This window comes from Paenibacillus paludis, assembly GCF_042610515.1.
GTDB lineage: Bacteria > Bacillota > Bacilli > Paenibacillales > Paenibacillaceae > Paenibacillus_AQ.
Genome location: NZ_JBGJZP010000031.1, coordinates 1 through 57,671, shown reverse-complemented (window position 1 = coordinate 57,671; position 57,671 = coordinate 1). Strand labels below are relative to the sequence as shown.

Genomic DNA, 57,671 nt, shown 5'->3' with positions numbered 1-57,671 from the left:
AATATCCAGGCTTGAATTCATAGAAATATCGCGGTATTGGCCGGCTTGGGCTTGTAGAACAAGTTCATCATCACCAACAGCCGGCAAAATGTCGGCAACTACTTCTACATTTTTGCCTTGTGCCGTCAACTCTTCATTCAAGGCTTTAAAAGCAGCTGCATAGTTTGACATCCGGGCACCGTAATCGTCCTCACCTACACTGATTTTAATAATTTCTTTCGTCTTGGCATCCTTCGGTGCATTAGATTTATTCTGAACATCTGCCGCAGAAGCTGCTTCTTTCCCCGTATTATTCTTCGCACTACATGCTCCCAATACGACGGTCAATCCTAGCAATACTACAAATAGCATGGATAATTTGGTCCGCATCTCCATTTCCCCTCATCCCATTTTTTATAATCTAGTACAATATTAGTATAAGATTAGAGTGTAATAAGAGGATTAATTCCAAGTTAAATATATGTTTTCATGTTGTTTTATTATGCTTTCATGTTGTTTACCGTGGAAACACTTGCGAGATCGCCGTTTCAATACACTGGAGGGCATGCTGCAGCTGCTCTTGAGTTGTAATTAAGGGCGGTACCAAGGTTAACACGTTGCCATTAGAAACCTTAAAGCTCAGTCCCATCTCCATACAGCGGTACATGACCTTTTCTGCCCCTTCTACCGCCTCTTTCTTCGTTTGGCGATCGGTAACCAGCTCAATCGCAGCGAGCATTCCAATCACCCGGACATCCCCAATGACTTCATGTCTATTCATCATGGCCATCAGCTCCCGCTCCAGATAAACTCCCATTCGCTCCGCATGTTCGAGCAATCCATGCTGTTCAATATATTCGATTGTCGCCAAAGCAGCGGCACAACCTACTGAGCTCTTCTCATGGGTATAATGCCCGAGGGATATATCATGAGCCACATCCAAGCCTTCACGTGCAATGATGCCCGCCATTGGAAATAATCCGCCCCCAAGCCCTTTGCCAATAACCACAATATCCGGAACAATATCGTAATGCTCATGAACGAACATTTTGCCGGTTCTCCCGAGGGCTGTTGGAATTTCATCCAGCACAAGCAGAACACCGGATTGATCGCATATTTGACGTAATCTTTGGAAATACGCTTTCGGCGGAATCTGCACATCTGTGCTGCGTACCGGCTCCATAATGACTGCCCCGACATCTGCCTCCCGCTTCAACATGTATTCCAGATAATCAAGGGTTTTCGAGCCGTCAGGATCGGAATTCCCATAGAAGCTGCGATAGGAATTATAAGGCATCATATGCTCTGTTCCCGGCAGCAAGGGTCCCATATGGTTTCGGAATACACCTTCTCCTCCTACAGAAATCGCATCTAGGCTTGCCCCGTGGAAAGAGTCCCAAGTAGAAATTGTCTTGAAGTTTCCCGTCGCTTTACGAACAAGCTTCATCGCGATTCCAATGGCACTTGTACCCCCAGGTGTGAATAACACCTTATTCAGATCACCAGGGGCCAGCTCCACGAGCTTGCATGCTAATTGAACTGCAACCGGACTCGTATAACGCCGCGGCAGAAAAGGCAGCTCGTCCAATTGCTTCTTGACCGCATCAATAACATAACTGTTCTTATGCCCAACCTGATGCACGCTGTTACCGTGAAAATCCATATATTTGCGGCCATCCAGATCTTCTAAATAGATGCCTTCGGCATTTGTAATTACGTTCAAACAAGGCGTCGACATCGATTGATGCAGAAAGTAGCGGCTGTCTTCTTCTAGAACTTCTCTAGTGTGGCGGCTTAAATTCGTTTCTTGCCATTGCTCGCGTTCTGCCGATAGATTAATGTCTCCTTCACTTCTCTGATAAGGCTTAATATCCATGCGGGCTGTCCCCTCCCAGCAAACGGCTGTTAATCGTTTCAATGAGACCAGGCAGCTGAGACATATCCTCAATAACATCATGCGCTCCATACTCGATAAACTGCTGCTTAGCCGCTTCAACTAGAAGCTTCAAAGCAGCCGGCTCCATCTCATTCACTTCCTCCTGCGTCAAACCTAATATGGAGCTGCCTTTAACGATGCCAACCGCCCATACTCCGGCATTTCTTGCCTCTTGCATGTCCGACTTCGTATCCCCTACTTTTACGATTTGAGAAGGCATACCCATATCCAGATGAATCATATTCGCGTAGATCATATAAGGATACGGGCGCCCTCTGCCATGGACAGAATCAGGAGTCAGCCAATAATCTGGTGCGTAACCGTTCATCTCTGCCCTGCTTGCGACAATTTGCATCATGGTGTCGTTATATCCTGTCGTCCCGCCAATTCGTAACCCTGACTTTCTGAGCTGCTGCACGGTATCGACAACATACTCAATAGGTTCAGCAAATCGATGTAAGATTTCAAGAAGCTTCGGTTCAAAAGCATCATGCAGCTGATCCACATCGCTGTCGGTGAATGGACGCCCCATCTTTTCTTCAAATTGACTGCGTATCCGCGGCATTTCCAGCATCATCTTGATATGATCCCATTTTAGGCACCCCATTGGAGCTCTGACTTCTTCCATCGTCGGTTCGATCCCAATCATCCGGAAGATATCGAAGAACACATGCACGGGAGCCATACACCCATAATCGACCGTCGTTCCGGCCCAGTCCAATATTAATCCTTGTATTTTCATAAACGAATCGCTCTCCATTCATTCCCCATTGTTTGTCGCATAGGCCAATATTGCCGCACACAAACCCACCATATCTTCTAGATGCACATCGCCAATTGAACCGATCCGGAATACTTGTACGTCGCTTAATTTACCTGGATAGATTACATACCCTCGCTCTTTCAGAAAGAGATACATAGACTCAAAGCTGTAATGCTCAAAGTCCGGATACCTGAACGTGGTGATAATCGGCGACTGCAGCGCTTCGGGAAGGTATGCTTTAAATCCCGCACTTTCCATTAAATGAACTAATATTTGTTGATTCTCAAGATATCTGACATAACGCCGCTCGACTCCGCCTTCTGCCTCTAATTCAAGCAAGGCCTGAGAGAAGGCCCGTACCACATGCGTCGGAGAGGTGAACCGCCACTTCCCCTCCTCCTGCTCCATCACTTGCCATTGATCATACAGATCTAATGATAATGACCTTGCATTATGCTTACACTTTGCCAATTCATCCTTGTTACAGAGAACAAAGCTGAAGCCAGGTACGCCTTGAATACATTTATTTGAGCTGCTGACTAAGTAATCAATGCCCCACTTCTCAACTTCTACCGGTATCCCTCCAAAGCTGCTCATGGCATCGACAATAGCTATTTTCCCGTGTCTCTTAATCGCCTGTACCAGCTGTTCGAGCGGATTAAGAATACCTGTCGTTGTCTCACAATGTACGAACGCAACATGGGTTATCGCTGGATCTTGCTTCATCAAGGTATCCAATTGCTCTACATCAATAATTTGGCTCGGGGCGAATTCTAAAGTTCGGTAACCAATTCCGAGTATCCCTGCAATTTGTTCAATCCGTTTGCCATACGCTCCATTAGCCAGAATAAGGAGTTTGCCATCCTGGGGGATAACCGTTCCAATCGTTGCTTCGATTCCGAAGGTTCCACTTCCTTGCATTAACACTGACGTATAACGGGCTTCCGATGCTCTGCCTATATGAAGCAGCTTGCTCCGAATCAACTGAACGATATGTTTATAACTGTCATCCCAGGTACACCAATCCTTCAGCATCACTGCTTTGACGGAAGGTGTTGTGGATAACGGTCCCGGTGTTAATAATAAATAGTGGTCTCCCATCGTAGTACCTCCTACATATTTCGAACAAGATTTCTTGCCCATTTATTTGATCTGTATCTGAAATAGCCAAAACCTGCCTTCGCAACTTCCTCGAATACGAACAGCATATACACGATCTCGACAGGCAGGTAAAAGACATACACCCCAACAAACACTAACGGAAGAGCAATAAGCCAGGTCGTGACTAAAACTAGCTTCATTGTGTACAGATTATCGCCGCCCGCTCTGAACATGCCGACAATCCACAGGTTATTTAAGAAGAACATGATCATCACTACAGCTTGAATAACCATCACATGCCGGAAGGAGGTTCGCACCTCAATGCTAATGTTGGGGAATAGATGTACAATGTACGGATTAAGCAGCAGTATAAGAGCTCCAACGACTATACCCGAATAGAGGGCAATCCGCGTGAATTTACGGGCATAAATAAGGTATTCACCCGATTCGACTTGACTTAACTTCTCGCCAATCATGACTCTGGCTGCGTACGCAAACCCGAAAATTCCCATCATGAAATATCGGTTAAACGTGAGCGCTAATTGGTAAGTTGCTAGAGCAGCCACTCCTAAATGACCAAAGGCTACCGCATATAACATATTGCCAACCGACCACATCCCTTCATGGAACAAGAGCGGCAGTGTGGTTATGTATATTTTTCGGGCAAAATCCCAGCGCAGAGAAAGAATTTCTTTCAGCGTGACATTGAAATAATATTTGTTCCAATAGACATAACCTAGTAGAATAACCGCGCTGAGCATAGAGGATACTAAGGTTGACCAGGCCGCTCCAACAATACCGTACACAGGAAAACCAAGCTTCCCGTAAATAAGCGCATAGTCCAGTAAAATATTGACGAACATAGCCATAACCCCAACAATCAGAGTCAGCTTCACCTTACCTATCGAACCCAATGCGTTGCTAAAAACATCTTTGATAGAATTAATTAAGAAAACGAATACGATCACAGATAAATATTGAACGCCATATGCGATTGCTGATTCATCCTGGATAAAAAGTGAGATTAACGGCGCTTTAAACATAGAAACTAGAATAAATACAACTAATGAAAGGAGGATGCTTGAGATCAGCATAAGAGCAAATGCTTTTTTAACATTTACAAAGTCTTTTACTCCATAAAATTGTGTAATGTAAGCTGAAATACCATAAATCGCTGCAAGAAGCATTCCAAGAATAAAGCTGATTTGACCCACAGCAGCCGTTATGGCAATCGCCGTATCCCCTAATCCTCCGACCATTAATGTATTGATCAAAGAAAATGAATTCCCGAGTAGCATTTGAAGTACGGAAGGGATGACTAACCTCTTCATGTCTTTACGAAATTGCATATCAGAACCGTTCATCTCTGCCCCTATTGCAGTTCATCCGGAAAAATTGGATTTGACCATGCAATATTCCCTTCGAAATCAATGCATTCCACGCGAATATACTGCTCTGTACCCTCTACCTTGAACTCGCCGCTGGTAATGGGAGAAGCATCTTTGTTATATAACGCACGCCCATTACTGGGATGTGTAATAAACTTAATAAATTTTACCGGTGAGCATTTGATTTGCAAGAAGCCATTCTCTACCCGCAGATCCAAAATTTCCGGCCCCTGTGAAGAGTAGAACTGTCCGCTCTTTAGCGCCGTGATCAACGTTTGCTGCTCCAGCTTGTCCGCATCGACCGAAATCCATCCACCGAAAAATTCCGAGATTACCTCATCTATACGCCCACCATGAGCATCATCGGCAGCCACGCCGAACACTTTACGCCCGTTCTTCAGTAAATAATCCCAATGGCGAACGCCGTACCCGACAGCTTCGTCGATTTCGGACTGGTGATTATAAATTTCTACCGCAAAATAGTTCTCTAGCTTCAGCAAATCCTCAGCGCGGTTTCTGGACCATTCCGGATGATTCATAATAATTAAATTCCCTTTATGCCTCATCTCTTCTATCAGGGCCTGGATCGTATCCAAGCTTTTATATTCCGGCTTCGCATGTTCTTCGTCGTGCTGGAATCCATATTCTGAGCCTAGCGATTTATCGAAAAGCCCGTGTATATGGTATTGCTGGCCCGTTTCTTTCCTGCTCATTTCACATGCCATTTCATAACCATCCAGCATGATAAATTTGTCGTCGTCATAGCTATCGGATTTGAAATAAATTTCATGATCGCTTAAACACATGAAGTCATAATCCTTATTCTTATAAGCTTCGATTACAACCTCAGGAGCATATTGCCCATCGCTGCGAGTTGAATGGGTATGGAGATTCCCTTTGAATTTGCGCTTACTCTCGTCTAAATAGATTTTTGACTTCATAGCTATTCTCCTCCCTGCAGCAAATCGGATACAAATACAGGGTTGGACCATGCCACCTTCCCTGTGAAGTCAATACATTCCACGCGAATATATTGCATATCCTTATCGACCTCCATGGACGCTTGAGTCAATGGCTCACCGCTCTCAAAATCCCCTATAAAAGCTCCTCTTTGGGGAAATGATTTAAACATAATAAATTTACAGGGAGAGCACTCGATCGTGAGTTTGCCGTCCACCACCCGCAGATCGTAAATTTCCGGACCGCTGCTGGAATAAAATTCACCTTGCTTCAAGCTTTTCACAAGATCCACTGGGTTCAGCGCTGTCGATTGCACCTGTACCCAGCCTCCTCCGTATTCAGGAAATCTCCAATTTGGATCATGTTCGTGAGAATCATCCGCAGCAATACCGAATACTCGTTTGCCATTCTGCAGCGCATGATCCCAATAAGCTGCGCCATAAGAGCTTGTGGTCGACCACTCCGTAGCATGGTTGTAAATCTCTATCGCGAAAAATCCATCATATTTAACCATGTCTTCAAATCGGGTCAAGTGCCATTCCGGATGGTTGAAGATGACCAAATTCCCGTGCGCCCGCATTTCGTCAATGAGCAGTTGGGGCGAGTGGTCCCCTACCCATGGAATCGGCACCGGGAACTGCTCTAAATGTTCGAATCTTTCCAGCTCTGAATCTGCGGTAGGATCATTTAACACACCGAAATGGTAGCCTGGATTTTTATCTGCAACCTGGTTTAATCCCCCTCGTTCCATCCCTGGGAGAGTGACGAAATCAACCGTATTGAATTCTTCCGTTCTGGCATAAATATCGTGGTCGGTAATCGAAATGAAATGATAGCCCTTGGTTTTAAAAGCTTCTACTACTTGTACTGCAGGTAAACTGCCATCCGACCAAGTGGTATGAAGATGCAGGTTGCCTTTATATTTAGTCTTTTCCCGGTCTAAATAAACTCTATTAATCATAACTTGCCCTCCTAATAATTTACGTTGTTTTCATGTGTTTTCATTTTGTTTTCTGTTGTTATTTTGATCATACAACCTGGAGTAAGAGCCTTTCAAGCCATTCGCTTATAATTAACAGTGGGCTAACAAAATTCATCATCCGTTAATAAAATTGCAGCTTACGGACATCAAAAACGGACATAAAAATAGAAACGGAAGAGTTCTTTTATAGACGTCTCCCGTTTCTCAGAGCAATAAATATTATATTTTCAATCATACTCTGCTTTTGTTAGTCCAATATTATGCGTAATCATAAATACAGCAAGCAGCCATACCTTTGTACAAACTAAAGAAACCTAAAAGGTTGCTAGACCTTTAAGGTTTCCATGTTATTCTTTATTAGCAACAGGAATCTGGATTCAGCTTCTTAAACACCTCAAAGCTCCGGGCCGCACATTCAGAAATCGGGATGGGGTGGAACCCATTGATTTCTGCATACAGGATATCATTTAATGGTGCAGTCCATGAGCTAGGAATTGCCTCTGCTCCTAACATAGCGCCCATAATAGAGCCGACTGTGGCCCCGTTGCAATCTGTATCCCAGCCACCCAGAACCGCTGTGGTAATGGCTTTTTCGAAGTCCCCTTGACCGAAGATCAGTGAAGCCGCCACCAAAGCCGCATTGTTGTTGGTATGAACCGGATTATAGTGCTTGAAGGCTTCCCATATCCGGTTAACCAACTCCACTTGATCCTTCGTGCTACGTGCAATCGCAACAGCTTCCCTAACATCCTTCGCCAATCTGCTGGCAGCAGGAATCTCGCTTAAGCCGATTTCGACGATCCGCTCAGGATCGTGTTCCGAGAATGCAGCAGCAATCATGGCGGCTACGAACATTTCTCCATATATGCCGTTCTTTACATGAGAGAAAGAAGCATCACGCCATGCCAGTTCAGCCGCTAGCGCCGGTTTGCCGGCTGCGCCATAGGCTAATCCGTCTGCCCGGATCTGGGCGCCGATCCATTCACGATAAGGATTCAGATAGGTACGGACCCAATCCTTCTGCTGTTCCCAGTCTGAATTCCGGGCATTCCCTTCATTTTCCAATAAGTTGTTAAGATGTGAGGTTACCTGAGCAAAGTTTAAATACGCCTGCGTTTCAGCTGTACATACCTGAGAATAAGACAAAACTCTATGCCATAACAGACCCACATCCCAAGAATCCCACTCCAGCCCTTTTTCTTCCAGCATAATGAGGCCAAGGACCGTATACCGGATATCATCGTCGCTCTCCATGTAGCAGATGTTTTCACGCAGGCTCTTAGGGGAGACATTAGCAATGTTCAGACCAACCTCCTTTTGTGCACGGGATTGGGCAGGTACGTAAGTCGTTATAGGCCATGCGTCTGCACCTTGGAACCAAAGCTGAACATTCTTCCAGCCTGGATTGCCGAAGCTGCCGGCCATATATTCCCACTGCTCAAGGGGTTTGCCAAGTGCACAGCCAACACTGCGTCCAAGCCATGCTCCATAAAATTTGTCCCGCCAGACTGGCTCGGAATGTTGCGGATGAAGCACTCTCGGCCCTTCCGGACGTTCTTCATCCAATTCAGACGGCTCGGCAAACGGGAAATCGGGTCTAACCGGTAGCCTCATCAATTGCTCATATATTGCCATTAATTGTTCACGATCATTGCCTGCCGTCTCAATCTTTTCAATAAAGCCCTCTGTATTGCAGCCTTCATCTCTGCGCTGAATAACCTCTTCTTTCACCAAGCGCTGTAAACTATCCCATCCTGCCATGATCCGCACCCCAAACTTTGTATTTTATATTCATTATAGAACCTGTTTGGAGGAGAGGCTTCTCAATAACTATAGGGAAATTCTCAAATATTGCGAAATGTTTGATATTGCTGCCGGTATTCAATTGGAGAAAGCCCAATGATTGATCCAAATAAACGGTAGAACGTCGATACACTTTGAAACCCACTTGAGAAGCATACTTCGGTGACATCCAGGCTGGTATTCACGAGTAAACGCTTCGCCTCGTTGAGTCGGACCTGCAGGAGGCAATCCTTGAAATGGCGCCCGGTTGCTTCTAGAAATACGTGGCTTGCACGTGAGGGGCTGACTCCCAGATATTTAGCAACCTCCTGAAGGGTTAAAGCTTCCGTGTAATGTTCCTTAATGTAATCCATCAGTTTCCGGTACTCCCTGATCGTACGTGTCAGCTTCTGCCAATCCTTCTGTTGCAGTGGGATTGAGCGATTCCGAAGCAGGAGGGTACATATATGCAGCAGTGTTGCTTTTACCATGCTGGAGTACCCCTCTTGTTTATCGACAAGCTCGGATCGGACCCGTTCGATGAGTTGTCTTAATTCAATGGCTAGGGGTTCGCTGTGTGGAATCCGGTTCTGATAGAGTCCGTTAGAATAACAGAAAGGAATCAGGAGCCTCTCGTCCTCTGTAAGCAACAACCCTGGATCGAAATTCAGAAAGATATATGTACTTGGGTCCTCTTCATCAGACCAGGCAATATGCAGCTCCGAATGGTTAACTATGAATACATCACCAACCTGAACAGGGTACGTGTTTTCTCCGAAATGAAACCATCCCTTTCCCGAAATACAACAGCCGATCTCTAGACTGGAATGGTAATGCAGGGGCTGCATGAATGTGTTCGGTGACCAAACAAAAGCATTAACGGGTATTTCATGCTCATACTGTATGTTTAATTGCTCTCCTTCGCTCATGCATTCACCCTCCTATCGTCCAATATTCATAGAGTAGCATAAGCGGTGTAAATTGGGATATAACGTGTTACTCCATGAACAAAGGCGTAAGGAAAAAGGAGAGAAAAGTTGTAGCAAAACAAATAAGCAGCAAAAGCTGCAATTTTTTTTGTAAGAGGTGGTGTGCAAAAAACAGATAAACTACGATGCACAATAAAAAAAGGATAGTATTAAAAAGTAAAGAATCATAGTGAGTTACTGTGAATAAGCTACCGCCGCCAATAGAAAAGATTATCCCTATAACTAAAAACCACATCCACACTCCAACTGCAGCGCTTAAAGCAATAAATAGAAAACTCATTATCATTTTGTACTCCTTCGACCCGGTAAAATTATATTCCCATTCCATCCATCCGCTGACCGAAATATCAGGATTAAATTGTAAATGCACCCTTCAAAAATCATTATCGGAATATTTTATTAGTACATGTAGGTTTCTTTTGTTTTAAATGAAATCGTTGATACCCCTCCTTAAGATTGGTTGGCACGACGCCCCGCACCTATCTTTTGAAGAGCAAAATTCCGCCGCATGCAAAGAGGGCTCAAGCTTATCCGCTTGAGCCCTTTACGTGTTATTTACGGTTTCATGAATAGCTTTGCCATAGGTACTATTCTAGTTCTGCTTGCATCTGCTGAAGGATTTTCTCCACACAACCTTCCAAACCATCCCTAAACGTATCGACCTTCAGGTCATACACCTCTTCCATATGGACAAACTCCAGCTGCTCTTTGGCTTGCCCGATTCTGCGGTCTCCTCTTTCCTTTTCCCTGCGCTCAAGCTCATCTAGCGGGCAAAACACGCCCACAGACATCACCGGATATCCGGACAGGCTTTTTTGCCAGTCCTCTCTTGTAAAGGCGTCATGGATCACATGATCCACGATAAGATTAACCCCGGTATCCGCGAACATCGCAATCGTCCGGTGGAAATAATACTCTGTTGCAACAGGAATTAGCCGATTATTGTCCCGGTCCTCCATCTGTTCGATGACAAGGTCGAAACTATCTAGACTATAATGGAAATAATCCGGCAGTTTGTTTAATAATGCCTTGGCTACCGTTGTCTTGCCGGAGCTTGAAACTCCATTTAATAAAATGATATTCCCCTTTTTCATGCTTAACTCCTCCGGTAATTAATTGCTTTTCTTAGCGATAATATGTGTAAATATGGCTATATCCCTGTATGGACTGTGATTGCCGATTTCAAGCTCCAGCCGCATAGTCTGGTTATGCCATTCTTCAGTCTGCTTAAGCTCATTATCAGCGATATATCCGTACAGATTATGTATTCCAAAATGACCTTCAATCTCATAACCCGCTTCGTTGAGCCATTCCACTAACTTAGAGTAAGGATATACTGTGATATCCGTTTGAATAATGCCGCTATACTCCCGGCTGCTGCCTATACTTGCAAGCGCATCTTCAGGATCTTTTTTAAGAATAGCCTTTTTCATTACCTTCGCCACCGGATTATGAGCGATCAGTGACAAGTAGCCATTTGTGGCTTGGCAGTTGCTGATCTGCTGGATAAAAGGCTGTGGATCCTCCGTATATTCAAGAATGTTATGGCAAAAGATCCAATCGTATTTCCCCAAACTCCCGGATGCCTTTTCAAAAGAATTCTCCAAATAAGACACTTCCGGTCCAGCCTTTTTGGCGAGCTCGATCATCTCATGGGCAGGCTCTACCGCTGTTACCCGATGCCCTTTCCTGCTGTACTCATTACTGGAAATACCGAAGCCGCAGCCGATGTCCAATATAGCTTGTGCTTGCTCACCTAAGAACCGGTCTATTTGATCCCAAGCCGTCTGATAAAATAATCGGCCCCAAGGCATTTGCGTATAATGCCAATAGGAATCCAATGCCGCTGCAAAAGCACCCGCCTTACTCATCGTTTATCCCTCTTTTCAACTTAGATAATGTTACTTAACATCATAGGTGTTGCGGATCAAGTCTCCAACAGAATTCACTGGTCACTTGGCATTGTTGCTGTCATCTTATTATCGAAGCTCCAGGCAATGACAGTTGCACTGTCACGGCCTTTTTCCTGATGTACCTCCATTAGCGCAGCACCGATGCACTCCTTCATATCCCTTGCCGAATAGAAAGCATCAAACAGCTTTTGCGGATTTGCATAGGACTGTGCCCCATATTCCAGAAGACCGTCAGTCGTCATGACGAGCACTTGATGTCCTTCTCTCAGTTCTCTGACTCCAGTTGAATAGCAGGGAACAGGCTGGGCAAAGGTGTTGGCATACCCGATCCATTCATAATAATTCCGCTGGTTCAATAAGAATTGCCCCCGGGCAGCGAGGTCCGGATGAAGCAGGTAGAGTGAGTTGTCACCGACAGACAGCCACCATATGTAATTCTCTTTGCGGGCGCAGAGCAGGCATGCCGTTTCACCGGTCACTTCCCTGCATCTGTTAATGAAGGCTTCCGAGGTAAAGAGGGATAATAGATACTCCTGTAAAGCATCAAAAGCCTGTGATATGGGCTGTGATAGATGTCCGGTAATTTCACTGGCTGCACTGTCAATGGTGCTAACCAGCAGCTCTGCACTTTCTGCCGTTTTATGGGCATCCAGCAACATAACGAACTCCCAGCTTCCGTCCGGGTCAAGCAATACAAAGAGGCCGTCTTCGTTTTTGTCCGCACCTGCTGCAGTATTTCCGCCATAACAGCCGATAGCCATATTACCAAAATTCATGGCCGCAGGATCGTCAAGGTACATTGCGTGACTGCCTACCCAGCTAAACTTAATCTTATCCCGTTCCATTTTCGCCTCTATCTCCTATCTATTCACTCTAGTACCTCTCTACAATGGACCAGACAATCTTATCGTCCGGGGCATTTTTGGGATTCAGCTGCTTTAGTGCTTTTATCCACAAAACTTGGATTCTTCTTGTACACATCCCACTGCACATCCGCGATATTCTCGCTTACAGCGATTCCATTGATCGTCAGTGAAGACAAGTCCGTAGATTCAACACCGAACGCAGCCACCTGATCTCTTCAGCCCCGTTTTTTCATATACCCACACGCTTTCTTCATGTTATATTTGTCATATCTATCCAATCCGTAAAGCAAGAAAATCAAATTAACTATGCTGTAATCCGCCGGGAGGACTGAAGTGCAAATGCTGTGGTCTTTGTTCATCGCGATTCTATTATCGTTTTCGTTCAGGATTGTTCAAAAAGTAATTGGGCTTATCTATAAGCAGCATCTACGGTTCTCTGTCTATTATTGGGGAATTATGGTTATCATTGCAAGCTTATTAATAAAAAACACTTATGTCTACAGCTTCCCGAAGAATCTGTCTACGGTGCTGCCTTTATTCCTTATCATTCTGATTGTCAATTGCCTCATCTCGAGATCCTCCGGCTATTCTCCCTCAGGCAGGTTTGACCGGTTCAACTTCGTGATTATCTATCCCGTGCTCGAAGAGATTGCCTTCCGAGGGCTGGCTCTGCCCGTTCTCACCCGTCATCACAGCCTCGGCCAAATTCATCATACGCCTGTAATCGAACTCAGCTTCGCTGTCGTAATCACAGCTGCGCTCTTTGCAGTCTCCCATTTACAATATTATAAGCTGAACAGCCAGAGCATCAGATTTATGATATTCGCATTTGCCGGCGGGCTGTTCTTTGGGCTGATCGCCCAGGTAACAGAGTCTATTGCGCTCACTGTCCCACTGCATATCGCTTTCAACGGTTCAGCGGCCTTTTATGCGTATTTGATCGCCAAGAAACAATCCAACTCTATGTTTAGCTGATCTCTGCTGCCCAGTTTCGCTCTTCATTTATTTCTATGTATACAAAAAAAAAGCCCCCGGCCCTAAACTACAGAGCCAGTGCCTCTTCCGTGATCCGTTTGATATCGATGGAGGACAGTGTTTCCTCATTGACCATATCCGGCAAAATCTCAGCCAGGAAATATTCCACGCATTTCAGGTCTATGTTCTTGATTTTGATCAGAGCATTGCGGTACATAACCACAAACTCCTTTTCCGTATTACCTCTTTGCAGTTCGGCGAATGCCTCGTAGACCTGATCCATCTTGTCGGCTACCTCCAGAATCAGCCCCTCCAGCGATTCATCCTTGCCTTCACGCAATTGATGAAAGAAGATGCTTTTGAAATCCTCGGGAATATGCTCTTCAATGAAATTGTGGACCATGCCTTCCTCGACCTGCTGGATTAAAGAACGCAGCTGCAGCGAGGAATGTTTGACCGGTGTTTTGATATCGCCGATAAAAATTTCACCGTAATCGTGGCTGCTCGTAATCTCGTATAGCTTCTTCCAGTCAATAACTGCACCATGCTTTTCTTCGATATCTGCCAAGGTTTTGGCGTACTGCACGACCTTCCAGGAATGGGCCGCTACACTGTGCTCCTCGAATTTAAATTTCCCCGGACAGCGGATGATCCGTTCCAGTTCGTTCAGAGAGCGGAAATATTTATGAATACCCATGGGGCCAGTCCTCCCTTATCTTCATCATATGATCCGGCTGTTTACAATCTCTTAAGCTATCGGAGGAATAGAGATAATAACAGTATAGGTCCCCATTGTTAAATGCGGATAAAGCAGTTGACTTCTTATGTTAAAAGAGAGAAAGGCGTTCTCCCGGCACAACATATTACAAATGGCAGAAGGCCTTCCTTTCCCCGTTGTACTGTTCATCCCCGCCTTACTGCGGAACCTTTCCCCGCCTCAGGTCTGGATTGAAAAACAGTCTTCAGGCCGTTTTTCCGAACTTCATATAGCCTTACAATAAGTACATAGACACCGGATATTAAAAAAAGATTCATTCTGGTAAATCCCAATGGAGAGGACGCGATTCAACCATGACAAAACTATTCCGTTCCGAAAGAGACAAAAAGCTTACCGGCTTATGCGGAGGATTGGCCCGTACACTGAACATTGACGCCACACTTATTAGACTGCTTGTTGCGGTCACTGCCGTCTTCAGCTTCGGCACCGTTGCTCTCATTTATATAGTGGCCAGCCTCATTGTCCCTAAAGAGCCTATTACCAGCTTCACGGATGACTACCATTCTTTTTAATCAATTTAAATTAAACCATTGAAACCATTAAATTCATCCAAACCTAAAGGAGAAATGAACATGAGCATATTCCAAAGAATCACCACCCTGACGAAGGCAGCAATTCACGAAGGTCTGAATAAACTGGAGGATCCGATTCTGCTAACTGGACAATATTTGCGGGAACTCGATGATAAAATTACAGGCGCTGAAAATAAACAACGCGAATTCAAGGCAGCTGCCAATGTGCTGGAGCGTCGTATCTCCGAATATCAAATCCTTGCGGAACGCAGTGAAGCGGATGCGGTCAAAGCAATGAGCGAAGGAAATGAGCCTGCAGCCAGAGCCGCTGTAATGGCTAAGCTGCGCTACCTGGAAAGCGAAGCAGAATGCACGGCAGGTCTGGAAGAAACCCGGCAGACTCTGGCTGCCCTGGAAGTCAGCATCCAAAGTGCCAAAGCAGAGCATGAGCGCCTGAAAGCCAAAAGAACCGAGCTGGCTGCCCGTGCGCGTAAAGCGGAGGAACTGGCGAGACAGCAGGCTCAGAACAGCGGTCACCCTGCTTATCCCGGAACCCGGGGCCATGTTATCAACGCCGGTACAGCATCACGCGGTTTCGAACGGATGGAAGACAAAATCAGCGAGTGGGAAGCACTTGCGGAAACCTCCGCACACCTATCTGCTGAAGCAGCAGATTCCCCGGTTAACAGTGCAGTAGAAGCCGAGCTGGAACGGCTCCGCAGCAAAAAAACGGACAGCAGCAAGTAACTAAAATACACAAAAAGGATACTTCCCTTTCAAGGGAGAGTATCCTTTTTTGTGTACTATATAGATTGAACTCAAGGTTATAGAGTACAGGATCAGTCGCAACTACGGTGAATATTTGGACTTCCGGCCGCTGTTGTCTTCAAATTTCTTGATTTTAACCGCTATTAACGGTAGAAATCCGAAGACAAAGGCGGACGCTACCACTCCTCCAGTTCCAAAATCCCCCTCCGTTGCTCCTTTCCCTTATCTCAAGTTTTTAAGTTCAATCTCTATAATCAGGGGTATCAGGATTAAACTGCCTGTTAAACCAGCTGACCTTATCCTCAAATTCGTCCTGCGGGCTCCGTCGACTTGGAATAACGGTTCTCCGGTACCGGTATACCGAGATTTCCGCGCAGTGTATCGCTTTCGTATTCGTTACGGAACAGTCCCCGTTCCTGCAAAATCGGCACCACCCGGTCCACGAATTCCTCCAGGCCGCTCGGTACAGCGGCAGCTATCATAAAGCCGTCTGCCCCACCGGACTCAAACCAGTGCTGGATTTGATCCGCCACCTGCTCCGGTGTGCCAATAAAGCTGCTGCGCGGGGTAGCAGATTGCAGAGCGACCTGGCGCAGTGTCAAGCCTTGCTCTTTGGCATTTTTCTTTATTTTGTCCGTTCCGCTCTGGAAGCTGTTTCGGCCCAAATCGCCAAGCTCCGGAAACGGCTCATCCAGTGGATACTGCGAGAAATCATGATGCTCAAAGAATCTGCCCAGATAATTCAGCGCGTTCTCAATCGTCACGAGGCCGGCAACCTCCTGGTATTTGTGCTCCGCTTCCTCCGGGGTATCGCCAATGATAGGCGCAATGCCCGGGAAGATCAGCACCTCATCGGGATTCCGGCCGAACGAAGCAATCCGGGCCTTCACATCCCGGTAGAATGCCTGCGCTTCCTCCAGCGTGTCATGTCCGGTAAAGATGGCATCGGCCTCTTTCGAGGCGTAATTCTTTCCGACCTCTGAAGAACCTGCCTGGAATACAACCGGCTGTCCCTGCTTCGAGCGGGCAATATTCAGCGGTCCTTTTACAGAGAAGAATTCTCCTTGATGATCCAGCGTGTGCATCTTGTCCGGATCAAAAAAGACGCCGCTCTCCTTATCGCGTACAAACGCGTCATCCTCCCAGGAATCCCATAATCCGCGCGCCACCTCCAAATACTCTGCGGCGATGCGGTAGCGTTTGCCATGGTCAGGATGCTCTTTCTTGCTGTAATTCAGAGCGGAGCCTTCCAGCGGAGAAGTTACAACATTCCAGCCTGCCCGTCCGCCGCTGATCACATCCAGAGATCCGAACTGGCGGGCCACGGTAAAGGGCTCACTGTAGGAGGTGGACAAGGTGCCTACCAGGCCTATTTTGCTGCTGACGGCAGCCAAGGCGCTGAGAATGGTCAATGGCTCGAACCGGTTCAGGAAATGGGGAATGGATTTCTCATTAATATATAAACCGTCCGCTATAAAGATCAGGTCCAGCTTGCCTTCCTCGGCCTTTTGTACCCACTTCTTGTATAGCTCAAAGTTCACACTCGCATCCGGCTGGGCTTCAGGATGACGCCACATCGAGGTGCTTCCTCCTACCCCGTGCAGCAGCGCCCCCAGTTTCAGTTGTCTTGGCTTGGTCATATCCATTCCTCCTCTTAATTATTGAATATAAGAAGCTGCGCTAGCACTCTGCTTGATACGTTCGATCTGGCCAAGGTGGGTCTGTACATGTGCGGTAAACAAACGTACGATGTCCGTAATCCTGACCGTTTCCCCTTTGAAGTTAATGCCGCTTTTCTCCCAGTCTTCCGGGTTGAGCCGTCCGAGGAGTAGGCTGTTGTAGTGAAGCAGGCTGCGGAACAACTCCAGGCTGTCGCCGGCATTCCCGCTGTTGGCATACTGGCCGCTGACCCAGGCATCCTGATTAAAGACCGGCAGCTGCACTTCGGTACCCGCCAGAATATCGCGGATACGGAATGAAACCACTATGCTGTGATCGGCCAGATGAGCCAGCACCTCGGTTACACTCCAGCTGGCTGGCCCGGCCTTCCATTTTAATTGCTCCTCCGTCAAATCCTCCAGTGCCTGAACCAGCTGCTGATGCGTATTCAAATAATCCCTGATTTGCACATTGCCCATTAGATCCCCTCCAAAAGTTGTCCGGCTTGCGATTGACCCGGTGTCTCAAAGCGTGCTAACGAAAACGGCCGGATATTGTGGCGGGTTTGTCCGTCTGCCGCTAAGTCAGCCAGGATTTCCCCCACAACGCTGGAAAACTTGAAGCCATGCCCCGAGAACCCGCTGGCCAGAAGCACATTCGGATGAAGCGGATGACGGTCGATAATAAAATCCTCATCCGGTGTATGCTCATATTTGCAGACCGCCCCCTTCAGCAGCCGTCCGGCTGCGCCGGGCATATACGCCTCCAGCACACGGCGGAGATCCCCTTCGTCACTCTCTTCAGTGCCGAAAGGAGCCAGCTTCTCACCCGGCTTCCATTCCAAGCCCGTGTCATGCCGTCCGATCTTCAGGCCGGCTCCGCCAATACTGGGAAAGCCGTAATATCCGCCTTCCTCGGTGCCCAATGTAAATCCGGGGAAGTTTCCGCTGTCAAAGTCAGGCGCACTCTGAAACCAGCCGACAACCTTGCGGATCGCCTTAATCGGCAGTGTGATGAATGGCGACAGCGCGCCAAACCAGGCCCCGGCACTCAGAATGGCCGCCCCTCCATGAATCTCCCCATTCTTCGTGTGGACCGTGACACTTCCTTCGCGCGCAGTCACATGAAGTACTGCTGTATTCGTCAGCAGCTCTGCACCATGAGCCAATGCCAGCCCGCGGTAAGCGGCGATGCATCTCTCACTGTAGAGATATCCGGCATCCGGCTCATACATGGCTTCGTACGAATCCGGGAGGTTCAAGGCAGGCCACCTCCGGCGGATTTCCTGTGCATCCAGCTGCTCTACTCGTACCTTCTGCTTCCCGGCTTCCGCCAGCCGACCGAGGAAGGAGTATACTGCGCTGTCTGCCAGATTCAGGACTCCCGAAGGCACAAGCAGTTCGGTTCCGCTTTGCTGCTCCGCTTCTTTCCACAGCACATGGGCACGCAGGGCCAAGTCAGTATAGGTGGGGTCACCGCTGTAGGCATGCCTGATCAACCGCGGCTCTCCGTGATGGCTTCCTTCCGTATGCGGCGGATCGAAGGCATCGATCAGCAATGTCTTGATCCCCCGCCGGGCGAGATGATAACCGGCACTCATGCCCATTGAACCCGCCCCGACGATAATCACGTCATAAACAGAGTGTTTCGTTATGTCACTGCACCTCCCTCCGAGGAGAACTGTTCCAAATAACGTACAGCCAGATTGCTGAAGAATGCGGCGCCTACCGGCAGTGCACGTTCATCGAGATTGAAGGAAGGATGATGCCACTCCCGGCTTCCGGCGGTGCCCATAAAGACGAACAATCCGGGAACCACCCGCTGATAAAAGGCGAAATCTTCGCCAGCCGGTGAAGGCACCGGCTTCACGGAGGTGTAGCCGAGCTCCTCTGCCGTCTGCTCTCCAAGCCGTGCAAGCGCGGCATCATTGACTACCGGCGGTGGGCCTTCGATCCAGCGAACAGCCGCTTCTGCTCCTAAAGCAGCGGCTACACCGGTCGCCACCTGGCTGAATCGCTCAAGCACCTCACCGCGCACCTGTTCATTGAAGGTGCGAATCGTACCTTCCAGCACTGCTGACTCCGGGATAATATTCCATGAGTTCCCGCTGTGAAGTTGCGTCACACTGATCACTGCACTGTGCAATGCGCTGACATTGCGGCTGACGATAGACTGGAGTGCAGTCACCACATGTGAAGCTGTCACGATAGGGTCGACTCCGGCCTCCGGCACAGCAGCATGTGATCCTGCTCCTTTGATCTCAACCACAAAACCATCCGCAGCAGCCATCAACGGGCCGCTTGTAATACCGATGGTTCCGACCGCCAGATCCGGCTTATTGTGCATTCCAATCACTGCACGGACATCTTTCAGCACCCCGCTGGCTATCAGCTGCTGTGCACCCTTCGCCTTCTCCTCCGCAGGCTGGAACAGCAGGCGTACGGTTCCCTTCAATTCCTTCTCCCGTTGTTTAAGCTGATAAGCAGCGCCGATCAGTGCCGCGGTATGAAAATCATGTCCGCAGGCGTGCATTTTACCGGGATGTTGTGAGGTATAGGGTAATCCGGTTTCCTCCTGAATCGGCAAGGCATCAATATCGGCACGCAGGGCGATTACCGGCCCCTCCTGCAGTCCGCCGATCTCCGCGACAACGCCGGTCTTCAGCCCATAATCCAGGGCAGTTACTCCGGCCTGCTCCAGCAGGGCAGTAATATATTTCGTGGTTTCATACTCTTCGTTGGACAGCTCCGGGTAACGGTGCAAATGGCGCCGGACCCCGGTTATGATTTCATAGAACGCCTCCGCGCTGGGCTCGACGGTTTTGCTAGTCATGAAAGCCCTCCTTCCCTTCGATAATGTTTATCGGACTAGCCCTTCTTGTCAGGCCTCCGCAGGCACTTCAGCCAGTGCTTCATGCAGCAGTTCAAAGGAATGGACCCGCTTATCGAAGGGCTGCACATTGGTCGTGATGATAAACTCGTCGACGCCTGATGCTGAGGACAACGCCAGCAGCTGTTGCCGCACGCTGGCTTTTGTCCCCTTTGTAATTTCCGGCTCCCGCTCTTCTATGGTGTAATCTTCCGTACTCTGCCGGGTAAATTCCTCCGCCTGCTCCCGGGTAGCAACCGTCAGTGTCTTGCCGCTGGCCAGATTAATCCTGATCAGCTTATGCGCTCCGGCCAGTTCTTTGGCCTCCTCCTCGGTTTCGGCAGCCAGGACAGACAGCGCAATAATTGCCCGGGGTTCTTTTCCCGGCGAAGTCTCGAAGTTGTTGCGGTAAGTCTCGATCGCTTCCAACGCTATCGCCTGATCCCCATTGATGAATAAAGAGAATACGTACGGCAACCCCAGTCCGGCAGCGATTTCCGCACTGGCTACACTCGCACCAAGCACATAAATTTCGGGAGGTGTCCCTGGAATCGGGCCTGCCTTCAGCCCCGCCAGCGGATGGTCTTCCTCCAGCCGGTTATGTACATACTTTTCGAGTTCGATAATCTTGTCCGTCAGGCTGGAGGGTTCAAAGCTGCCCTGCTGCAATGCCTGTGTGCTCCTCGGCAGTCCCCCGGGAGCACGGCCAACCCCCAGATCCACCCGCCCCGGTGCAAGCGAAGCCAGCACGTTAAAGTTCTCCGCTACCTTATAAGGGCTGTAATGCTGAAGCATAATACCGCCGGAGCCGATCCGGATACGTTCCGTCTTGGCGAGCAGATGAGAAATCAACACCTCCGGGGAAGAACCCGCTACCTGCCCGGAGTCATGATGCTCCGAAACCCAGAAACGGCGGAATCCCAGCTGCTCGGATAATTGCGCCAGCTTAATCGTATGCAAGAAGGCTTCTTCCGGCGTTTCCCCCGGATAAATTGGACTTTGGTCGAGGACACTTATTGTAATCGCCATATTTTGGCCTCCTAAATGGAATAGTTCAGTTCCGGTGTAATCCGCTTCAGGAACTGCTTCGTTCTTTCTTCACGCGGATGATTGAACAACTCTGTCGGTGTCCCTTCCTCAACAATCACACCGCCATCCATGAACACTACGTGATTAGCGACATCGCGGGCAAAACCCATTTCATGCGTCACGACAATCATTGTGATGCCTTCCTTGGCAATTTTGCGGATGACGGCCAGCACCTCGCCCACCAGCTCAGGGTCCAGCGCCGACGTAGGCTCGTCGAACAGAATCACTTCCGGCTCCAGCGCCAGGGCGCGGGCAATGCCTATCCGCTGCTGCTGCCCGCCCGACAGCTGGCTTGGATACGCGTCCAGCTTGGCTCCAAGCCCCACTTTCTCCAGCAAAGCGATACTCCGTTTTTTCACTTCCTCCTTCGGAAGCTTTTTGACGATAAGCAGCCCTTCCATCACGTTTTCCAGCGCGGTTTTATGCCGGAAAAGATTATACTGCTGGAAGACCATCGCCGTTTTTTGCCGCAGCTGATGAATCTCTTTTTTGCGTGCATGCCTGCAGTTCACTTTGAAATCGCCGATGGCAATCTCCCCGTCACTGGGCTTCTCCAGGTAGTTCACGCAGCGCAGTAGGGTAGTTTTGCCTGAGCCGCTGGGGCCGAGAATGACAACAACCTCGCCTTTGGTGACGGTTAAATCAATATTGTTCAGCACCTGATTCCGGCCAAACGACTTCGAAATACGCTCCAGCTTGATCATGCCACTCCACCTCGATTGTAAAGATTGATCCGTTTCTCGATCAGGGACGTCAGCCGCTCTATCAGGAATGTAAGCCCCCAGAAGATCAGTGCCGCCGCAAGATACGCCTCAAAGAACTTCCAGTTCGTCGAAGCCACAATCTGCGCCTTGGCGTTGATATCCACTACGGATACGGTAAAAGCAAGCGTTGACCCATGCAGCATACCAATAACGGAATTGGACAGGTTGGGCAGACTTGCCGCCAGTGCCTGGGGAAAGACAATCCGCCGCAAGGCCTGAGGGGTGGTCATGCCTATGGAATGTGCAGCTTCCAGCTGGCCCCGGTCCACGGCAAGCAGACCGGAACGGACGACCTCGGACATATAAGCACCAGCTGTAATTGAGAACGAAATATAGGCAAAACCGATCATCGGAACCGACACCGACCTGAACCCCCAGCCAAAGTGGGCGGCCAGTCCGTCAATAAGGACAGGAAGTCCGAAATAAATCAGCAGCAGATGCGTCAGCATCGGAGTACCCCGGATAAAGGTGACATACCCGACCGCCAGCGGATACAGGACAGGCACTCTGTAAATCCGGATCAATGCGACACAAATGCCGATAAGAAAGCCCACTGACACGGAGACAACTGTTATATATAAGGTGGTAGGAATAGCGCTCAAGATTTGCAGGAACGCCGTCCAGATAAATGATGGATCCAGTTTCATTATCCTGCGCCTCCTTTACCCGATCCCATTTCCGCAATAATGCGCCGGTAGGACCAATTTTTGTGGACTCTAAACGATTTTTTCTCAGGGGTGCTCCGCTTCTCATGCCGCAGCAGCCGGTGCTCCGCCACAAGCAGCAGCTTCTCAATCGTATAGCTGATGACCAGATAGATCAGGGCAAGGGCAATGTAGGTTTCGATAAAATGCTGTGTCAAGCTGCCAAGCGTCTGTGCTTTGCCCGTCATTTCCATCACACCGAGCGTGAAGGCCAGCGATGTATCTTTCAGCAGCGCAATCACCAGATTGGAGAATACCGGAATCGCGATGCCAAGCGCCTGCGGCAATACGATCCGCGTAAAAGCCTGGAACCCTGTCATTCCCGTAGCATAGGCAGCCTCCACCTGCCCCTTATCCACCGCCATCACAGAAGCCCGGATCATTTCTGACATGTATGCCCCCGTGTGCAGGCCGTAGGTTAGAATCACAAAGACAAGCACCGGCGTCCGGGTCATATCCACATGAACCAGTTTTAGAATTTCAGGCAGCCCGTAATAGAACAGGAAGAGCTGGATCAGAATCGGCGTTCCCCGGAAAAAAGAAATATAGATTTCGGAGCAGGTTTTCAACACCGGTACTTTGTACAGGCGGGGCAGAGCTACGAGAAAACCGACTATAATTCCTGCCAGCAGCGAGCAGGCGACAATCAGCAGTGTGGTGTTTAACGTCCCCAGCAGCTTAGGCAAAAATGAAAATACATAGCTGATATCAAATGGTTCGCCCATAAACTCTCTCCCTTCCCACACTCACAGGCTTAATCATTGAACCGAATTCGCTGTAACATCCGCACCCAGCCATTCCGTGCTCAGCTTGCCCAGTGTACCGTCTGTCTTAAGCTCCTTGATCGCACCGTCAATCGCATCCGACAGCTTCTGCGAATCAGCATCATCCTTGCGCAGCACATAGAGAATGTCTGCCGACGACAGCTCGTCGCCCGTTGCCTTCAGCTTGCTCTGCGGATCAATGATCGGCAGTACAAAATCGGCAGCCAGCGTGGCGTCTACACGGCCGGAGCTGATCTGGGCAGCTGTATCGTTAGCCGTACCGTTTTGGTACACGATATTAATCGCATTGTCATGCTCTTTATTGTAGTTCTCAAGAATTTGCGCCTGGGCACTGGTTGCACCCGTCAGCACCTTTTTACCTTTCAGATCATCCAGCGAATGGATCGACTCATTGTCCTTAGCCACCACAATGCGGTTTCTCCAGTGGGCGTAAGCTTCTTTGTTAAAAGAATACTTCAGCTCGCGCTCCGGATTTTTTTCCATAACATGGGCGACCAGGTCGATTTTTTTGGTTTCCAGACTCAGCAGCAGGTTGCTGAAATCCATCGTCTGCAGTTCGAATTCATATTCCGGCAGGCGATTGTCAATTTCTTTAATCAGCTCCACATCAAACCCGGTCAGCTTGCCGTTCTCGTCGATGTAGCAGACTTTTGGAAAACCTGTGCCTGTGCCCACGATGATCTTCGTTACCTTAGCCGGCTCTGCCGAAGCATTACCCCCTTGCGCATTAGCAGGTGCTGCTGTTTCTGCCACATTCCCGCTCTTGCTGCTGTCCGTGTTGCCACCGCCTGCACTGTTGCTGTTATTTCCGCAGCCGGCAATCGCCAGCGTGAGTATTGATGCAAATACCAGTGAGATTGACTTCTTCATGTTTCTATCCCCTTTGAATGAAATGTGGTTTGTTTATAAGTGTCTTTTTCAGCAGATACATGATGCCGTCGCCATTTTGCGGGTCAAGCTCCAGGAACCGTTCATAACCCCGCCGCTCATACATCTCAACCAGCCACGGATGTTTTTTCGCCGTTGCCAGAGTGACTTCAGGCGAGCCCAATTGTCCGAGAATAATATGCTCCTCTACCCAATCCAGCAGCTTTCCGCCGTAGCCCTTGTTGCTGTATTCCGGACTCACGGCGAACCATTTGATAAAAGGCAGCGGGCTGAACTTCTTGACCTCTTCTTCTTTTGACAAAGTGATTGTCGCAATAATCGTTCCGCTGACCTCAAGCACATAACACTCATTGATTGAAATATTGTCTTCAATCATCGCCAGATCGGCGTTTGCCGCCGGCCAATGCAGCCCCAGTTCACGAATCAGCTGATAGGCACGATATGTAATATCCAGTAATTGCTCCGCATCCTTCTGTTCTGCCAGCCGGTATACTTCACCCATCGCATGCCCTCCAACCTTTCGGATTTTAATTTTATAATCCCTATCGAATTAGTCGTGATTATGATTATGCAATTAACTTTATCACCGCAGGTATCCATGTGCTAATAGAGTTTTTTAATACATCTATACAAGAAGTCGATCGCCGGCTTTACCTATGCTAAGTTCCAGCAGGGTTTCGATAAACTCCGCATTTTCCCCGTTCAGGGAAATCAGGCTGGTCCGCAGCGAAATCCCTTCCGTCTCCGCGATATCTACCCGGATCAGCGTCCCTGCCGCCACTTCCTCCTGCACACTGAGTGCCGGTAGAAAGCAAATCCCCGCTTGTTTCAGCACCAGCTTCTTGGCCGTCTCCAGGTTATCCACCTGATATTCAATATTCGGCGGCTGCTCCATACTCTCAAATACACGGTGCAGCCGCATCCAGTCCAAAGAGCCGCATTCAAAGAAAACCAGCGTCTCCTGACGGATATCCTGTATTGAGGCACGGTCTCCCTTGGCCAGGTGATGCCCCTTGTGCACATAGAGCGAAATAGGGTCCTCGCAGAATGGAAAAGCCTGAATCGCCGGATTTACGACTTTACGGATAAAAGCCAGATCGAGCTCCTTCGACTTCAGCTTGCTGATCAGCACTTCCGTAGACGCTGTCGTCAGCTTGATCGTGATATGCGGATACCTGCGCTTCAGATGAAGCAGCAGATGGGGCATCAAATAATTGGACACCGAGACAGTGCTGCCGATTCTCAGCTCATTCGGAATTTGTCCTTTCGATTGTATTTGATGCTTGCCGGTTTGATAGACCTGGAGAATCTGCTGGGCATAGGGGAGGAACTGCTTGCCTTTATCGGTGAGATTAATCTGCTTGCCCAGCCGGTCAAATACCCGGCAATCCAGCTCCCGTTCGAGCGATTGTATGCGGGCGGTAACTGTCGGCTGCGAGATATACAGGACTTCGGCCGCTTTATTGAAGCTTCCATAATGGTTGATGTACACAAAGGCCTCAATATTTTCAATGTTCACACCTAGCCCCCCTTAGTCGGTTTTAATTTTACTATTCCGATGAATTAACAATGATTTATGGCGATGCGTTCTTATAGATTTTGTATATATCTTATTCACGGCATATTTTTTTGTCAACACATATTCCGTGTATTTCAGTCGGATTTCCATTAAATAAGTCACAAAGATGGATAGAACTTTTCTATTCATTTATCAGAATCATTAAATTCCTCTTATGTCTATGCGATTTGTCAGTTATAATAACTTCACTCGCCTGATCTTTCTACCTGACTTATGTAAGGGAGGTATATCGTGAATATGTCAAAAGAGATCATTATTCGTGACGCTGCAGATAATGAGCGCGAAGCCATCGCCGAAGTGCTGCTGTCCGCATACAGCCAATATTCTATTGACATGTCTGAGCCGCAGTGGGAAGCGTACCGGAATTCAATCCTTGATTCCGTACACGGTGATGCCCCGTTCGCGCGGATCATCGCTGAAACCGGCCAGCAGATTGTCGGCAGCGCATTGTTGTTCACCTCCTCGGAAACGGCCTACGGCAAGCCGGAGCTTGGCATCCACTCCCCTGTACTGCGCCTGCTTGCCGTCTCCCCTGACGTACGCGGCCGCGGCGTTGCTGCACTCCTGATTCGGGAAGCCGCCCGGAGATCCCGTGGGTTGGGCGCCTCCACCCTGAACCTGCACACCTCGGATATGATGGTCTCGGCGATCAGGCTCTACGAACGGCTGGGCTTCAAACGGCATTTCGAGACCGATATTATGAACGGGAATACTCTGGTTAAAGGTTTCCGGCTGGATCTGCAATCCTTCCCCGGTGCTGAGAGGAAACAACCCCTAAATCGAGTAGGAGGCTACTCATTAGCTGAGTAGCCGACCTCTCACACCACCGTACGTACCGTTCGGTATACGGCGGTTCAACCGTTTGAGTGCAATTGACGTAAAAGCTCGTACTGCGCAGGAAAGTCATAATAACCTGCCTGTGCGAGCTTTTCGTTTGTTATAGAACGAGACAACACCGGGCTTCCGGCGAGGCGCCAATATCCTAGACGGGAGTTCCCCCACTGGTAGGCCTGCCACTGTGATATCCCCAGCTTGCGCAGGCTTTGTACCTTGGTTCTCGGCTTCTTCCATTGTTTCCAGATATACATTCGGAGTCGCCTTCGCAGCCATTCGCCCCACCTTTGCAATATTCGTTTCATGTCAGCCACATAGTAGTAACCGATCCATCCGCGAATGTAGACTTTTACCTTCTCCATGACCTCTCGAACATTCCTGCCCTGACTGCGGCTCGTGAGTTCTTTTAGCCTCTTCTTTGCTTTTGCGAGGGATTGCCCGTGGACGCGAATATACACGCCGCTTCTATTCTTTCCCAAGGCAAAACCAAGAAACTTGAAATGCTTCCACGCCACTACGCTGACCACCTTGCTTTTCTGCGCATTCATCTGGAGTTTCAGTTTGTCCTCCAGGTACTTCCCGCAGGACTCCAGAAGCCGCGTAGCTGCCCGTTTGCTTTTAGCGAGCACTACGATATCATCCGCATACCGGATAACATTCACTCCACGCCCTTTCATCTCCTGGTCGAATTCGTTCAGATAGATGTTCGCGAGCAGCGGGGATAAAGGGCCTCCCTGCGGAGAGCCTTCCTCCGTTTTGCAGTGCACCCCATTCTCCATGACTCCACTTTTCAGATATTTCTTAATCAGATCGGTTACACGCTTGTCCTGGATTTGTTTACGTAAAAGACTCATCAGCAGTTCATGGTTCAGTGTGTCAAAATATTTGGAGAGGTCGATTTCTACTGCATGGCTGTAGCCCTGTTCCGCATAATCTTTCACTTTTCGAATGGCTTGCTGGGCACTCCGCCCGGGGCGGTAGCCGTAGCTTCCCTCCGAAAAGAGCGGCTCAAGCAGCGGCTGTAGCTGCTGGGAAATCGCCTGCTGAATCACCCGGTCTACGACCGTGGGGGATGCCCAGTTTCCGGACTCCACTTCCATCGGGTTTAGGGATTTCCTTGCGCCGTACCGGCTTTGGCTTGTACCTACCTTCCCGGATGCTTTGTAAAAGCTCGTCTCTATGCTCCTGCAGCCATGGCAGCGCGTCTTCTACGGTCATTCCGTCGATTCCGGGCGCTCCATGGTTGCGTTTAACCTGCTTGTAGGCTCTGTTCAGATTTTCTCTGTCCAGAATCTGCTCCAGTAGGTCCGTTGCACCGCCTCTTTCTCTACGTTCCCGAATGCCGGTGCTCTGCACTCCCGCATGCTCTTCGCGTTCCACGCTATCCCTTTGCGGGCAGTCCTTTCGGTATTCTGCTTTCATCGCGCCGACTCTCCTTCCTGTCTGTACTCGAGACTTACGATTGTTCAGCCCTTCCCGAAAAAAAAAACTTCCTGGTACTATGGCCTCTGCTGACTTCTCACAGTAAGCTTTACTCCGTCTTTCGGATTTTTTTTCTCCTACCGGGCGTCTGTGAGATCTCCCCGGGTAAGAGCGATAACCTTCCCCTCATCCATCTGCCACATTTACATCCTAGGATTCGGGCAGTATTGGACTTCGCTTTGTTGGGCAAGCTCGTCCGTCCCACGATGCCTTCTATGTGATTTCTGTTCGTCAGACCAAGGGTTTGCTTCCGGCTTCCTTCAGATTCCGCCTCGCGGCGGACACCCTTGCCTTCAGCTAACAGTTCCTACTGCCAAGTCTGTAGCGGACTCTCACCGCCAAGTTATCGCCCATGCCGGGCGCACCCACAAGAATAGGCTAGCCCATGGGCCAGCCTATTCTTGCAAAGATGTTGAACTTCCTCTTACGTCGTGAGAATCCGTTTGTCCTTGGCCGCCTTCAGCCAGTGCGGAAATTCATTGAGCAGCCTGTCGTACAGCTCGTCATCCGATACCCGTTCAATCCGGTCCAAGTGAACAAAGTCCGCATTGTCCACGACTCTGCCGGTCATGTTGTCCAATCCTTCGAGCACTTCGAAATCCGAATTGCCGATCCCGACAAACTGCCAGAATATCGGCTGGACGGCTGCCTTCATAATCACCTTTTTGGTTAATTTCAAGACGCCTCCGTCATTGATAAATATGATAAATACCGGAGTAGAATCCTTATCTTCTTTGGTATACTTGCGGATCACATCCTCCATCACCGGAGGTTCATTGTTCCGCCCGAATTTATGAATCGAAGGATTTTTTAGAATATGTCTTTGTACATATTGTTCAAAGTCCCGTTCCGTAACCGGGGGCAGCCGGCTGAATTCGTTATCGTACACCCAGACATCCAGCGAGCCATTGTCGTCAAATTTGCAGGCAACGGCCAATATCCGTTCTACGACCTCCTGCACGATGCCGCGGGCATACAGATCTCTCATCGAGCCGCTGATATCCAGCACAACCCCAACCCGGGCCGTTACTCCGGTCAACTGCTTCTTTTCGAGTGTGAACTGAACTATCTTTTTGCGCAGATCAATGGTAGACAGGACAGAATTCTTTACAGGTTCCGGTGGAGCAGACAGCTCGGCTGGTGCTGGCGGCGGCGTTGGTGAAGGCGGTTCAAGCGGTGCCAGCACTTCAGCTGCAGCAGCAACCTCCGCAGAACCTACCTCTTCCACTTCAAGTCCAAAATTGACGCATAGAGCAGCCAAGCCTCCATTAAAACCGCTGCCGATGGCGTTAAACTTCCACTCCCCGTTATGGCGGTATAATTCTCCTGCTACGATCGCTGTCTCATCGGATAAATCAGAGCCATACTCAAAACGGAGCAGTTCCTCGCCGCTCTGACGATCCTGGAGCTTCAGATAAAGGCCGGATACATCTTTCATGCGGTGATTCAGCTGTTCGCCTTCATAGATAGTCAATGTCAAGGCGATCCGGGCAACCTGCTGCGGCAGACGGGACAATGAAACCGAGAGACTTTCCTTATCTCCCTGGTTCAAGACTGTGTGTGTTACGGCTCCATCCTGTGATACCGGATTTCCATAGAAAATAAAGTCCTCATCACGTTCGCAGCGTCCCCGCTCCGACAACAAAAATGCAGCGGCATCTATTCCCATCTCTTGATTAGCGGTTGACCATCCGAAGGATAATGTAAGCTCATTTACGTTTTTCCCTTTTGTTACATCTACCTTTTGACCCTTTAGCAGCTGCTGCATAGCCTCATCTCCTCATCCCTCGATGTACTCTTCCAATTTTTCATATATAAGGAATATCATACTCACAAGGTTTTGTAAAATTGCTAGATTGTATTTACCCCCTCACTACTTTAGTATTAATGATATACCTGATAGATAAGGGGCTTTACCAAATGAACTTTACAGCAATTGACTTTGAGACGGCGAATTCCAGCCGCTCCAGCGCCTGCTCCCTGGGTCTTGTCCAGGTTAGAGAAGGTGTTATTACAGCCGAGCATGTCTGGCTGATTGACCCGCGCCAGCGGTTTGACGGGATGAACATTGCTATTCACGGGATCACGCCCTCAATGGTCCAGGGGCAGCCTACTTTTGCTGAGCTGTGGCCCTTGCTCGAACCGCTGCTGCAAGGCGAAATCGTCGTGGCGCATAATGCCGCCTTCGATATGAGCGTGCTGCGTTATTGTCTGGACGCCTCAGGGACCAGCTACCCGAATTTTCAATATATGTGCACCTATCTGCTGGGAAAAAAAATGCTCCAGGAGTTGCCTTCCCATAAATTGAATGTAATCTCACAGCATTTCGGTATCCGCCTGAAGCATCATGACGCACTCGATGATGCCCGGGCTGCGGCTATTATCTTATTGAAGCTGATGGAACAGCAGCAGCAATTCGAACCGCTGCTGCTCGCGGACAGTCAAGGCTATAAAGCCGGAACGATGTATTCGGGCGGATATACTCCTTTTAAATCACCACCCAAAAAAGCAGCAAAGAAACCCGGCAAAAAACGGGTTCCACTGCTCCCTGCAGCACCTTTTGAGCAGCAGTTCTGAGACAGCCCGGCAACCCGCTGTGGATCAAAATAAAGAGCAGGTCTTCTCCGTTACTCAAGAAGACCTGCTCTTTGCGTTTTTTTGACGATTCTAGATTTTCGACCGGTAAACCGCCTTGTTCTCCAGTCCGCGGATAAACGGTGTCCATTCTTCTGTTTCCGGGGTCGTATCCAGCGCATCCTCCACCATCTGCAGCTTGGCATCCATCGCATCGATATGATGCAGCGCCACCGCTTCCGCCGTTTGCGGCTGAACAGGGCTTCCCCATTCGCCTAGATTATGATGGGATAAGACCAAATGCTGCAGCGCGATAACCTTTTCCGAATCCAGAGTAAAACCCAAACGAATCGCGGCCTCGGTAATCCAGTTCGACGCCATCGAGATATGGCCGATCAGCTTCCCCTGCACACTGTAATCCGACACAATGCCAAACTGGGAAATCATCTCCTCCGGCTTGGCGATATCATGCAGAATGATCCCCGCCTTCATCAGATCAGGGTTCAGGAACGGACGCTGTTTGCAGAGAAAATCACCAATCTCCAGCATCCGCACCATATGATAGGCAAGTCCGGCAAAATAAGCATGGTGATAGGTCTTGGCTGCGGGATAATGCATCAGCTTCTCTTCCACCTTACCGACACAGAAGGAGACGATTGCGGAAATCTCCTGATCGGCAATGCTGCTCATCACCCCTTTAATCGTATGGATAAGATCAACGGGACGGATTGGCGCAGACCGGATAAAATCAGTGAGCGATACACCGTCCGTCTCATTGGCCAGTCTGATCTTGGTAATCTTGACCTGCAGCTTCTCACGATAGGTATGTGCTATGCCGCGCACCTTCACCAGCGCCATAGGGAAAAAGGTTTCTTTATCAGTTGTGCTGACATCCCAATATTTAGCTGTTATCTGACCGCTTGAATCACCGAGTACAATATCAAAATAATCCTTTGGAGGAGTACCGTTTGTCTGTTTGAGCGTCAGCTCCCGTAACAGATAGAACCCGACAAATTCGTCCTGCGGAGATAGCTGTTTAATTAGTGTCATGTTGGAGCCTCCCATTACTAGCAGGTATTATATCCTGCTGTGTATATTAAACTTTTGACATTCACCTTCGAAATCCCTTTAAATTACTATACGATAACGATTCATAATTATGCCCGGGCCTGTACCAAGCCGGTCAATAGCCTTTGCTTACAGCATAAAAAGAGGCTATCCAGAGCCATTTACAGGGCCTGAATAACCTCCTCATAGACGTTGCTGTATTATTTGCCTGCTGCTTCCAGCGCAGCTTTGATTGCTTCTACTGCTTTGGCGGAAACATCCTTCTCAGCATCATTGGCTCCGAAGGCTGCCGGACGGTATCCGTATTTATGCAGGCCATTCGTGCTGGAAGTGGACTCAATTTCTGTCTTCACCGCAAGCTCAGCCGGTGTTAATAGATATGGGGTCTTCACTTTTCCGGCACCGTCAAGATAATAGACCAGCATCAACACAGGAATGTTATTTTTGACAGTAACCATAACATTGACGGATTTGTCGGCACTTGCTCCAATGAAAATTCCATCAAAGTAAGCTGCTTTGTCGGTTTCTACAACTTCAGCTTTACCGTAAGCTCTGTCTACAGCAGCTTTCAGTGCATTGCTGCTGCTTGTAGCGCCGGAGATGGCATCTACCGATTGTACACCTTCTCTTGTTCCTGCAGCAAGGAAGCTGGTAGTCAGCTGCGGAATTGCTTTTTGAACTTCAGCATAAGCCGCTTTACCTAAATCCACCATATTCATACCTACACGGGAAAGAGCAACATTCACAATCTTGCCGTTGCGCAGAGTTACATCTGCTCTGTTGGTTCCTTTATCATAAGCATCACCGAAAGCGGTGAAAGTGCCGTCTTTATAAGTGCCTTGTACTTTGGAAGCATTGGTCAAAGCGTCTGTCAGAGCTGCTTTTGCCGCTTTGGACAAAACTTCTTGACCCGGAACATCCGTCAAATCCACGCCTTGTTCAAGCAAACCTGCAGTCAGCAGTCCGACTACAGTTTTTTGTTCAGGTGTCAGCTTGTCATCGGCAATAATTTTGCCGTCAGCTGCAAAGAGGCTTACTTTAATGCCGCTTACTTTGTCGGCAGCAATGTCGACCAGCAGCAGGACTTTGTTCTGGTTGTCTACGCCGGCGAATTTGCCTTCAAAATATTTGCCTTCTGCAGGAACTTTCAGCGCCTTCTCGAAAGCTCTTTCTACAGCTTGGTTCCAGCCATGGCTGCTTTCGGTAGCGCCGGAAATACCGTCTACCTTTTCATCATAATTGGCCAAATAAGAACCGTTGGCAAGCAATTTGGCTGTCATTGGTGCATTTGCTTTTACAACTTCTGCATAAGCAGTTGTGCCTCTATCTACCAGATTGGAACCCAGTCTGTACAGCTTCACATCTACCAGCTTGCCGTTGCGGATAACGATATCGGCTCTTTCCACGCCTACGCTTCTTGCAGTACCGTAGGAAGAGTAGAATCCGTCAACATAAGCGGAAGTGTTATTGATGAGGGCGTTCTGCTCTGCATCCCAGAATGCCTGGATTGCAGCTTTGGAGTCAGCTTCAAATCCGGCTACAGGTTGTGCGGACGAACCGTTTGCGAGCAGTACAGACGTGATTGCCGCAATCGCTGCAGTTTGCTCTGCAGTGTAGGTTTTTTCATCCGCGAAATCTCCGCTTGTTGTCAGCGGGTACAGTTTAACCGCAGTCAGCTTGGTGGCATCGTAGGTTGCAAATACCGCATATTTACCTTGAGGGTCAATACCCATGATGTCGCCTTCGAAATAAGTGGCGTCAGCCGGTTTTACTTTCAGCGCTCTTTCAAAAGCTCTGTCTACCGACAATTTCCAGCCGTTGCTGGAGCGGGTTGCACCGGAAACAGCATCCACTGCAGCAGCTCCAACTCTTGTCTTGCCGAGCAGTCTGTCTTTCATCAGACCATATGCCGCCCAGAGGCCGCTGTAATTCTCACGGACATTTCTGTCGATCAGCTTCGGAGATGTTCTCAGCAGATCAATGGAAGCGATTTTGCCGTCTTTAATCGTTACTTTCGCGCCTTCGGTACCTTTGGAGTAAGCATCGCCGTAAGCTACATATACCCCGTCTTGATACACATCTTGTTGAACCGTTACAGGCTTAGCAGTAGCGGCCGGTTTAACTGTTGCAGTTGGTTTAGCTGTTGCAGTCGGTTTAGCCGTGGTAGCTGGTTTAGCTGTTGCAGCTGGTTTAGCCGTTGCAGTCGGCTTAGCCGTTGCAGCTGGCTTAGCTGTTGTAGCTGGTTTGGCTGTTGCAGCTGGCTTCGCTGTTGCAGCTGGCTTCGCAGTCGCTTTGGGCGTTGCAGCCGGTTTCTTTGTTGCTGCTGGTTTTTCAGTCGCTTTGGGCGTTGCAGCCGGTTTGGCTGTTGCCTTTGGTGTTGCTTCCGGTTTAGCCGTTGCTTCTTCCGAAGCGGCAGAAACCGCATCCACCTTCAAATTCAGTGCAGGTGCATTAATTGTGTAAGCGATTGGCGCAAGCAACAAGGCTGCGCTTACAGTCAAAGAAATCAGTTTTTTCAATGAGTATTCTCCTTTACCATATCCCCAGTAGTATGTAGCACTTTACAGCTGATCTTCCGTTTGGCCGTCTCTCATCCCTTCTTAAGAAGAAGATCCTGCTTCCTCCTAAGAGGTCATCCCCCCTTTCCCGTCCTCCCGTTAGCTATCCCATGCACCATAGAAGAGCTCTTACGAATATCCCATTCAAAAGGTGAAACAATTCACATATATAGGTGAATTAATTCACATTTATTAGTTCATGTCTGCTAGAGGCAATTTCTGGCTTGATGGTATCAAATCAAAGCTTGGCTTCTCTGTACATAAAATCACACACCCTATTAGAAACATCACTATTTTCATTTTATTTTAATTCAATAAATTTTTTATCTCTCAAATACTCCCATTTACTCCGTCATATGATAATAATGTGATGTCCTGTATTGTACTTACAAAGAGGATTATGATACTTTATAACGATGTCATGTTAATGTAAAGGAGCGTTCACTACGTTGAATCAGCCCTCTATCGGCGTCATTCTCGCCCAAATCGGAACACCTGACGCCCCCACCGCCAAGTCGGTACGCCCTTATCTGCGGAGGTTCCTCTCCGACCGCCGGATCATTGATTATCCCCCTCTGCTGTGGCAGCCGCTGCTGCGCGGAATTATTTTACGGGTAAGGCCGCGCCGGTCTGCCAAGCTCTACAGCGAAATCTGGCTCAAGGAAGGTTCCCCACTGCTGCTTCATTCACAGGCCCAGGTGGCCGGACTGCAAAAGCTGCTCGGCAGCCGTTATCAGGTGGAGCTGGGTCTTGCCTACAGTGAGCCCGGCATGGAACAGGCATTTGCTAAACTGGAGTCCTCCGGAGTGACCCGGATCATCGTGGTCCCCTTGTTTCCGCAATATTCTTCTACTACCACAGCATCCGTCTACGACGCCGCCTGCTTTGCCGCTCTCGGGCGCCGCAGCGCTGCCGGACCGGTATCCAAACGTTTTGTACCCGCACTCCGGTTTATGGAAGCCTACTATAATGCACCGGGGTATATCCTTGCCATGAAAGAGCTTTTACTGCGAGAACTACGTAAAATAAACACTAAACCGGATTACTTCGTGCTGACCTTTCACGGGATTCCCAGCAGATATGCAGAGACCGGAGACCCCTACCCGGAGCAGTGTCTGGAAACGGCCCGCCTGCTCGCAGAAGCGATGAATTGGGCGTCCGGGGATTGGCAAATCTCATTTCAATCCCGTTTTGGCCGCGAGGAATGGATCGGGCCATCTACAGAGGATGTCCTGAAGGGGCTGGCCGGACGCGGGATTCAGCGGCCGATGATTTTTTCACCCGGACTTGTGACCGATTGCCTGGAGACATTGCATGAGCTTGCTGTGGAAGGAAGAGAGCAATTTGCTGCCGGAGGTGGACAAGCAGACTCCTTCCTTGCCGCCCCCTGTTTGAACGACAGTGAAGAATGGCTGGACTTTCTGGCACAAATGGTTAGTGAGAACGCTCAAGGCTGGCTGAAGTAAGCTGTTTTATAGTGCATTTGAACCCATAGTAAATAAAGTATCTACATAGAATGAACTTGAGAATATACATTTAGGGAAAAGTAGCGGAGGGGAATTTTGGAACTGGAGGAGCGATAGCGTCCGCCTGAAAGCTTTCCGCAGGAAAGCTCACTTCGGAAGCATGGGCAAGGTTTGGATTTCTACCGCGATTCGCGGTTAAATTCAGGAAATCCAAACCTAACAGCGGCCGGAAGTCCAAATATTCTCTGGAGTCACGGCCAATCCCAAAATAGAAGAATTATAAGTTCAATCTATATATCAAAGAAATAAGCCGCCCCTTGCGCAGATGAACACTGCGGACAGGGCGGCTTATTAAATGCGGGTATGATAGAACTGTGCACCAATCTCATGCAGTCAGTTGTTTGTATTTGGAGGTCAGTTCCTCAAACCATTGTTTGTCCTGGAGGGACAGTGCAAAATCAATCAGTTCGGCAATTTCTCCCGGCTGCAGTTCCGGTGAATCATTAAAGCTGACTTCCGCAGATACTGTTGCCGCTCCGTCTGCGCCTTCGGCAAAATCATAGGAGAAGCTGAGCTTGATGTCGCTCTCCAGAAATTCATTGCGCAGGAAGTAGAGCACTTCACACATCAGAACCGGTCTGACATGATTGTCGAAAACACATTCCATAACTTTTGCCCAGTAATGCTGGTTGTTGAGATGCAGCTTGTCATTCGTTAAGAGATATTGTTCTCCTTGAAAATCATTCACAAATCTCAACTCAAGCGGCTCCATTTTAAAAATACCGGCAATTTGCTTTATAGTAATATTCACGATGTCCTGCGTTTCTAATTTGATCATCTCATCCACCCCGTTCCATATATTTGAACTTTCAGTCATTTTGTCTGATAATCACGATTTGGCAATAATTTTAATTAATTTATAGGTATTATCGTCTATTTTCATTATTTTGTTAATGTTTTTCATTAAAATTTTATAATAAATAGTTTCAATATGTGATGAAATGGTTAAATATATGCCCTCAAATCTAAGAAAATACCTTTCCCCTGCGACTTCCGACTCAAAAAAGGGCTTCCCCTCATATTGCCACGCCGCCATATAAGGACCAATTTCATAGCGAAATGGGGTATCTCTGTCTGCATTCAGACTAAGAGACACCCCATTTAGTAGAGCGCATTCTATTCAATTCAAACTTGTCACTATAAGATTAAGACAGCCTTAGCAAAATAATGTTACAAGCTGAATTCCCTCTTCCGGAGAGATGCGTACCAGTCCTTTATCCGATATGCGCAAGGTCGGAATTACCGCAAGCGCAAGCAGTGACAGCGTCATAAAAGCATAATTCAGTGTGCAGCCCGCATCGTACAGAGCTTTGCTGATAGCAGCGGACTGGGCGGCTGCGGTCTCAAACGGTTCTGCGGACATAAGTCCGGCAATTGCAAGCGGGAACAAGGTCGTGCCGCCGCCGGTAATTACAGCCACTCCACCCTGCGCTTCAGCTACAGCCCGGGCGGCCTTGGCCATCAGTTCATCATCGTTGCCGATGATCAGCACATTGTGGCTGTCGTGGGCAACGGTCATGGCGATTGCCGCCGGTTCATGGAAGCCAATCCCCTCCACAAGCCCGACCGATTTGTTGCCGGTTCCTTTATGCCGTTCGAATACAGCGATTTTGCATAGGCCGTCTCCCACCTGCAGCTTGCCGTCCTTCACGGGACGCTGCACAATGAGTTCACCGGTCTCCACATGGTTCTCGATGACCTTAATGACCCGGACAGCAACACTGCCTGACTCCACGGGAGCATGGATAATAAAATCATCAGGAACCGGAAGCTGCGGCAAATGAACGGACGCCAGCACTTCCTGCGGGTAGGTGAATGCCGGCAGCGAGGCCGTCATGATGCCATTCTCGGCCACGACCACACCTGCGGCAATGGTCATAACGACGTTGACATCGGCCAAATTCCCGTCCAGCAAAATAATATCTGCGCAGGAGCCCGGAGTAATTGAGCCGATATCGCGGGCTACCCCGAAGCGCTCGGCGGTATTGATCGTTGCCATCTGGAAGGCAGTGACAGGCTTCACACCCTGGGAAATGGCATGGCGCACCACAAAATCCATATGTCCTTCATCCCGCAGTGATTCCGAGCTGCGGTCATCGGTAACGAGCATCATACGGCGCGTCTCCAGCCCGTGTTCGGTATGCGCTGTGATCGTCTTCGCCACATCATGCCAGGCGGAACCGCGGCGCATTTTGGCATACATCCCCAGACGGACACGCTCGATCACATCTTCTGCGGTAACACACTCATGGTCACCGGTTACACCCGCTGCCGCATAGACCGGTAGTCTCCAGTCACTGGACGGCCAGGTAAAATGCCCATCCACGTATCTGCCGGCCCGCAGTGTAGCCTGGATCTCGCCGAGCATTTTCTCATCGCCGTAGACTACGCCCGGAAAGTTCATCACCTCACCGAGGGCAATGACATCCGGCCCCCAGGTATAAGCCTCCGCCACTTCCTCCGGTCCGATAGAAGCGCCGGTTGTTTCGAATTCAGCTCCCGCCGAAGGCACACAGGACGCTACCTGCATATAAGCGGCAAGCGGTGTGCCGCGCATCTCATCCAGCATCAGCTTGATGCCCTTCAGTCCGAACACATTGGCAATCTCATGCGCGTCGAAGAACCCGCCAGTTGTCCCGAGCGGCAGGACCGCACGGGCAAATTCCGTTGCTGTCAGCTGTGTGCTCTCAATATGACAATGTCCGTCAAGCAGTCCCGGAGCGATATATCTGCCGGCTGCATCAATGACCTGCGTGCCTGCTCCTATCGTGTGCGAAACATCCTTGCCGACATAGGCGATGCGTCCCCCCTGTACCGCAACAGACATTCCCTCCAGAATTTCACCGGAGATTACATTGACCAGCTTCCCGCCGGTTATTACCAAAGATGCCGGCTGATCGCCGCGGGCTGTAGCCACAAGCTCAGGCACACAATCCGCCAAAGGTTTTCTAATATAAGTCATGACTTCCACTCCCCTCCGATATCTTGCACATAACTACAAACTGAGTTACAGCGTTAAACAACTATGACCTTGTATATCAAGTGGAAACGGCTCGCCGTCTTCAAAAGGACGGTATCCGTTTATGCGAGAAATAGAAGGATAATTTATAGCGAGAAGCATATAAATTCATATATTTTAAGAAAAACGGCCTTACTGCCCTTTGCAGGACGCAAGCCGTTTCTTGGTTAAAGCGCAGGCCGTCCGTTTCATCCGGACAGCACCTGTTACCTACATTCGACCGGCTGCAGTATTCAACCGATTATCTTACTTTTGCATCATATACGTCAAGTGCCGCCTGAACGCCAAGCCCGGCGGGAACAGCATGCCCATGCCGCAGCAGCGCCCCCTCCAGCGCACCGAGCAGGCGCAGCACATTATTCTCCCGGCAGCTGAAGCCCATCGTACCGATGCGCCAGATCCGCCCTTTTAACGGCCCGAAGGAACTGGCAATCTCAATGCCGAAGCGTTCCAGCAGCATTGTCCGCACGGCTTCCCCGTCAACGCCCTCAGGAATCAGCACACAGGTCACCACCGTCAGTTTGCTCTGCGGATCTCCGTACAGCTTCAGCCCCATTGCCGTAAGTCCGGCAACTAGCGCCGCTTCATGCAGCGCATGCCGGGCATGCCGGGCCTCCAGCCCTTCCTCAAGCACCAGCCGCAGCCCTTCGCGCAGCGCATAAAGCATGGAGGTCATCTCTGTATGATGATTCAGCCGCTGGGGGCTCCAGTAATCCTGAAGCATTCCCAGGTCAAAATAATTGCTGCGCACAAAATCCAGCGCTTCAGCCTGGACCTCACCGGTCCTCAGGCCACGCTCCACCCGCTTGCGCTTCAGGAGCTTGGCCTCCGCCCGTGCATTGTACGTAACCGGGGCCATGCCCGAAGGAATGGACAGGCATTTCTGCGTGCCGCCGATCACGGCATCCAGCATCCAGGCATCCGTCTCCACGGGCACACCTCCGATCGTCGCCACCGCATCCACAATCAGCAGGGCATCCTGCTCACGGCAGGCCCGCCCGATGCCGGCCAGCGGCTGCACACGTCCCGTGGAGGTCTCTCCATGTACGATTGCTACGATATCAGGCTTGAAGCTCTTCATGGCTGCAATCACTTCCTCGGGGTCAAACACGCAACCCCATTCCTTCTCAAGCGTCAGCACCTCTGCCCCGCAGCGTTCGGCGATTTCATGCAGCAAATGGCCGAAGCGGCCAAAAATCGGGATCAGCACCCGGTCCCCCGGAGCAATCAAACTGACCATTGCCGCTTCGATTCCGGAGCGTGAAGTGCCGTCCACAGGGAAAGCCCATTGATTGTCCGTAACGAACAGTTCCCGCAGCATCTCCATCGTTTCATTCATAATACCCGTAAATTCGGGATCGAACTGTCCCAATACCGGAAAAGACATGGCCCGCAGCACGCGCGGATCGACTTCCACCGGACCCGGGGTCATAATGCACCGCAGAGACGGCGACAAATCTTCGTACCGCTTCATAATCATCTCTCCCTAGGCTAACTCAGCTCTCTTTATAGGCTAATTCATATAACATAGCTGTTAAGACATCCAGCCCGGCTGCCAGCTCCTCCGGCGACGAGTATTCATCCGGGGAATGGCTGATTCCCGCCCGGCTGGGCACAAAAATCATGGCTGTCCGGCATCCGGACGCAAACAGCTGGGCATCATGTCCTGCTCCGCTGATCATGGTGCGGAAGGTTTTCCCCTGACTCAGGCAGATCTGTTCCAGCGTCCTGCTCAGGCCTTGATCCATAGGCGCAGGCGCTGTGGACAACGTCCTGACCACTTCCAGCGCTAGTCCCCGCCTGGCTGCAATGTCCTCAAATCCAGCCATCACTCCAGAGCAGAAGCTCTCCAGCCTTTTCGCCTCACTGTGGCGGATGTCCAGCGTAAACTGCACGTCCCCCGGAATAACATTTGGTGTGCCCGGGTAAACCTCAAGCCTGCCTGAAGTGGCTACCAGCGGATCTCCGGCTTCCACCGCAGAGCGTTCCAGCTCCAGCAGCATTTCCGCTGCACCGGCAAGCGCATCCCGCCGGTGCAGCATCGGTGTTGTGCCTGCATGATTGGCAGTTCCGCCGACCTTAACGGTAAAGCGCCTCTGGCCGGCGATGGCCTGCACGACCCCAATCTGCAGCGCGGATTGTTCCAGCACAATCCCCTGTTCAATATGCAATTCGACAAAAGCGCCGATATCTGTTCTGGCTGCCGTTTGTCCTGCCGCAACAGCTTTATGATCTCCGAGATCCCGGAGATCTCCTAGCGGGTGCTCCGAGCTTAAACCGCAGGCTTCCATCGCTGATTTTATCGTTACACCCTCTGAATCGGCGGCAGTCTCAGCTTCGCTTCCATCATATAGGCCCGTAACATGGCCCGATCCCCAGAAGGTCAAGGGAAACCTGCTGCCTTCTTCTTCGCTGAAGGATACAACCTCCAGGGTCCGCAGCGGCTGCCCGAAGGTCTGCTGCAAATAATTCAGAGCCGTCATGGCGGCGGCTATTCCATAAGCGCCGTCATATTTGCCGCCGTTCAGAACCGTATCAATATGAGATCCGGTTAATATCACTTTACTGTCCGGTTGTGATCCGCCGAGCCGTCCATAAACATTCCCCACCCTGTCTGTCCTGACCGCCAGGCCCATCCCGGCCATCCGCTCCTGCAGAAACTGCTGGGCCTGAAGCCATTCCGGTGTGTACAGCAGCCTGGTAACCCCGGGTCCGGGGGCGCTGAAAGCAGCAAGCCCCTCCAGCAGCATCAGCATCTCCCGGGCCGGTGCCTGAATCAGCGGCGTATTCATATAGAGGGCTGCCCTTCATAGGTCCGCAGCCATTCCCCGCCGCCTTCGGCCACCACACCTTGTTCCGCGTTGTAGACAACCGTACCCCGGCTGAGCGTTGCCATTACCTTGCAGGACAAGGTCATTCCGGTATAAGGACTATGTTTATGACGGTATAACAGATCTTCTGCCGCCAAGGTATAGGAGTGATCCGGATTCAGCAGTACCAGATCGGCATCCAGCCCGGGTGCGATCGAGCCTTTACGGTGATCCAGCCCGAATCGCCGCGCCGGAAGTCCTGACAGCAGCGCAGAAATCTGCGTAACTGGCAGTCCACGCACATTCACTCCTTCGTGGAACATCAGTTCCAGGCTGCTCTGTGCGCCGGAAATACCGCCCCACGCTTCAAAAAAAGACAATCCGGGAGCAAGCTTAAGCTCTGTCGGACAAGGCGAATGGTCCGAGGCGATGAGATCGATTTTACCGTCTGCGAGTACCTTCCACAAGCGTTCTTGTTCCTCCAGGCTGCGCAGCGGGGGTGCACATTTGGCCAGCGGTCCCAGTTCCTCCATGTTATCCCCACTCAGGATGAGATAGTGGGGGCAGGTTTCCGCAGTAACATCAAGGCCGCGCAGCTTGGCAGCATGAATCATTTCAATCGCGGCAGAAGTGCTGATATGCACGAAGTGCAGCCGGCAGCCGGTTCGCTCACTGTATAGCAGCGCTCTGGCTACCGCCTCCAGCTCAGCTTCCGCCGGGCGGGAAGCGGCAAAATCGCGCGCTCCGGTCCGCCCGCTGCGCAGGGCGTCGGCCGACAACACCGCCGTCAACTCCTCGCTCTCTGCATGCAGTGCAAGAATGCCGCCGAGCGCAGCAATTTTCTTCATCCCTTGGTACAGGGTATCATCGTCCACCTCGCGGAATCTCCCCTCCCCTTCACCGCCGGGGTTGGAGATAAAGGCCTTAAAGCCTGTAACCCCGGCTGCCGCCAGCTGCTCCAAATCTTCCAGATTGCCGGGAACGAGTCCGCCCCACAGCACATAATCCACTGCAGAGTTCCCGGATGCGGCTTCTGCCTTGAGCTGCAGCGCGGCTTGATTGACCGTTGGCGGGTTGCCGTTCAGCGGCATATCTGCATAACAGGTGATGCCTCCTGCCGCCAGCGCCGCCGAACCGGTACGGAAGCCTTCCCAATGGCCCAGTGCCGGTTCATTAAAGTGGACATGCATGTCAATCATGCCCGGCAGCACATATAGTCCTTCCGCATCAAGGATGCGGGTATCCGCTCCTGCCGCAAGCTGCTTGCCGAGGGCAGCGATCTTGCCGTCCTTCACCCCGATATCCAGCTTAAGCACTTCCCCGGGGAGCACTACATCTCCATTTTTGATGATAAGCTCATAGGTTACTTCCATGAATCGGTCACCTCCGGTCATCTGATCTTTATGATTTCATTAGCTTCCCCGGTACGTGCTGTACCCTCCGGGAGCTACCAGCAGCGGAACATGATAATGGGCGGACGGATCAGTTATATTGAAGCGGATCGGGATTTGTTCGAGAAAGAAAGGGGCGGCTCCATCAGCACTGTTCCCTTCTCCGGAGGCTTCAAACAGCAAACCGCTGCTGCGAAAATAATCTCCGGCCATAAACAGCAGCTCATAGCTGCCGGCTGCCAGTTCTGCACCTTCCAGCAGCGGAGCGTCCAATCTGCCATCGGCATTCGTTACGGCTTCGCGCAGCAGTGAAGCTGCCCCGTCTTCCAGCCTCCATAGCTGAAGTGCCATGCCGGCAGCAGGGATGCCCCCGGACAGGTCGAGAACGTGGGTAGTCAGCCGCCCGCTCATGCCGGAATCCCTCCGGGAACCACGGTACTAACTATAATCCGGCATGGCAGTCCATCCCGCAGATATATCCTGCGGAGCATGCACCGGCCCCCGTCCTTCCAACCTGACTTCAGCAAGAGAGATATATCCATCACACGGATGCCAGCCCACTGCCAAGCTTTTTCCGTTGAATTTTCAAAGTTGAAGTTATTGGAACCTTTCGTTCCATGCTTTATTAGTTCAATCCGATGTTTAATCCAATGTCCGTTCAGTGGTCTGTTCAGTTGCTCATCCAATTGCTCATTCTGCCGTCTTTTGGCGTGTACCTTCATCCGTTCCGGCATGGTGATCCCTCCTGCGGGTTGTGTAGTGAATGCAGCATTGATTCAGTTTTAGCTGCATCGTTTTAAATGCATCATTTTTCTTCCGTTATCAGATCGCGGAGCCGGAAGCTGGTGATTTTGCCGATTTCATAGAGCGCCTGCTCCCATTCCTCCGCCAATGAACGGTTGACCCGTTCCCCGATCGCTTTGATAATGTCATCCTTGTTTTTGCCGCGTACAGCGAGAATAAAAGGGAAATGAAACTTCTCCGTATACGCCGTATTCAACCCGGTCAAACGCTCGAACTCAACAGGCGTCAGCTGATCCAGACCTGCCCCCTGCTGTTCTGCCGCCGACAGCGGCGTGACCTGCAGCCGCGTGGCCAGATCAGGATGGGACCTCAGCAGCTCCTCAATCCGGCTTCGCTCCGCACTTCGCGCCGTTTCCAGCATGACACCGTGCAGCTGTTCCACGGACTGAAAAGGAATATGCCCGTAAGTCCCCTCCGCCACCCAGGGTGAATGCTCAAATATCCCTCCAAGGATTCTCACGAATTCCTCTTTGCCAAGCCCATTAATCTTATCCAGCGTTAAAAAATCATCCGGCACAGTCATCGGTCCGCCCCGCTTTCTATCGCTTTGTTTACTGCACGCAAGATCCCGCCATAACCGGTGCAGCGGCAAATATTCCCCGACAGCGCTTCTTCCACTTCCTCCTGCGAAGGCGACGGATTCTCCTCCAGCAGGGCGACTACCGAGATCACCATCCCCGGTGTGCAGTAGCCGCACTGAAATCCTCCCTCTTCCAGAAAAGCACGCTGCACAGGATGCAGCCCCGCTTCACTGAGCCCTTCAATGGTTGTAATCTCCGTTCCCTCGCATTGATAAGCCATCGTCAGGCAAGAGTTGACCGGCCGGCCGTCGATCAGAACCATGCAGGCTCCGCAGCGGCCAATTTCGCAGGATCTTTTGGTTCCGGTAAGCTCCAAATCCTCGCGCAGAATACTCAGCAGCCGGCGGGACGGCGGAACCTCCTTAGATACCGCTTTGCCGTTGATGATGCAGTTCAATGTGAACCCCGCCCCGCTATCCCTCGCTGCCTGTTTTGGCGCAAGTCCAGGTTGACTATCCTTGATGTCCAATTCGTAGTTATCCGACATGCGTCTTCACCGCCTTCTGCGGAATAAACGGCGTAGCCTGCAGCCATTCGGGCTCGATCGGCAGCCGGTTGACCCGTTTGTGAACCGCCTGGAATACAGCAGAAGCGACTGCGGGGGCCAGATTGACCGAACCGACTTCCCCAATGCCGCGGGGGCCGTAAGTATCATGCTCCGGTAAATCTTCAATCGGCTGCACCTGGATGCTGCCGTTCATATCGACAATCGTAGGAACCAGATACGTATCCATGTTCTTCGTTACATAGCTGCCGCCAGCCATTACCGCATCTTCCGTTAATGCAAAGCCGATGGCCATACTGCTGCCGCCTTCAATCTGTCCCAGATAGCCTTGCGGATTGGCAACGGGACCTGCCGCTACCGCATGATACTGATCGGTCACGCGGACCCGTCCGGTCAGCAGATTGATCTCCACCTTAACCGCGATGGCGGAATACGTGTACAGAAAATGGGCACCCACCCGTTCCAGCTTGGTGGTCGGATATTTGAACACTGTCTCACAGACAATCGGCTCTGTGATGCTGCGCGCAAGCTCCGTATAGGACAGCAGCAGCCCGCCATCCTTATGCCGGATTCCTCCGGGGCCGGGCTTCAAGCCTTCAACCGCTGCTCCCGTCCTGGCCGCTGCGGCTTCCAGCAGCCGGGCTGTAAAATCCGGATGCAGCCGCTTCAGCGCCATCCACATCATGCTTGTGGAACGGGAAGCAGTGCTGGAGCCGCTGTCCGGCACTACATCCGTATCGCCAATGACAATCCTAAGGTCATCTGCGGCAAATCCGTACTGCTCGATCAGCATCTGCTCCAATGTCGCTATCAGCCCTTGGCCGAACTCCTCGTAGCCGAAGACAGCCTCGATCTTGCCGTCCAGTGCCAGCGACAGCCGTCCGCCTCCCGGATCGGGAATACCGTAACCGAGACCTGCGCCGTGCATGGCGATCGCTGCGCCGGTTCCGGTCACAATCCACGGCTCCTTCGGCATCGCAGCCGGAGTACCTGGAGCCTCTGAATCATCAGCTCCAACATGAGGCAACTCCGCTTCCTGCATCAGCGGAGATGCCGCCAGCGCCTCCCACACCTGCATCGCCCCGTGCGTCTGGGCGATCTCCTGCCCAAGCGGCCCTGGATCGCCGTAGCGCCGCAAGTTCCGGCGGCGCAGCTCCCACGGATCCAGATTCAGCCGTTCAGCGAGACGGTCTACCTGCCCTTCCAGGGCAAAGATCGCCTGATTGCCGCCAAAGCCGCGAAATTCACCGGATACACCATTGTTCGTATATACCGCAAAGCCCTCCACCTCCACATGGCGGATCTGATAGGGACCTACCACATGCTCTGTGGCAAAATTCAGCACTTCCGCCCCCAGTGTCGCATAGGCCCCGGTATCAGAAATAATCCGCACCTGATGGGCCATGATCATCCCCTCGCTGTCGCAGCCGGTCTTCATTGTAATCTTCATGGGATGGCGCTTCAGCCCGGCGCGCACCGATTCCGCGCGGGAATTATGCAGCCGGACCGGACGCCGGGTCCGCAGTGCGAGCAGCGCTCCATACGGCTGGACATTCAACTCGTCTTTGCCGCCGAACGAACCGCCGATCGGACTGGAAATGACCCGGATATCCTCCTCCGGGAGATTCAGTATCCGCGACAGCTGCCTGCGGTCCATCAGACCATGCTGTGTTGCTGAGTAGACCGTAAGCCTTCCGTTTGACTCCGGGATAAACAATCCGCCTTCGGTCTCCATGTACGTATGCATCTGGCGCGGCGTCCAGTAGGTCTCTTCCACAACATGGGCACAGCCTGCGAACGCCGCTGCCGGTTCGCCCTTGCGGTATTCCGTATGATGAAGCACATTACCCTCTTCATGCAGCAGGATCGCCTCGGGCTTCATGGCTTCCTCGGCATCCTCCAGCAGCGGCAGCAGCTCATAGTCTACTTCAATCAGCGAAAGCGCATATTCGGCAATTTCATCGCTGTCCGCAGCTACAGCAGCAATCGCGTCGCCGGTATAACGCACCCGGTCGCTGCAGAATACTGGCTGATGCGGCAGAGCAATGCCGAAGCCGTTCAGCCCGGGCACATCCTCATGGGTAATGACCGCATGTACTCCAGGAACCTCAAGTGCCTTTGCCGTGCGGATAGACAGAATGCGGGCATGGGCCTGATGGCTGCGCAGCACCCGTCCGGTCAGCATCCCTTCGGCGCTCATGTCGGTTAAATACTGCAGCTTGCCGGATACTTTCCCCTGCCCGTCGGGCCGTGTACGCCAGCGGCTTCCGCTGGCTTCCTTGTTCAGCAGCATTCCCCTCACCCCAATCCACCTAATTTTCTATAACGTTTACTTTCCTCCGCCTGCATTCAAGCCCTTCCACAATTCAGAAACGATGAGATTGCCCGCGGTTTTCCGCTTATAGGCTTCGGTGGCAAAAGGATCGCTATATGAGTCAAAGCTGCTCTCCACCGCCTCGTACACTGCAGCCATCAGACTGTCGCTGTAGACAGCACCCTCCAGAACCGCTTCAGCCGCCGGAAGCCGCTGTGGTCTGCTGGTACCTCCGCCTGCTGCAATGCGGACACCATTCAAGCTGCGGCCTGCGGCATCGAAAGTTGCCGCAACAGCTATGGTAACGAGCGAGGCTGTAAAGGCATCCCGCCGCCCCACCTTGCGAAAGATCTCCAGCTTACTCCACTCCTCGTGTTCATAGCCTGCCGAAGGAAAGCGGATCCCGGCAAGAAGTTCAGCTGCCGGCTTCTCTCCGCTCCAGCGGCGTTTCAGCCAGGCTTCGACAGGCTGCACCGAAAGGAATTTGCCGTCAAAGGAGGCCACTTCGGCATCGTAAACCAGCAGCGCCGGGAGAATATCTCCATAACCGGAAGATATATTGCCGCCAAGTGTAGCCAGATTGCGCACTGCGGGTGCGGCGATGTTGCGCGCCGCCTCCTGCACCGCCGGAGTGATCTCCCGCAAATCCAGGTTCCCGCGGCATTGCGACAGCGAAACCAGAGAACCTATGGTTAAATAATCTTCGGCGAGTCCGATTTCACCCATCCCGGCGATATTCCGTAAATCGATCATCTGCTGCGGCAGAGGAGCCGTCCCCGCTTCCCATTGCGTCCGCAGCAGCGTTCCGCCGGATACATATACGGCTCCTTCGCCTAATATCGTCTTCAGCTCCCATGCCTCCTGCAGGCTGCGGGGCTGATGCACTGCCGGGGGAGCCGGCTTTTCACTCCATATAGCTCCCATCACTTCCGCCTCCTCACCAGTTGGCATTTCTTCCATGCATTATATTCATCTCGCTGATTCAATCACCGCCGCTGCGTCAAAAACGCTGCTCGCGGATATAAGGTGTACCCAGTGACTCCGGCGTGCCGGATGGTTTGTTGCGGTTGCGGTAACCGAGGTACATCAGCACGAGAATCGTTACGACGTACGGAATCATCTTAAGGAAATAAGGCGGAATTGCACTGCCGAGCAGCTGAAGGCGGAAACCGAGCGAATCCAGTGCACCAAAGAAATAAGCGCAAAAGAGGGCACGCAGCGGATTCCATCTGGCGAAGATCACCAGCCCGACGGCAATCCAGCCGCGTCCTGCCGTGAGGCCTTCATTCCAGGTTGGCGCGTATGCCAGCACCATATCCGCACCCGCAAGGCCGATCAATGCCGCACCGGCTGTCACGTAGCTGTAGCGGATCAGCTGCACGCGGATCCCCATAACATCCGCCGTGGCCGGACTGTCCCCGACCGCACGTAAATGCAGTCCCCAGGAGGTATGGTGAATCAGCAGATGCAGCACCAGAACGAGCAACAGACTGAACCAGGTCAGGTAATCCAACCTGCCGAAGAGATCTCCTATCACCGGGACTGACTTGACCCAGCCTAGATCCAGCTTCGGCGAAGTTCCCGGCAGCGGCAATCCGCTGATGGACTTGCCCAGATAGGCGCTGAGCCCGCTGCCGAACAAGGTCATGGCCAGGCCGGACATCGTCTGGTTCGCCCGGAGTGTGACGGTGAGAAACGAATGCACCAGGCCTAGCAAGGCGGTGACGGCCACCGCTGCGAGCAGAGCCAGCAGCAGGCTGCCGCTGCGGATGTAGATGATGCAGGTGGTTACCGCCCCCATCAGCATCAGCCCTTCAGCGCCAAGCTGGATAATCCCTGCACGCTCATTCAGGATGCCTCCTAGTGTAGCCAGCAGCAGCGGCGTTCCGGCGGAAATGGCGGCTATTAATAACTGTGTAGTGAAATCCATGGCTTAACTCCCTTCTCTCAGCAGAAACAGCTATGCGCTCCGGCGGAAGCGGAAACGGTGAATCATATCCCCTGCAATCAGGAAGAACAGGATCGAGCCCTGCAGCATTTCCGAAATGGACGAAGGCAGTCCGATGGTCTGTACACTATAGCCGCCGACAATCAGGCCGCCGAAAAGAATCGAAGTGACAATCAGTCCGAGCGGATTCAGCTTGGCAAGCCAGGCGACAATGATCGCAGTGTATCCGTAACCCGGAGAAATCCCCTGCATCAGCTTATGCGTAACTCCGGAAACCTCTGCCATTCCGGCAATTCCGGCAAGACCGCCGCTAATCAGCATTACGACAATAATATGGCGTTTGATATGGATACCTGCATAACGGGCAGCCGTCGGATTGGCACCAATCAGCCGCAGCTCATAACCCCAGCGGGTAAACTTAATCATCAGATAATAGATAGCCACAGCGACAAGGCCGAAGATCAGCCCAATGTGCAGCCTTGTGGTACCGAGAACCGGCAGGGACTGGGCGGCGGTAAACATCGGAGAGCCCGGGAAGTTAAAGCCCTTCGGATCTTTCCAGGGCCCGAATACCACATAATCAAGGGCAAGCAGTGCAACGTAATTCAGCATCAGTGATGTAATCAGCTCATTGACCCCGAAATGCGTCCGCGGAATTGCCGTCATCAGTCCCCAGAGCGCACCTGCGGCAGTGCCGAACACCAGCATCAGGGAAATGGACCAGAATGAAGGCAAATCGGGAAAATAAATCGTCACTGCCGTAGCTGCCATCGCTCCGACCGTCAATTGTCCTTCCGCGCCGATGTTCCAGACGGAAATCCGGTAGGCTACAGCAATGCCGAGTCCGCAGAGCAGCAGGGGAATGGCCTTGACCATCGTTTCGGTAAGACCGTAAGAGGTGCCAAAAGCACCGCGGAACATCTTCTCGTATACGACCACGGGACTCATACCGTTGGCGGCAATAAACACCGCGCAGAGCAGCAGGGCCAGAATGACAGACAGAACGGGAGTCCACCACGGAGAGCGGGTTCGGCTTGAATCATACTCCAGCCGCAGCTTGGACCGGTTGCCCGGTTTGGCCGGAACAGGATCAAGCACTGCAGCATTGCTTATATTCTTCGGACTCATACGGCGCTCTCCTCCCTATTCTGAATCCCGGCCATCAGCAAGCCAATTCTCTCTCTATCTGCAGTCTCATGGTCACTTTCCCCAATGATCGAACCGTTATAAATCACCAATATCCGGTCGGATAATTGCAGCAGTTCATCCAGATCCTCCGAGATGAGCAGCACTCCGCTGCCTGAGCCGCGCAGCTCCATCAGCAGTTCATGGACACCGGCTGTCGCGCCCACATCCAGACCTTGCGTCGGGTGAACCGCCACCATCAGCTTAGGGTTGTGGCTGACCTCCCGGGCAAACAGCAGCTTCTGCTGATTGCCGCCCGACATTTGCTGGACTGGCGTATCCAGCTCGGGAGTTTTCACATTGAAGCGCTCAACCAGCTCCCGCGACCAGGAACGGTTCTTCGCCGCCTTCAGAAAGCCGAGTTTGGAGTGCTCTTCACTGCGGTAGGACTTGAACAGCAGATTGTCCACTGAGCCCAGCCGTCCGGCAAGGCCGCTCTTCATCCGGTTCTCCGGCACATGAGATATTCCCGAATCAATTGCGCCCCGCACCGAAGCCGCTTTTACCGGACTGCCGTCAAATATAATCTCGCCGCTCCGCCAAGTCCTAAGCCCCGTAAGCACTTCCGCCAGCTCCTTTTGTCCATTGCCGGCAACACCTGCGACTCCTACGATCTCCCCTTCATTTACAGTCAGGGACAAACCGTCCAGCGCTTTACGGCCGTGATCGGCAGCGACGTCCAAATTCCGCACAACCAGCAGAGCCTCACCTTGGGTAACTTCCCGCTCCTGGCGGCTGATCGTAACCTCCCGGCCCACCATCAGCCGGGCCAGCTCCAGTTCATCTGTCTGCGCCGTGTTCAGCGTAGCGATCATTTTCCCTTTGCGCATAACGGAAATACGGTCGGAAGAAGCCATAACTTCCTTCATTTTATGTGTGGTCATGATCACCGTCTTCCCCGCCTGCTTCATTACCTTCAGCGTTTCGAACAGCTGCTCCGCCTCACCCGGGGTTAACACGGAGGTTGGCTCATCCAGAATGATGATATCCGCGCCGCGGTACAGCGTTTTGACGATTTCCACACGTTGCTGTTCACCGACAGACAGCTGCCAGATCGGGCAGTCTACCGGAAACTTCAGCCCGAAACGCTCAGCCAGCGCCTCAATCTCCAAATGCTTATTTTTCATCCATTTGCTTCCACGCCAGAAAGACGACTTTTCGCCAAGCACGATGTTCTCTGCTGCCGTGAGACTTTGCACCAGTCTGAAATTTTGAAATACCATGCCTACGCCGAGGGATGCTGCATCCTTGGGGGAACGGATTTTGGCCAGTTTACCGTGAATGAAAAGTTCGCCTTCATCCGCCCGGTATACCCCTGACAGCATGCTCATGACCGTGCTTTTCCCTGCTCCGTTCTCACCAAGCAACGCATGAATTTCACCCGCATTTGCCGAAAAATCGACTTGATCGCTTGCCGTTACGGCTCCGAACCTCTTCACAATTCCGCGCATTTCAACTGAATGATTCTGCATTATGGGACGCTCCTTTCCTTATACTTGTAGGACGGGTGGGGAAGGTTCCCCTTCCCGGAACCCGCCCCACCCATAAGGCCATACTGTATGCAATTGTAGAAAACGAATTATTTCGAGATCGTGCCTATTACGCCTTTGGCCAGCCATTCCATGGAGAGGACTTCCTCAAGCGTCAGCTTTTGGCCTTCCTGAACCACAACATTGCCTTTGTTATCGGAGATCGGTCCTGTGAACACATCCAGTTCGCCGCTGATGATCTTGGCTTTGGCAGCTTCCACCAGCTGCTTCACATCCTCAGGAACCTTGTTGCCAAACGGCGCAAGCTCTACCATGCCGTCCGCCATATCCCCGGAGTATTGCTCGCTCTTCCACGTTCCGTCCATTACGGACTGGACAGCCTTCACGTAGTAAGGACCCCAGTTCCATACAGGGTTGGTCAAATAATTGTCCGGTGCGTACTTACTCATATCGGAGTCATTGCCTCCAGCAAACGCACCACGTTCTTTGGCCGCCTGCAATGTGGCCGGAGAATCCTGATACGCCAGCAGCACATCCGCGCCTTTATCCAGAAGACTGATCGCCGCCTGGCGTTCGGTTGCCGGGTCATACCAAGTATTCGTCCACACTACATCCACCTTAATGTCCGGGTTGACACTCTGTGCTCCCAGCGTGAATGCATTAAGATTATAGATAACTTCACTGATCGGAAAAGCTCCTACGTAGCCAAGATGATTGTTCTTGGTCATTTTGCCTGCCGCGATACCGCTCAGATAACTCGCTTGATAATTTTTTCCGAAGTAAGTGCCCATGTTCTCCGCTGTTTTGTAGCCGGAGGCATGGAGGAATTTCACATTGGGGAACTTGCCCGCTACACTCAGTGTGAAGTCCATATATCCAAAACTTGTAGTAAATACGATGTCATGGGACTGTGCTAGCTCCGTGATGATACGTTCTGCATCGGCACTTTCCGGAACATTCTCTACGAAGTCCGCTTTAATGCCGAGCTCTTTCTCCATGTACAAACGGCCTTGATCATGCTGATACGTATAACCGCCGTCACCAGGAGGCCCGATATAGACAAAAGCAACCGTCGGCTTCTCTGCTGCCGGCTCTGTTGTTGCCGCCTCTGATGTTGTACCCGCATTGGTTGCCGCCGGTGCTTCTGTTGCATTTGAAGCCGCATTGTTGTTGCTTCCGCAGCCTGCCAGGACTAACGCCATGAGGAACATTAACACGAAGCTGAAAGTAAATCCCTGACCCCTTCTTTTCATAACTCTCCTCCTCCAGGAAATCTCTCCTAATGACCGCAGCCATTAATGTATCTCTACTATACTGAGACCTGAAGGTTACGTAAATTTATATAACATACGTTTGTGCTATTTTATAAGAAGTTTAGCTTTTTTTGTGCTTTACGCACTATAAAGGGGCTGGATAAGCTTGAAATATGTGATTGTTTCTAACATATATCTATAAACCGCTCAAACCATGTCAGCTTCCACTCCTAAGGCTCCATTCCTTGCGGATCTCCCCAAAATCCATTTCTGTGTCAGCATCCATAAAGCAATGGGCGGAATCCGTCTCCAGCACCATCCCCTTATAATCGGGCGAGCGCAAAATCCCTGCCGCACCTTTGTCGCCGTCCAGTCCCTGGAGCACCGTGAACATCTCTTTGGAAAAGAGCGCCGGCGGCATGGCCAAACCTTCATGGGTGCTGGCTACATAGTCCAGCCCCGGATTCCGCTCATAAGTGTCTATCAGCCGGTTCACCAAAGACGCAGTAATAAACGGCTGGTCAGCCAAAGCCACGATGGCGGCATCAGGCTGCATAGGCAGGATCGCATTCAACCCGCAGCGCAGGGAAAAGGATAAGCCCAAGTGGGCGGTCAGGCAGGTTTCCGTACGCCTAGTGCTCCGCTCACCGGCTGGAGGCAGCCATTTGAGGTCATCATCGGCCCGCACGACAACGATTAACGGCGAAAGGGCACAGCGGTCCAGTTCACTGAGCGCGACGCTCCCGAGTGACACCTCTTGCGATAGCTGAAGCGACACCTTGGATACTCCCATTCGTCTGCTCTGCCCTGCTGCCAGATAGATACCGGCTACTTTCAACGCTCTCCACTCCTTTCGGCAGCTCACGCGAGCCTGCCCTTCTGATTTGAATAATCTCGGCCACAATGCTGACTGCAATTTCCTCCGGCCCTTCCGCGCCGATAGACAGCCCTACAGGGGCGTGCAGCGATGCAGGCGGCTCCAGCCCCTCCAGCAGCAGCGCAATCCGGACCTTGGAGCCGATGATTCCGATATAACGCGGAGACACCGGCAGAAGACTTTCCAGAAACTGTCGGTCGCGCTGGGATTGATGGCTGCAGATCAGCACATAATCCTCAGAGGTTATCCTAAGACGGGCTGCTGCCTCGGACGGGGAACAAATCACCCGTTCGGCACCGGGAAATTCATGCTGCAGGCTGCCTTCCCGCCAGTCAGCGACGGCAATCCGAAATCCTGATTTTGCCGCAAGGTCCGCCACGGGACGGGAATCCAGTCCACCGCCAAAGATAACAAGCCGTGGCTTCGGCACGAATAGAGTGTTGAAGAGTTCGAGCGACGGACCGGCTGCTGCCGATGTTCCGGGAAGCGGACTCCGCCCTTTTTCCACCAGACAGCTCCCCCCTGCACTTCTCTGATTAGAAAAAGATTGTTGTTCAGCGCCGAAAGTTTCGACAGTATACCGGTACCCTGCAACGGCGGCAGCTTCACGAAGAAGCATCAGGCTCTCACCTGCGGCCATCCGCATATAGATTTCTCCCAACAGCCGGCGCAGCTCTCCACGGACCGGTTCAAGAATCACTTTGATTTTGCCGCCGCAGCCGACAGCCTCCCCCCAGGAAAAATCATCGGGAGACAGCATGTCATACTCCACCAGTTCCGGAAGGCAGCGATCCCAAACCTCCTGCGTACGAAGCTCCAGGTCGCTCTCCAGGCAACCCGGACTAAGACTCCCCAGGGTTCCTCCTGCAAAAAACAGCATAGCCGCTCCCGGTTTCCGGTAAGAATGACCTTCCACCCCAATCAGGGTTGCAAGCACCGCAGGGGCAGCATTGTCGTGGATGTGCAGTACAATATCATGTGTACTCATATAGCTTGCTCCCTCCTCCGTAATTCCGCCCGTTCAGGGTGGCGGCTCTTGTGCCATACATTTCGCAACAGCCGCTCAGGTTTCGCGCTCCAGCATTTTGCGGAACAGGAATACCAGCTTCAGCCTCATCAAATCATTGATCTTCTTGAAATCAACATCCAGCAGCTCGCTAAGCTTCTCGATCCGGTAGGTTGCGGTATTGCGGTGAATAAACAGCTTTTTGGCTGTCTCATTTACATGGCCGTCATTGTCCAGATAGACCTCCAGCGTGTGCAGCATTTCCTTGATATATTCCGGCTCCCGGCTCAGCAGTCCACGCAGGCTGCCATTGCAATATTTCTCCATTGTTTCTGCCGGTATCTGACTCAGCAGAAGATTCAGTTCAAGCTGTCTGTAATGCACCACATTTCCGTGCGCACCCCAGTGCTGCACCATGCCCATACATTCCTTGACCTCTGCAAAAGCTTCCTTCAGACCTTCCGGCTTAACCTTGGTGCTGCTCACAGCTGCCTGCGGATAATAACCCTTGCCGAACTTGAGATTATGAAAACAATCATTGATCAGCTCACGGAACTGATCGGGACTGTGCTGACCCGCAGGATACAGCGAGAGCAGACCTTCATCCACAACGACATGAATAGCTTTCATTTCCCTCAGTACCGGATGCTCGATGAACTTTTCCTTAAGGCGGAGCAATTCGCCTTGTCTGGATTCCCCGGTGGCGGCCGTATCGGTTAGCAGCAGCTGGAAAGGGGATTGCAGCAGCGTCACCTCCAGCCTGGCGGCAGCCTGGGACAGATCGTTACACGACAATCCGCCGCTCAGGCAACGGCGCAGCAGTCCACTGAACTCCCGGTGCTCAGCATGCTCGAAATAGTCCTCATAACCCGCATGAATATGATAAGAAATCAGTTCAGCTCCTTGAACAAACAGGCTTTCTTCCACAGGTAGCAGCAGAGGATCAATAGAACAATATAAAAGATAACCTGTGCATTTCTCCCCTTGCAGCAGCGGGATACGGAAACCAACCTTGTCACCGATGCGGAAGCGCCCATTGCGGTTCTGCCAAGGCCAGCCCTCCAGCAGTAACGCCGCTGAATACTCCGAATTGTTGTAAATGGCGTCGCCCCGGGCACTGATGACCGCCAGCGGGTAACCGATCACCTCGGATACGGAGTCAAATAACGGACCGCAGCGTCCCGAGCGGAGCGCAAACCGCATCAGCTTCCGTTGCTTCTCCATCATGCTCTGCAGCACGCTTGTGCTGCGCGACAGCTCGGCGCGAAACAGGCCGTTCATCTGGTCCGAGAACGTAAATTGGAACGGCAGCTCGATCAGCGGAAAGTTCAGCGTTTCCGCTTCAGCTACGAGCTTCTCCGGAACAGCGTCCCAGAAACGGCCCAGCTTGATGCCAAGGCCGGCGGAGCCGCGGCGGTTCAGCGTCTGCAGCAGTGCAGAGGCATCCTGGGGACTATCCTTGATCAGATAAGCTGTTGTAAGCAGCATTTCTCCTTCTTTGATCCAATCTGAGATATCAGGGGCATCCATCACATTAATCGACTTGATAATCCGGTGTTTCCCCTTGGAGCCGGCAATCAGTCTGGCTTCGGATAAAGGATAAATGGACAACGCTTCTTCAACCGTAAGATGCATGCCACCCCTCCTTATACAAGTTCATATATAATGAATTCCGTATTTATGTTACTTTATGTAACATTATAAATAAAATGAACCGTTATGGAAAGATAAAAGTGAAAATTTAGATTTTATATGTAATAAAACATAACACGAATCGCAAAGTTTTAACTATTGCTTATGGACCGTCTGCAAAATCATGGAAAAGCAGCCTGTGTATTATGCGTTTATCGCATCAGCATGGGTAGGGCAACCATGAGATTTGCAGCAGCTGACTGCCCTTCGGCTCCTCAACGTTCGATAATTGCACTCTGTACAGTTACTGTGTATTATGCGTTTTATCGCATCAGCAGGGGTACGGCAACCATGAGATTTGCAGCGGCTGACTGCCCTTCGGCTCCTCAACGTTCGATAATTGCACTCTGTACAGTTAAATAGTGAATTTCTCCCGCCACGCAGCCTTTAATTGTATTCCGTACATCTATTTGAGCTGATTTTAGCCGAAAGACTCAAATTCACTGTTTTTAATTGTACAGACTACATCTATTCTCTGGTTTCCGGCTGAATTAGCTCCAATAGTTGCAGAGAATACACCTAAATCATTCATTGTCCAATATGCATACAAGTGGAAACGGCTTCGCCGTCCTCAAAAGGACGGTATCCGTTTCAGCGAGAAATAGAAAGATAATATATAGCGTGCAGCATATAAATTCTGCCCTGAAAATAAAGTTTCTTCAGAACACCAAAGTACACATACCAAAACAAACCCCATGTTTTTTATTTTTTTGAAATCGGCTGTCA

Annotated in this window: 54 protein-coding genes and 1 pseudogene (1 of these 55 running past the window's edge); 6 read left to right on the top strand and 49 right to left on the bottom strand. The window is 51.0% G+C overall.

What is annotated here, in order from left to right:
* The 13 genes from ACAN56_RS33345 to ACAN56_RS33285 all read right to left on the bottom strand — a co-directional run.
* On the bottom strand, positions 1–369 hold the start of the coding sequence (locus tag ACAN56_RS33345) for a type 2 periplasmic-binding domain-containing protein (RefSeq protein WP_379148140.1). 1,044 nt of this gene lie to the left of the window's left edge; the window shows 369 of its 1,413 coding nt (coding positions 1–369); its start codon is at positions 367–369; the stop codon falls past the left edge of the window.
* A gap of 127 nt (positions 370–496) precedes the next feature.
* Positions 497–1,855, bottom strand: coding sequence for an aspartate aminotransferase family protein (locus tag ACAN56_RS33340; RefSeq protein WP_379148138.1), 1,359 nt, complete (start codon positions 1,853–1,855; stop codon positions 497–499).
* A complete protein-coding gene (phnX, locus tag ACAN56_RS33335; RefSeq protein WP_379148136.1) occupies positions 1,845–2,657 on the bottom strand; it encodes a phosphonoacetaldehyde hydrolase in 813 nt (270 codons plus the stop codon). The genes ACAN56_RS33340 and phnX overlap by 11 nt, the downstream gene beginning before the upstream one ends.
* 18 nt (positions 2,658–2,675) lie before the next feature.
* Positions 2,676–3,779, bottom strand: a complete 1,104-nt coding sequence (phnW, locus tag ACAN56_RS33330) for a 2-aminoethylphosphonate--pyruvate transaminase (RefSeq protein ID WP_379148134.1) — start codon at positions 3,777–3,779, stop codon at positions 2,676–2,678.
* An 11-nt stretch (positions 3,780–3,790) separates the two neighbouring features.
* On the bottom strand, positions 3,791–5,143 hold the full coding sequence (locus ACAN56_RS33325; protein WP_379148132.1) for an MATE family efflux transporter: 1,353 nt from the start codon (positions 5,141–5,143) through the stop codon (positions 3,791–3,793).
* 8 nt (positions 5,144–5,151) lie between these two features.
* The gene (locus ACAN56_RS33320) at positions 5,152–6,108 is read right to left on the bottom strand and encodes a PHP domain-containing protein (protein ID WP_379148130.1); all 957 of its coding nucleotides are present in this window, start codon (positions 6,106–6,108) and stop codon (positions 5,152–5,154) included.
* A 2-nt stretch (positions 6,109–6,110) separates the two neighbouring features.
* Positions 6,111–7,088, bottom strand: a complete 978-nt coding sequence (locus tag ACAN56_RS33315) for a PHP domain-containing protein (RefSeq protein WP_379148128.1) — start codon at positions 7,086–7,088, stop codon at positions 6,111–6,113.
* Between the two features lie 378 nt (positions 7,089–7,466).
* Entirely contained in the window at positions 7,467–8,870 is a 1,404-nt protein-coding gene (locus tag ACAN56_RS33310) for an ADP-ribosylglycohydrolase family protein (protein ID WP_379148126.1), read from the bottom strand.
* Positions 8,871–8,953: 83 nt separating this feature from the next.
* Positions 8,954–9,820 carry an AraC family transcriptional regulator gene (locus ACAN56_RS33305; RefSeq protein ID WP_038587392.1) on the bottom strand — a complete coding sequence of 289 codons (867 nt, stop codon included), beginning with the start codon at positions 9,818–9,820 and terminating at the stop codon, positions 8,954–8,956.
* A 647-nt stretch (positions 9,821–10,467) separates the two neighbouring features.
* On the bottom strand, positions 10,468–10,974 hold the full coding sequence (locus tag ACAN56_RS33300) for a chloramphenicol phosphotransferase CPT family protein (RefSeq protein WP_038587388.1): 507 nt from the start codon (positions 10,972–10,974) through the stop codon (positions 10,468–10,470).
* Between the two features lie 18 nt (positions 10,975–10,992).
* Positions 10,993–11,751: a methyltransferase domain-containing protein gene (locus ACAN56_RS33295; protein WP_379148123.1), complete on the bottom strand. Its 759-nt coding sequence runs from the start codon at positions 11,749–11,751 to the stop codon at positions 10,993–10,995.
* Positions 11,752–11,825: 74 nt separating this feature from the next.
* Positions 11,826–12,638 (bottom strand): PP2C family serine/threonine-protein phosphatase, encoded by an 813-nt coding sequence (locus tag ACAN56_RS33290; RefSeq protein ID WP_379148121.1) that lies wholly within the window; start codon positions 12,636–12,638, stop codon positions 11,826–11,828.
* A gap of 59 nt (positions 12,639–12,697) precedes the next feature.
* A complete protein-coding gene (locus tag ACAN56_RS33285) occupies positions 12,698–12,865 on the bottom strand; it encodes a hypothetical protein (protein ID WP_156130826.1) in 168 nt (55 codons plus the stop codon).
* 133 nt (positions 12,866–12,998) lie between these two features.
* Between ACAN56_RS33285 and ACAN56_RS33280 the strand changes: the two genes are divergently transcribed.
* Positions 12,999–13,634: a CPBP family intramembrane glutamic endopeptidase gene (locus tag ACAN56_RS33280; protein ID WP_052091873.1), complete on the top strand. Its 636-nt coding sequence runs from the start codon at positions 12,999–13,001 to the stop codon at positions 13,632–13,634.
* Between the two features lie 67 nt (positions 13,635–13,701).
* Here ACAN56_RS33280 and ACAN56_RS33275 read toward each other — a convergent pair whose 3' ends face one another.
* The gene (locus ACAN56_RS33275) at positions 13,702–14,331 is read right to left on the bottom strand and encodes a YfbR-like 5'-deoxynucleotidase (protein WP_038587382.1); all 630 of its coding nucleotides are present in this window, start codon (positions 14,329–14,331) and stop codon (positions 13,702–13,704) included.
* Positions 14,332–14,705: 374 nt separating this feature from the next.
* On the opposite strand from ACAN56_RS33275, the gene ACAN56_RS33270 reads away from it, so the two are divergent.
* Together ACAN56_RS33270 and ACAN56_RS33265 are read left to right on the top strand one after the other, a co-directional pair.
* Entirely contained in the window at positions 14,706–14,924 is a 219-nt protein-coding gene (locus ACAN56_RS33270; protein ID WP_038587380.1) for a PspC domain-containing protein, read from the top strand.
* A gap of 60 nt (positions 14,925–14,984) precedes the next feature.
* Positions 14,985–15,671, top strand: coding sequence for a PspA/IM30 family protein (locus ACAN56_RS33265; protein ID WP_038587379.1), 687 nt, complete (start codon positions 14,985–14,987; stop codon positions 15,669–15,671).
* Positions 15,672–15,994: 323 nt separating this feature from the next.
* On the opposite strand, the gene ACAN56_RS33260 is transcribed toward ACAN56_RS33265, so the two are convergent.
* The 11 genes from ACAN56_RS33260 to ACAN56_RS33210 all read right to left on the bottom strand — a co-directional run bounded on the left by ACAN56_RS33260 (position 15,995) and on the right by ACAN56_RS33210 (position 25,968).
* Positions 15,995–17,332 carry an LLM class flavin-dependent oxidoreductase gene (locus tag ACAN56_RS33260; protein WP_038587378.1) on the bottom strand — a complete coding sequence of 446 codons (1,338 nt, stop codon included), beginning with the start codon at positions 17,330–17,332 and terminating at the stop codon, positions 15,995–15,997.
* An 18-nt stretch (positions 17,333–17,350) separates the two neighbouring features.
* Entirely contained in the window at positions 17,351–17,830 is a 480-nt protein-coding gene (locus ACAN56_RS33255) for a DinB family protein (RefSeq protein WP_038587377.1), read from the bottom strand.
* Positions 17,830–19,005 (bottom strand): N-methyl-L-tryptophan oxidase, encoded by a 1,176-nt coding sequence (solA, locus tag ACAN56_RS33250; protein WP_379148160.1) that lies wholly within the window; start codon positions 19,003–19,005, stop codon positions 17,830–17,832. Before solA ends, ACAN56_RS33255 begins: the two co-directional genes overlap by 1 nt.
* Positions 19,002–20,183, bottom strand: coding sequence for an amidohydrolase (locus ACAN56_RS33245; protein WP_379148116.1), 1,182 nt, complete (start codon positions 20,181–20,183; stop codon positions 19,002–19,004). Before ACAN56_RS33245 ends, solA begins: the two co-directional genes overlap by 4 nt.
* Positions 20,184–20,231: 48 nt before the next feature.
* A complete protein-coding gene (locus tag ACAN56_RS33240) occupies positions 20,232–21,248 on the bottom strand; it encodes an LLM class flavin-dependent oxidoreductase (RefSeq protein WP_379148114.1) in 1,017 nt (338 codons plus the stop codon).
* Between the two features lie 11 nt (positions 21,249–21,259).
* Positions 21,260–22,012 (bottom strand): amino acid ABC transporter ATP-binding protein, encoded by a 753-nt coding sequence (locus tag ACAN56_RS33235; protein WP_379148112.1) that lies wholly within the window; start codon positions 22,010–22,012, stop codon positions 21,260–21,262.
* A complete protein-coding gene (locus ACAN56_RS33230) occupies positions 22,009–22,719 on the bottom strand; it encodes an amino acid ABC transporter permease (RefSeq protein ID WP_038587370.1) in 711 nt (236 codons plus the stop codon). The genes ACAN56_RS33235 and ACAN56_RS33230 overlap by 4 nt, the downstream gene beginning before the upstream one ends.
* Positions 22,719–23,501, bottom strand: a complete 783-nt coding sequence (locus ACAN56_RS33225; RefSeq protein ID WP_038587368.1) for an amino acid ABC transporter permease — start codon at positions 23,499–23,501, stop codon at positions 22,719–22,721. The genes ACAN56_RS33230 and ACAN56_RS33225 overlap by 1 nt, the downstream gene beginning before the upstream one ends.
* 33 nt (positions 23,502–23,534) lie before the next feature.
* Positions 23,535–24,431: a transporter substrate-binding domain-containing protein gene (locus tag ACAN56_RS33220; protein ID WP_038587366.1), complete on the bottom strand. Its 897-nt coding sequence runs from the start codon at positions 24,429–24,431 to the stop codon at positions 23,535–23,537.
* A gap of 4 nt (positions 24,432–24,435) precedes the next feature.
* Positions 24,436–24,951 (bottom strand): GNAT family N-acetyltransferase, encoded by a 516-nt coding sequence (locus ACAN56_RS33215; RefSeq protein ID WP_038587364.1) that lies wholly within the window; start codon positions 24,949–24,951, stop codon positions 24,436–24,438.
* A 123-nt stretch (positions 24,952–25,074) separates the two neighbouring features.
* Positions 25,075–25,968 carry a LysR family transcriptional regulator gene (locus tag ACAN56_RS33210; protein WP_379148108.1) on the bottom strand — a complete coding sequence of 298 codons (894 nt, stop codon included), beginning with the start codon at positions 25,966–25,968 and terminating at the stop codon, positions 25,075–25,077.
* 297 nt (positions 25,969–26,265) lie between these two features.
* Between ACAN56_RS33210 and ACAN56_RS33205 the strand changes: the two genes are divergently transcribed.
* Entirely contained in the window at positions 26,266–26,838 is a 573-nt protein-coding gene (locus ACAN56_RS33205; protein WP_379148157.1) for a GNAT family N-acetyltransferase, read from the top strand.
* Between the two features lie 44 nt (positions 26,839–26,882).
* Here the strand turns inward: ACAN56_RS33205 and ltrA are convergent, their stop codons facing one another.
* The 4 genes and pseudogenes from ltrA to ACAN56_RS33185 form a co-directional block, all read right to left on the bottom strand.
* The gene (gene ltrA, locus ACAN56_RS33200; RefSeq protein ID WP_379148106.1) at positions 26,883–27,962 is read right to left on the bottom strand and encodes a group II intron reverse transcriptase/maturase; all 1,080 of its coding nucleotides are present in this window, start codon (positions 27,960–27,962) and stop codon (positions 26,883–26,885) included.
* The gene (locus ACAN56_RS33195) at positions 27,871–28,284 is read right to left on the bottom strand and encodes a hypothetical protein (RefSeq protein ID WP_379148104.1); all 414 of its coding nucleotides are present in this window, start codon (positions 28,282–28,284) and stop codon (positions 27,871–27,873) included. Before ACAN56_RS33195 ends, ltrA begins: the two co-directional genes overlap by 92 nt.
* A 484-nt stretch (positions 28,285–28,768) precedes the next feature.
* On the bottom strand, positions 28,769–29,440 hold the full coding sequence (locus ACAN56_RS33190; protein WP_379148154.1) for a vWA domain-containing protein: 672 nt from the start codon (positions 29,438–29,440) through the stop codon (positions 28,769–28,771).
* A 201-nt stretch (positions 29,441–29,641) separates the two neighbouring features.
* Positions 29,642–30,112: pseudogene (locus tag ACAN56_RS33185) on the bottom strand (TerD family protein); the annotation flags it as partial.
* Positions 30,113–30,264: 152 nt separating this feature from the next.
* Here ACAN56_RS33185 and ACAN56_RS33180 point away from each other — a divergent pair.
* Positions 30,265–30,921 (top strand): 3'-5' exonuclease, encoded by a 657-nt coding sequence (locus ACAN56_RS33180; protein ID WP_038587358.1) that lies wholly within the window; start codon positions 30,265–30,267, stop codon positions 30,919–30,921.
* A 90-nt stretch (positions 30,922–31,011) separates the two neighbouring features.
* Here the strand turns inward: ACAN56_RS33180 and ACAN56_RS33175 are convergent, their stop codons facing one another.
* Positions 31,012–31,968 carry a 3'-5' exoribonuclease YhaM family protein gene (locus ACAN56_RS33175; protein ID WP_038587356.1) on the bottom strand — a complete coding sequence of 319 codons (957 nt, stop codon included), beginning with the start codon at positions 31,966–31,968 and terminating at the stop codon, positions 31,012–31,014.
* Between the two features lie 218 nt (positions 31,969–32,186).
* On the bottom strand, positions 32,187–34,505 hold the full coding sequence (locus ACAN56_RS33170; protein WP_379148101.1) for an FMN-binding protein: 2,319 nt from the start codon (positions 34,503–34,505) through the stop codon (positions 32,187–32,189).
* A gap of 488 nt (positions 34,506–34,993) precedes the next feature.
* Here ACAN56_RS33170 and hemH point away from each other — a divergent pair, with 488 nt between their 5' ends.
* Positions 34,994–36,010, top strand: coding sequence for a ferrochelatase (gene hemH / locus ACAN56_RS33165; RefSeq protein WP_379148099.1), 1,017 nt, complete (start codon positions 34,994–34,996; stop codon positions 36,008–36,010).
* A gap of 385 nt (positions 36,011–36,395) precedes the next feature.
* Here the strand turns inward: hemH and ACAN56_RS33160 are convergent, their stop codons facing one another.
* The 18 genes from ACAN56_RS33160 to ACAN56_RS33075 all read right to left on the bottom strand — a co-directional run bounded on the left by ACAN56_RS33160 (position 36,396) and on the right by ACAN56_RS33075 (position 56,888).
* Positions 36,396–36,848, bottom strand: a complete 453-nt coding sequence (locus ACAN56_RS33160; protein WP_038587350.1) for an IDEAL domain-containing protein — start codon at positions 36,846–36,848, stop codon at positions 36,396–36,398.
* Between the two features lie 378 nt (positions 36,849–37,226).
* On the bottom strand, positions 37,227–39,032 hold the full coding sequence (locus tag ACAN56_RS33155) for an adenine deaminase (protein ID WP_231578390.1): 1,806 nt from the start codon (positions 39,030–39,032) through the stop codon (positions 37,227–37,229).
* A gap of 298 nt (positions 39,033–39,330) precedes the next feature.
* Positions 39,331–40,563 carry a pyridoxal-phosphate-dependent aminotransferase family protein gene (locus ACAN56_RS33150; RefSeq protein ID WP_379148096.1) on the bottom strand — a complete coding sequence of 411 codons (1,233 nt, stop codon included), beginning with the start codon at positions 40,561–40,563 and terminating at the stop codon, positions 39,331–39,333.
* 22 nt (positions 40,564–40,585) lie between these two features.
* Entirely contained in the window at positions 40,586–41,881 is a 1,296-nt protein-coding gene (locus ACAN56_RS33145) for a Zn-dependent hydrolase (RefSeq protein WP_379148094.1), read from the bottom strand.
* Positions 41,878–43,272 (bottom strand): allantoinase, encoded by a 1,395-nt coding sequence (locus ACAN56_RS33140; RefSeq protein ID WP_379148092.1) that lies wholly within the window; start codon positions 43,270–43,272, stop codon positions 41,878–41,880. Before ACAN56_RS33140 ends, ACAN56_RS33145 begins: the two co-directional genes overlap by 4 nt.
* 39 nt (positions 43,273–43,311) lie before the next feature.
* Positions 43,312–43,701 (bottom strand): hydroxyisourate hydrolase, encoded by a 390-nt coding sequence (uraH, locus tag ACAN56_RS33135; protein ID WP_038587338.1) that lies wholly within the window; start codon positions 43,699–43,701, stop codon positions 43,312–43,314.
* Positions 43,698–44,024 (bottom strand): hypothetical protein, encoded by a 327-nt coding sequence (locus tag ACAN56_RS33130; RefSeq protein WP_038587336.1) that lies wholly within the window; start codon positions 44,022–44,024, stop codon positions 43,698–43,700. Before ACAN56_RS33130 ends, uraH begins: the two co-directional genes overlap by 4 nt.
* Positions 44,025–44,095: 71 nt before the next feature.
* Entirely contained in the window at positions 44,096–44,617 is a 522-nt protein-coding gene (uraD, locus tag ACAN56_RS33125) for a 2-oxo-4-hydroxy-4-carboxy-5-ureidoimidazoline decarboxylase (protein ID WP_379148088.1), read from the bottom strand.
* Complete coding sequence (locus ACAN56_RS33120) at positions 44,614–45,144, bottom strand: (2Fe-2S)-binding protein (protein ID WP_379148151.1); 531 nt, start codon at positions 45,142–45,144, stop codon at positions 44,614–44,616. Before ACAN56_RS33120 ends, uraD begins: the two co-directional genes overlap by 4 nt.
* Before the next feature lie 7 nt (positions 45,145–45,151).
* Positions 45,152–47,473 (bottom strand): xanthine dehydrogenase subunit D, encoded by a 2,322-nt coding sequence (gene pucD / locus ACAN56_RS33115; RefSeq protein ID WP_379148148.1) that lies wholly within the window; start codon positions 47,471–47,473, stop codon positions 45,152–45,154.
* Positions 47,474–47,509: 36 nt separating this feature from the next.
* Positions 47,510–48,418 (bottom strand): FAD binding domain-containing protein, encoded by a 909-nt coding sequence (locus ACAN56_RS33110; RefSeq protein WP_379148086.1) that lies wholly within the window; start codon positions 48,416–48,418, stop codon positions 47,510–47,512.
* A gap of 76 nt (positions 48,419–48,494) precedes the next feature.
* On the bottom strand, positions 48,495–49,424 hold the full coding sequence (locus ACAN56_RS33105) for an ABC transporter permease (protein WP_038587328.1): 930 nt from the start codon (positions 49,422–49,424) through the stop codon (positions 48,495–48,497).
* Between the two features lie 30 nt (positions 49,425–49,454).
* Positions 49,455–50,570 carry an ABC transporter permease gene (locus ACAN56_RS33100; protein WP_038587327.1) on the bottom strand — a complete coding sequence of 372 codons (1,116 nt, stop codon included), beginning with the start codon at positions 50,568–50,570 and terminating at the stop codon, positions 49,455–49,457.
* On the bottom strand, positions 50,567–52,099 hold the full coding sequence (locus tag ACAN56_RS33095; RefSeq protein ID WP_038587325.1) for an ABC transporter ATP-binding protein: 1,533 nt from the start codon (positions 52,097–52,099) through the stop codon (positions 50,567–50,569). Before ACAN56_RS33095 ends, ACAN56_RS33100 begins: the two co-directional genes overlap by 4 nt.
* A gap of 107 nt (positions 52,100–52,206) precedes the next feature.
* Complete coding sequence (locus tag ACAN56_RS33090) at positions 52,207–53,370, bottom strand: BMP family ABC transporter substrate-binding protein (protein WP_038587323.1); 1,164 nt, start codon at positions 53,368–53,370, stop codon at positions 52,207–52,209.
* A 217-nt stretch (positions 53,371–53,587) separates the two neighbouring features.
* Positions 53,588–54,148 (bottom strand): NTP transferase domain-containing protein, encoded by a 561-nt coding sequence (locus tag ACAN56_RS33085; protein WP_379148082.1) that lies wholly within the window; start codon positions 54,146–54,148, stop codon positions 53,588–53,590.
* Complete coding sequence (locus ACAN56_RS33080) at positions 54,096–55,235, bottom strand: XdhC family protein (RefSeq protein WP_379148080.1); 1,140 nt, start codon at positions 55,233–55,235, stop codon at positions 54,096–54,098. Before ACAN56_RS33080 ends, ACAN56_RS33085 begins: the two co-directional genes overlap by 53 nt.
* A 75-nt stretch (positions 55,236–55,310) precedes the next feature.
* Positions 55,311–56,888 (bottom strand): PucR family transcriptional regulator, encoded by a 1,578-nt coding sequence (locus tag ACAN56_RS33075; RefSeq protein WP_379148078.1) that lies wholly within the window; start codon positions 56,886–56,888, stop codon positions 55,311–55,313.
* Between the last annotated feature and the right edge of the window lie 783 nt (positions 56,889–57,671).

Coding starts and splice junctions, on each gene's coding strand:
- ACAN56_RS33340 (WP_379148138.1), bottom strand. CDS start 1,855: ATGGATATTAAGCCTTATCAGAGAAGTGAAGGAGACATTAATCTATCG.
- phnX (WP_379148136.1), bottom strand. CDS start 2,657: ATGAAAATACAAGGATTAATATTGGACTGGGCCGGAACGACGGTCGAT.
- phnW (WP_379148134.1), bottom strand. CDS start 3,779: ATGGGAGACCACTATTTATTATTAACACCGGGACCGTTATCCACAACA.
- ACAN56_RS33325 (WP_379148132.1), bottom strand. CDS start 5,143: ATGAACGGTTCTGATATGCAATTTCGTAAAGACATGAAGAGGTTAGTC.
- ACAN56_RS33320 (WP_379148130.1), bottom strand. CDS start 6,108: ATGAAGTCAAAAATCTATTTAGACGAGAGTAAGCGCAAATTCAAAGGG.
- ACAN56_RS33315 (WP_379148128.1), bottom strand. CDS start 7,088: ATGATTAATAGAGTTTATTTAGACCGGGAAAAGACTAAATATAAAGGC.
- ACAN56_RS33310 (WP_379148126.1), bottom strand. CDS start 8,870: ATGGCAGGATGGGATAGTTTACAGCGCTTGGTGAAAGAAGAGGTTATT.
- ACAN56_RS33305 (WP_038587392.1), bottom strand. CDS start 9,820: ATGAGCGAAGGAGAGCAATTAAACATACAGTATGAGCATGAAATACCC.
- ACAN56_RS33300 (WP_038587388.1), bottom strand. CDS start 10,974: ATGAAAAAGGGGAATATCATTTTATTAAATGGAGTTTCAAGCTCCGGC.
- ACAN56_RS33295 (WP_379148123.1), bottom strand. CDS start 11,751: ATGAGTAAGGCGGGTGCTTTTGCAGCGGCATTGGATTCCTATTGGCAT.
- ACAN56_RS33290 (WP_379148121.1), bottom strand. CDS start 12,638: ATGGAACGGGATAAGATTAAGTTTAGCTGGGTAGGCAGTCACGCAATG.
- ACAN56_RS33280 (WP_052091873.1), top strand. CDS start 12,999: ATGCTGTGGTCTTTGTTCATCGCGATTCTATTATCGTTTTCGTTCAGG.
- ACAN56_RS33275 (WP_038587382.1), bottom strand. CDS start 14,331: ATGGGTATTCATAAATATTTCCGCTCTCTGAACGAACTGGAACGGATC.
- ACAN56_RS33270 (WP_038587380.1), top strand. CDS start 14,706: ATGACAAAACTATTCCGTTCCGAAAGAGACAAAAAGCTTACCGGCTTA.
- ACAN56_RS33265 (WP_038587379.1), top strand. CDS start 14,985: ATGAGCATATTCCAAAGAATCACCACCCTGACGAAGGCAGCAATTCAC.
- ACAN56_RS33260 (WP_038587378.1), bottom strand. CDS start 17,332: ATGACCAAGCCAAGACAACTGAAACTGGGGGCGCTGCTGCACGGGGTA.
- ACAN56_RS33255 (WP_038587377.1), bottom strand. CDS start 17,830: ATGGGCAATGTGCAAATCAGGGATTATTTGAATACGCATCAGCAGCTG.
- ACAN56_RS33245 (WP_379148116.1), bottom strand. CDS start 20,183: ATGACTAGCAAAACCGTCGAGCCCAGCGCGGAGGCGTTCTATGAAATC.
- ACAN56_RS33240 (WP_379148114.1), bottom strand. CDS start 21,248: ATGGCGATTACAATAAGTGTCCTCGACCAAAGTCCAATTTATCCGGGG.
- ACAN56_RS33235 (WP_379148112.1), bottom strand. CDS start 22,012: ATGATCAAGCTGGAGCGTATTTCGAAGTCGTTTGGCCGGAATCAGGTG.
- ACAN56_RS33230 (WP_038587370.1), bottom strand. CDS start 22,719: ATGAAACTGGATCCATCATTTATCTGGACGGCGTTCCTGCAAATCTTG.
- ACAN56_RS33225 (WP_038587368.1), bottom strand. CDS start 23,501: ATGGGCGAACCATTTGATATCAGCTATGTATTTTCATTTTTGCCTAAG.
- ACAN56_RS33220 (WP_038587366.1), bottom strand. CDS start 24,431: ATGAAGAAGTCAATCTCACTGGTATTTGCATCAATACTCACGCTGGCG.
- ACAN56_RS33215 (WP_038587364.1), bottom strand. CDS start 24,951: ATGGGTGAAGTATACCGGCTGGCAGAACAGAAGGATGCGGAGCAATTA.
- ACAN56_RS33205 (WP_379148157.1), top strand. CDS start 26,266: ATGTCAAAAGAGATCATTATTCGTGACGCTGCAGATAATGAGCGCGAA.
- ltrA (WP_379148106.1), bottom strand. CDS start 27,962: ATGGAAGTGGAGTCCGGAAACTGGGCATCCCCCACGGTCGTAGACCGG.
- ACAN56_RS33195 (WP_379148104.1), bottom strand. CDS start 28,284: ATGAAAGCAGAATACCGAAAGGACTGCCCGCAAAGGGATAGCGTGGAA.
- ACAN56_RS33180 (WP_038587358.1), top strand. CDS start 30,265: ATGAACTTTACAGCAATTGACTTTGAGACGGCGAATTCCAGCCGCTCC.
- ACAN56_RS33175 (WP_038587356.1), bottom strand. CDS start 31,968: ATGACACTAATTAAACAGCTATCTCCGCAGGACGAATTTGTCGGGTTC.
- ACAN56_RS33160 (WP_038587350.1), bottom strand. CDS start 36,848: ATGATCAAATTAGAAACGCAGGACATCGTGAATATTACTATAAAGCAA.
- ACAN56_RS33155 (WP_231578390.1), bottom strand. CDS start 39,032: ATGACTTATATTAGAAAACCTTTGGCGGATTGTGTGCCTGAGCTTGTG.
- ACAN56_RS33150 (WP_379148096.1), bottom strand. CDS start 40,563: ATGAAGCGGTACGAAGATTTGTCGCCGTCTCTGCGGTGCATTATGACC.
- ACAN56_RS33145 (WP_379148094.1), bottom strand. CDS start 41,881: ATGAATACGCCGCTGATTCAGGCACCGGCCCGGGAGATGCTGATGCTG.
- ACAN56_RS33140 (WP_379148092.1), bottom strand. CDS start 43,272: ATGGAAGTAACCTATGAGCTTATCATCAAAAATGGAGATGTAGTGCTC.
- uraH (WP_038587338.1), bottom strand. CDS start 43,701: ATGAGCGGGCGGCTGACTACCCACGTTCTCGACCTGTCCGGGGGCATC.
- ACAN56_RS33130 (WP_038587336.1), bottom strand. CDS start 44,024: ATGCCGGAACGGATGAAGGTACACGCCAAAAGACGGCAGAATGAGCAA.
- uraD (WP_379148088.1), bottom strand. CDS start 44,617: ATGACTGTGCCGGATGATTTTTTAACGCTGGATAAGATTAATGGGCTT.
- pucD (WP_379148148.1), bottom strand. CDS start 47,473: ATGCTGCTGAACAAGGAAGCCAGCGGAAGCCGCTGGCGTACACGGCCC.
- ACAN56_RS33110 (WP_379148086.1), bottom strand. CDS start 48,418: ATGGGAGCTATATGGAGTGAAAAGCCGGCTCCCCCGGCAGTGCATCAG.
- ACAN56_RS33105 (WP_038587328.1), bottom strand. CDS start 49,424: ATGGATTTCACTACACAGTTATTAATAGCCGCCATTTCCGCCGGAACG.
- ACAN56_RS33100 (WP_038587327.1), bottom strand. CDS start 50,570: ATGAGTCCGAAGAATATAAGCAATGCTGCAGTGCTTGATCCTGTTCCG.
- ACAN56_RS33095 (WP_038587325.1), bottom strand. CDS start 52,099: ATGCAGAATCATTCAGTTGAAATGCGCGGAATTGTGAAGAGGTTCGGA.
- ACAN56_RS33090 (WP_038587323.1), bottom strand. CDS start 53,370: ATGAAAAGAAGGGGTCAGGGATTTACTTTCAGCTTCGTGTTAATGTTC.
- ACAN56_RS33080 (WP_379148080.1), bottom strand. CDS start 55,235: ATGAGTACACATGATATTGTACTGCACATCCACGACAATGCTGCCCCT.
- ACAN56_RS33075 (WP_379148078.1), bottom strand. CDS start 56,888: ATGCATCTTACGGTTGAAGAAGCGTTGTCCATTTATCCTTTATCCGAA.